The sequence below is a fragment of the Ruegeria sp. CDSB136 genome (assembly GCF_059610965.1).
Genome location: NZ_JBXWOP010000027.1, coordinates 1 through 46,383, shown reverse-complemented (window position 1 = coordinate 46,383; position 46,383 = coordinate 1). Strand labels below are relative to the sequence as shown.

At 56.3% G+C, this 46,383-nt stretch carries 50 protein-coding genes and 2 pseudogenes; 31 read left to right on the top strand and 21 right to left on the bottom strand.

The features are described 5' to 3' along the window. Nucleotides 1–110: 110 nt before the first annotated feature. The 3 genes and pseudogenes from AC2FIR_RS22085 to AC2FIR_RS22075 all read right to left on the bottom strand — a co-directional run bounded on the left by AC2FIR_RS22085 (nucleotide 111) and on the right by AC2FIR_RS22075 (nucleotide 3,881). Nucleotides 111–2,105 (bottom strand): type IV secretory system conjugative DNA transfer family protein, encoded by a 1,995-nt coding sequence (locus AC2FIR_RS22085; protein ID WP_496763168.1) that lies wholly within the window; start codon nucleotides 2,103–2,105, stop codon nucleotides 111–113. Between the two features lie 8 nt (nucleotides 2,106–2,113). Then, nucleotides 2,114–2,479: pseudogene (locus AC2FIR_RS22080) on the bottom strand (endonuclease); the annotation flags it as partial. 472 nt (nucleotides 2,480–2,951) lie between these two features. Further along, on the bottom strand, nucleotides 2,952–3,881 hold the full coding sequence (locus tag AC2FIR_RS22075; protein ID WP_496748196.1) for a DUF2493 domain-containing protein: 930 nt from the start codon (nucleotides 3,879–3,881) through the stop codon (nucleotides 2,952–2,954). A gap of 74 nt (nucleotides 3,882–3,955) precedes the next feature. Here AC2FIR_RS22075 and AC2FIR_RS22070 point away from each other — a divergent pair. The 4 genes and pseudogenes from AC2FIR_RS22070 to AC2FIR_RS22055 all read left to right on the top strand — a co-directional run. Next, nucleotides 3,956–4,093, top strand: a pseudogene (locus tag AC2FIR_RS22070) (IS3 family transposase); the annotation flags it as partial. Nucleotides 4,094–4,114: 21 nt separating this feature from the next. Beyond that, nucleotides 4,115–4,828 (top strand): hypothetical protein, encoded by a 714-nt coding sequence (locus tag AC2FIR_RS22065; RefSeq protein WP_496763165.1) that lies wholly within the window; start codon nucleotides 4,115–4,117, stop codon nucleotides 4,826–4,828. Nucleotides 4,829–4,969: 141 nt separating this feature from the next. Next, entirely contained in the window at nucleotides 4,970–5,254 is a 285-nt protein-coding gene (locus AC2FIR_RS22060) for a CopG family ribbon-helix-helix protein (protein WP_480472954.1), read from the top strand. After that, nucleotides 5,251–5,532, top strand: coding sequence for a type II toxin-antitoxin system RelE/ParE family toxin (locus tag AC2FIR_RS22055; RefSeq protein WP_170724935.1), 282 nt, complete (start codon nucleotides 5,251–5,253; stop codon nucleotides 5,530–5,532). Before AC2FIR_RS22060 ends, AC2FIR_RS22055 begins: the two co-directional genes overlap by 4 nt. A 412-nt stretch (nucleotides 5,533–5,944) precedes the next feature. Here AC2FIR_RS22055 and AC2FIR_RS22050 read toward each other — a convergent pair whose 3' ends face one another. The 3 genes from AC2FIR_RS22050 to AC2FIR_RS22040 all read right to left on the bottom strand — a co-directional run bounded on the left by AC2FIR_RS22050 (nucleotide 5,945) and on the right by AC2FIR_RS22040 (nucleotide 7,035). Next, nucleotides 5,945–6,469 carry a peptidylprolyl isomerase gene (locus AC2FIR_RS22050; RefSeq protein WP_496747751.1) on the bottom strand — a complete coding sequence of 175 codons (525 nt, stop codon included), beginning with the start codon at nucleotides 6,467–6,469 and terminating at the stop codon, nucleotides 5,945–5,947. After that, a complete protein-coding gene (locus AC2FIR_RS22045; protein WP_496747753.1) occupies nucleotides 6,466–6,588 on the bottom strand; it encodes a peptidylprolyl isomerase in 123 nt (40 codons plus the stop codon). Before AC2FIR_RS22045 ends, AC2FIR_RS22050 begins: the two co-directional genes overlap by 4 nt. A gap of 195 nt (nucleotides 6,589–6,783) precedes the next feature. Further along, the gene (locus AC2FIR_RS22040) at nucleotides 6,784–7,035 is read right to left on the bottom strand and encodes an SH3 domain-containing protein (protein WP_480547197.1); all 252 of its coding nucleotides are present in this window, start codon (nucleotides 7,033–7,035) and stop codon (nucleotides 6,784–6,786) included. Between the two features lie 252 nt (nucleotides 7,036–7,287). Here AC2FIR_RS22040 and AC2FIR_RS22035 point away from each other — a divergent pair, with 252 nt between their 5' ends. Continuing rightward, nucleotides 7,288–7,788: a methyltransferase family protein gene (locus tag AC2FIR_RS22035; protein WP_480547081.1), complete on the top strand. Its 501-nt coding sequence runs from the start codon at nucleotides 7,288–7,290 to the stop codon at nucleotides 7,786–7,788. Between the two features lie 155 nt (nucleotides 7,789–7,943). Then, on the top strand, nucleotides 7,944–8,168 hold the full coding sequence (locus tag AC2FIR_RS22030; protein ID WP_496747771.1) for a fatty acid desaturase: 225 nt from the start codon (nucleotides 7,944–7,946) through the stop codon (nucleotides 8,166–8,168). Between the two features lie 1,632 nt (nucleotides 8,169–9,800). Here AC2FIR_RS22030 and AC2FIR_RS22025 read toward each other — a convergent pair. The 3 genes from AC2FIR_RS22025 to AC2FIR_RS22015 form a co-directional block, all read right to left on the bottom strand. Next, nucleotides 9,801–10,073, bottom strand: a complete 273-nt coding sequence (locus AC2FIR_RS22025; protein ID WP_480889520.1) for a helix-turn-helix domain-containing protein — start codon at nucleotides 10,071–10,073, stop codon at nucleotides 9,801–9,803. 70 nt (nucleotides 10,074–10,143) lie between these two features. Beyond that, on the bottom strand, nucleotides 10,144–10,542 hold the full coding sequence (locus tag AC2FIR_RS22020) for a helix-turn-helix domain-containing protein (protein WP_496763161.1): 399 nt from the start codon (nucleotides 10,540–10,542) through the stop codon (nucleotides 10,144–10,146). A 38-nt stretch (nucleotides 10,543–10,580) separates the two neighbouring features. Further along, complete coding sequence (locus tag AC2FIR_RS22015) at nucleotides 10,581–11,111, bottom strand: GNAT family N-acetyltransferase (RefSeq protein WP_496763158.1); 531 nt, start codon at nucleotides 11,109–11,111, stop codon at nucleotides 10,581–10,583. A gap of 209 nt (nucleotides 11,112–11,320) precedes the next feature. Between AC2FIR_RS22015 and AC2FIR_RS22010 the strand changes: the two genes are divergently transcribed. Further along, complete coding sequence (locus AC2FIR_RS22010; RefSeq protein ID WP_496747768.1) at nucleotides 11,321–11,797, top strand: MarR family winged helix-turn-helix transcriptional regulator; 477 nt, start codon at nucleotides 11,321–11,323, stop codon at nucleotides 11,795–11,797. 324 nt (nucleotides 11,798–12,121) lie between these two features. Here AC2FIR_RS22010 and AC2FIR_RS22005 read toward each other — a convergent pair whose 3' ends face one another. The 3 genes from AC2FIR_RS22005 to AC2FIR_RS21995 form a co-directional block, all read right to left on the bottom strand. Continuing rightward, a complete protein-coding gene (locus tag AC2FIR_RS22005) occupies nucleotides 12,122–12,331 on the bottom strand; it encodes a cold-shock protein (RefSeq protein ID WP_170329064.1) in 210 nt (69 codons plus the stop codon). 60 nt (nucleotides 12,332–12,391) lie between these two features. Continuing rightward, nucleotides 12,392–13,744 carry a DEAD/DEAH box helicase gene (locus AC2FIR_RS22000; protein WP_480523190.1) on the bottom strand — a complete coding sequence of 451 codons (1,353 nt, stop codon included), beginning with the start codon at nucleotides 13,742–13,744 and terminating at the stop codon, nucleotides 12,392–12,394. 349 nt (nucleotides 13,745–14,093) lie between these two features. Then, nucleotides 14,094–14,726: a tyrosine-type recombinase/integrase gene (locus AC2FIR_RS21995; protein ID WP_480889515.1), complete on the bottom strand. Its 633-nt coding sequence runs from the start codon at nucleotides 14,724–14,726 to the stop codon at nucleotides 14,094–14,096. A gap of 208 nt (nucleotides 14,727–14,934) precedes the next feature. Here AC2FIR_RS21995 and AC2FIR_RS21990 point away from each other — a divergent pair, with 208 nt between their 5' ends. Continuing rightward, on the top strand, nucleotides 14,935–16,815 hold the full coding sequence (locus AC2FIR_RS21990) for an adenylate/guanylate cyclase domain-containing protein (protein WP_496717020.1): 1,881 nt from the start codon (nucleotides 14,935–14,937) through the stop codon (nucleotides 16,813–16,815). Between the two features lie 29 nt (nucleotides 16,816–16,844). On the opposite strand, the gene AC2FIR_RS21985 is transcribed toward AC2FIR_RS21990, so the two are convergent. Continuing rightward, on the bottom strand, nucleotides 16,845–17,267 hold the full coding sequence (locus AC2FIR_RS21985; RefSeq protein ID WP_496763156.1) for a LysR family transcriptional regulator: 423 nt from the start codon (nucleotides 17,265–17,267) through the stop codon (nucleotides 16,845–16,847). 104 nt (nucleotides 17,268–17,371) lie between these two features. Here AC2FIR_RS21985 and AC2FIR_RS21980 point away from each other — a divergent pair, with 104 nt between their 5' ends. The 9 genes from AC2FIR_RS21980 to nhaA all read left to right on the top strand — a co-directional run bounded on the left by AC2FIR_RS21980 (nucleotide 17,372) and on the right by nhaA (nucleotide 27,277). Beyond that, nucleotides 17,372–18,166, top strand: a complete 795-nt coding sequence (locus tag AC2FIR_RS21980; RefSeq protein ID WP_496747786.1) for a VOC family protein — start codon at nucleotides 17,372–17,374, stop codon at nucleotides 18,164–18,166. 35 nt (nucleotides 18,167–18,201) lie between these two features. Beyond that, nucleotides 18,202–18,972 carry a nuclear transport factor 2 family protein gene (locus AC2FIR_RS21975; protein ID WP_170556200.1) on the top strand — a complete coding sequence of 257 codons (771 nt, stop codon included), beginning with the start codon at nucleotides 18,202–18,204 and terminating at the stop codon, nucleotides 18,970–18,972. A 63-nt stretch (nucleotides 18,973–19,035) separates the two neighbouring features. After that, nucleotides 19,036–19,338, top strand: coding sequence for an antibiotic biosynthesis monooxygenase family protein (locus AC2FIR_RS21970; protein ID WP_496763153.1), 303 nt, complete (start codon nucleotides 19,036–19,038; stop codon nucleotides 19,336–19,338). A 556-nt stretch (nucleotides 19,339–19,894) separates the two neighbouring features. Then, entirely contained in the window at nucleotides 19,895–20,830 is a 936-nt protein-coding gene (locus AC2FIR_RS21965) for a hypothetical protein (protein WP_496763148.1), read from the top strand. 30 nt (nucleotides 20,831–20,860) lie between these two features. Further along, nucleotides 20,861–21,499, top strand: a complete 639-nt coding sequence (locus tag AC2FIR_RS21960; RefSeq protein WP_496747790.1) for an abortive infection family protein — start codon at nucleotides 20,861–20,863, stop codon at nucleotides 21,497–21,499. 80 nt (nucleotides 21,500–21,579) lie between these two features. Next, nucleotides 21,580–24,471 (top strand): Tn3 family transposase, encoded by a 2,892-nt coding sequence (locus tag AC2FIR_RS21955; protein WP_496747791.1) that lies wholly within the window; start codon nucleotides 21,580–21,582, stop codon nucleotides 24,469–24,471. Between the two features lie 130 nt (nucleotides 24,472–24,601). Continuing rightward, on the top strand, nucleotides 24,602–25,153 hold the full coding sequence (locus AC2FIR_RS21950; RefSeq protein ID WP_260027330.1) for a recombinase family protein: 552 nt from the start codon (nucleotides 24,602–24,604) through the stop codon (nucleotides 25,151–25,153). A gap of 60 nt (nucleotides 25,154–25,213) precedes the next feature. Then, complete coding sequence (locus AC2FIR_RS21945; protein ID WP_010442271.1) at nucleotides 25,214–25,570, top strand: class I SAM-dependent methyltransferase; 357 nt, start codon at nucleotides 25,214–25,216, stop codon at nucleotides 25,568–25,570. A 294-nt stretch (nucleotides 25,571–25,864) separates the two neighbouring features. Continuing rightward, on the top strand, nucleotides 25,865–27,277 hold the full coding sequence (nhaA, locus tag AC2FIR_RS21940; RefSeq protein WP_496763143.1) for a Na+/H+ antiporter NhaA: 1,413 nt from the start codon (nucleotides 25,865–25,867) through the stop codon (nucleotides 27,275–27,277). Here the strand turns inward: nhaA and AC2FIR_RS21935 are convergent. From AC2FIR_RS21935 to AC2FIR_RS21925, 3 genes are all read right to left on the bottom strand, one after another. Continuing rightward, nucleotides 27,274–29,073 (bottom strand): SLC13 family permease, encoded by a 1,800-nt coding sequence (locus tag AC2FIR_RS21935; protein ID WP_496747795.1) that lies wholly within the window; start codon nucleotides 29,071–29,073, stop codon nucleotides 27,274–27,276. The two genes, nhaA and AC2FIR_RS21935, sit on opposite strands and share 4 nt — an antisense overlap. 221 nt (nucleotides 29,074–29,294) lie before the next feature. Then, nucleotides 29,295–30,560, bottom strand: a complete 1,266-nt coding sequence (locus tag AC2FIR_RS21930; protein WP_496747796.1) for a fatty acid desaturase — start codon at nucleotides 30,558–30,560, stop codon at nucleotides 29,295–29,297. Beyond that, nucleotides 30,557–30,799, bottom strand: coding sequence for a hypothetical protein (locus tag AC2FIR_RS21925; RefSeq protein WP_010442275.1), 243 nt, complete (start codon nucleotides 30,797–30,799; stop codon nucleotides 30,557–30,559). Before AC2FIR_RS21925 ends, AC2FIR_RS21930 begins: the two co-directional genes overlap by 4 nt. A 154-nt stretch (nucleotides 30,800–30,953) precedes the next feature. Here AC2FIR_RS21925 and AC2FIR_RS21920 point away from each other — a divergent pair, with 154 nt between their 5' ends. Continuing rightward, nucleotides 30,954–31,688 carry a Crp/Fnr family transcriptional regulator gene (locus AC2FIR_RS21920; RefSeq protein ID WP_496747798.1) on the top strand — a complete coding sequence of 245 codons (735 nt, stop codon included), beginning with the start codon at nucleotides 30,954–30,956 and terminating at the stop codon, nucleotides 31,686–31,688. 78 nt (nucleotides 31,689–31,766) lie between these two features. On the opposite strand, the gene AC2FIR_RS21915 is transcribed toward AC2FIR_RS21920, so the two are convergent. From AC2FIR_RS21915 to AC2FIR_RS21905, 3 genes are all read right to left on the bottom strand, one after another. Next, the gene (locus tag AC2FIR_RS21915) at nucleotides 31,767–31,955 is read right to left on the bottom strand and encodes a hypothetical protein (RefSeq protein WP_113788272.1); all 189 of its coding nucleotides are present in this window, start codon (nucleotides 31,953–31,955) and stop codon (nucleotides 31,767–31,769) included. Between the two features lie 324 nt (nucleotides 31,956–32,279). Further along, nucleotides 32,280–32,678 (bottom strand): hypothetical protein, encoded by a 399-nt coding sequence (locus AC2FIR_RS21910; protein ID WP_496686575.1) that lies wholly within the window; start codon nucleotides 32,676–32,678, stop codon nucleotides 32,280–32,282. Then, nucleotides 32,675–33,199, bottom strand: a complete 525-nt coding sequence (locus tag AC2FIR_RS21905) for a hypothetical protein (protein ID WP_496747800.1) — start codon at nucleotides 33,197–33,199, stop codon at nucleotides 32,675–32,677. Before AC2FIR_RS21905 ends, AC2FIR_RS21910 begins: the two co-directional genes overlap by 4 nt. 245 nt (nucleotides 33,200–33,444) lie before the next feature. Here AC2FIR_RS21905 and AC2FIR_RS21900 point away from each other — a divergent pair, with 245 nt between their 5' ends. The 6 genes from AC2FIR_RS21900 to hflC all read left to right on the top strand — a co-directional run bounded on the left by AC2FIR_RS21900 (nucleotide 33,445) and on the right by hflC (nucleotide 37,270). After that, nucleotides 33,445–33,711: a hypothetical protein gene (locus AC2FIR_RS21900; RefSeq protein ID WP_481669116.1), complete on the top strand. Its 267-nt coding sequence runs from the start codon at nucleotides 33,445–33,447 to the stop codon at nucleotides 33,709–33,711. A 38-nt stretch (nucleotides 33,712–33,749) separates the two neighbouring features. Further along, complete coding sequence (locus AC2FIR_RS21895) at nucleotides 33,750–34,136, top strand: hypothetical protein (RefSeq protein WP_010442282.1); 387 nt, start codon at nucleotides 33,750–33,752, stop codon at nucleotides 34,134–34,136. 8 nt (nucleotides 34,137–34,144) lie between these two features. Then, complete coding sequence (locus AC2FIR_RS21890) at nucleotides 34,145–34,603, top strand: hypothetical protein (protein WP_120981224.1); 459 nt, start codon at nucleotides 34,145–34,147, stop codon at nucleotides 34,601–34,603. A 16-nt stretch (nucleotides 34,604–34,619) separates the two neighbouring features. Then, nucleotides 34,620–35,111: a BTB/POZ domain-containing protein gene (locus AC2FIR_RS21885; RefSeq protein ID WP_496763140.1), complete on the top strand. Its 492-nt coding sequence runs from the start codon at nucleotides 34,620–34,622 to the stop codon at nucleotides 35,109–35,111. Nucleotides 35,112–35,186: 75 nt separating this feature from the next. Beyond that, a complete protein-coding gene (hflK, locus tag AC2FIR_RS21880) occupies nucleotides 35,187–36,254 on the top strand; it encodes an FtsH protease activity modulator HflK (RefSeq protein WP_496763137.1) in 1,068 nt (355 codons plus the stop codon). Further along, the gene (gene hflC / locus AC2FIR_RS21875; RefSeq protein WP_010442286.1) at nucleotides 36,251–37,270 is read left to right on the top strand and encodes a protease modulator HflC; all 1,020 of its coding nucleotides are present in this window, start codon (nucleotides 36,251–36,253) and stop codon (nucleotides 37,268–37,270) included. The genes hflK and hflC overlap by 4 nt, the downstream gene beginning before the upstream one ends. A gap of 298 nt (nucleotides 37,271–37,568) precedes the next feature. On the opposite strand, the gene AC2FIR_RS21870 is transcribed toward hflC, so the two are convergent. Both AC2FIR_RS21870 and AC2FIR_RS21865 read right to left on the bottom strand, forming a co-directional pair. Further along, nucleotides 37,569–39,827 carry an MFS transporter gene (locus tag AC2FIR_RS21870; RefSeq protein ID WP_496747803.1) on the bottom strand — a complete coding sequence of 753 codons (2,259 nt, stop codon included), beginning with the start codon at nucleotides 39,825–39,827 and terminating at the stop codon, nucleotides 37,569–37,571. A 275-nt stretch (nucleotides 39,828–40,102) separates the two neighbouring features. Beyond that, entirely contained in the window at nucleotides 40,103–40,759 is a 657-nt protein-coding gene (locus tag AC2FIR_RS21865; RefSeq protein WP_496747805.1) for a GntR family transcriptional regulator, read from the bottom strand. A 113-nt stretch (nucleotides 40,760–40,872) separates the two neighbouring features. On the opposite strand from AC2FIR_RS21865, the gene AC2FIR_RS21860 reads away from it, so the two are divergent. The 7 genes from AC2FIR_RS21860 (at nucleotide 40,873) to AC2FIR_RS21830 (ending at nucleotide 46,261) form a co-directional block, all read left to right on the top strand. Further along, nucleotides 40,873–41,166, top strand: coding sequence for a ribbon-helix-helix domain-containing protein (locus AC2FIR_RS21860; protein WP_496747807.1), 294 nt, complete (start codon nucleotides 40,873–40,875; stop codon nucleotides 41,164–41,166). A gap of 112 nt (nucleotides 41,167–41,278) precedes the next feature. Next, nucleotides 41,279–41,674 (top strand): VOC family protein, encoded by a 396-nt coding sequence (locus AC2FIR_RS21855; protein ID WP_496747809.1) that lies wholly within the window; start codon nucleotides 41,279–41,281, stop codon nucleotides 41,672–41,674. 20 nt (nucleotides 41,675–41,694) lie between these two features. Continuing rightward, complete coding sequence (locus tag AC2FIR_RS21850; RefSeq protein ID WP_496747811.1) at nucleotides 41,695–42,219, top strand: Twin-arginine translocation pathway signal; 525 nt, start codon at nucleotides 41,695–41,697, stop codon at nucleotides 42,217–42,219. A gap of 21 nt (nucleotides 42,220–42,240) precedes the next feature. Further along, nucleotides 42,241–43,812 (top strand): GMC family oxidoreductase, encoded by a 1,572-nt coding sequence (locus AC2FIR_RS21845; RefSeq protein ID WP_496747813.1) that lies wholly within the window; start codon nucleotides 42,241–42,243, stop codon nucleotides 43,810–43,812. Between the two features lie 72 nt (nucleotides 43,813–43,884). Continuing rightward, the gene (locus tag AC2FIR_RS21840; protein WP_496747814.1) at nucleotides 43,885–44,697 is read left to right on the top strand and encodes a class II aldolase/adducin family protein; all 813 of its coding nucleotides are present in this window, start codon (nucleotides 43,885–43,887) and stop codon (nucleotides 44,695–44,697) included. A gap of 45 nt (nucleotides 44,698–44,742) precedes the next feature. Further along, nucleotides 44,743–45,009: a cupin domain-containing protein gene (locus AC2FIR_RS21835; RefSeq protein WP_496747816.1), complete on the top strand. Its 267-nt coding sequence runs from the start codon at nucleotides 44,743–44,745 to the stop codon at nucleotides 45,007–45,009. 409 nt (nucleotides 45,010–45,418) lie between these two features. Beyond that, nucleotides 45,419–46,261: a cation efflux transmembrane domain-containing protein gene (locus AC2FIR_RS21830; protein WP_496763134.1), complete on the top strand. Its 843-nt coding sequence runs from the start codon at nucleotides 45,419–45,421 to the stop codon at nucleotides 46,259–46,261. Nucleotides 46,262–46,383 lie beyond the last annotated feature (122 nt).

The window sequence follows — 46,383 nt, the reverse complement described above, 5'->3', positions numbered from 1 at the left end:
ATGGCTGATCCCTCCCTTTAGGAAGAATTGAATCAGCAACTTACCAACCGATCAAGCCCGAGTTTTTCAACAAAATACGCCGGCTCGACCGACATACCACCCTCGCCAACCTATCGAGCTACAAGCGTTTGACCACCATCCTCCCGCAGCATCGCTTCCATGTCGTCCAAGCCATCGACGGCGGAACGCATCTGCGCCTCATCTTCCACGCGCACTGTCTCGGTATCCGCGACCGGGCCCTCAAAATCCATCTCCATCTGCTGCTGTTCCTCAGCAATGACGGCTTGAACAACGGGCGCGGTCTTCTTTGGCACGACATGCGCTGACAGGTGACCAGCAGCGGCCTGGTGTGCAGCGTCCACTTCGGTGTTGGGTCCGCTTTGCCCGTCCGGCGGCGGTGTCATCGGCATGGCGCGCATACTCAACGGCAGATTGCCTTGCGATCCCCCTCCCCCCGACTCCGGAAACGGCAATTCGCCCGTCTGCGCCGCATGGATCGCCTTGAACAGGCGGTCGTCAAAATACTGGATCCGCTTCGCACGGACCGGCATTTGCGCATCGATGACCATGACGATCTCGTCGAGCGGCAGGCGGCGGGCCTCATCTTCAGGGAGCAAGGAGCTCTCTTCGGTTCGCGTGGATTGGCTACGGCCCTCGAAGGGGTTCTTGCCGATGGACTGGGAGCGCGTGACCACGGTTTTCGTGGTCTTGCCGACCGCTTTGCTCAGCTCCTCGACGGTCTTCTCATCCGAAGGCGTCAGGTACAGTTTCACGCCAGCGTTGCCCTGAAGGGCGCGGCGGGTGTTCTCGCCGTAGATTTCATCGAGGGCGGGGATGGTCTGGGTGACCACGGCCAGATGGCCACGATAAGTGCGCAGGGTCTCGATGCTCTCGACCACGATGGGCATCTTGCCGAGGCGGTTGAACTCATCAAGCATGATCATCACGGGCCATGGCTCGTCGGGCCCGGGATCCTTTTCCTGCATGGCCGCGAGCAAGTCGGAGAAAAACAGCCGGATCAGCGGCGCGAGCGGCTTCACCATCAGCGGCTGGACCACGAGATAGACCGAAAAGGGTTTCTTGCGGATCGTGCGGAAATCAAAGTCCGAGACTGCCGTCGCCTCATCGATGGCCGGGTTCTGCCATTGATCGAGCCCCGAGGTCATCAGGAGCGAGACGTATGAGGTCAGCGTATCGTTGTTGGTCGACGCCAGCCGCGTGAAGATCAGCTTGGCCGCTCTGTTGTCGACCTCGTGGCCGCGCGCGAAGTATTCCTTCTGCTTGTTCCCACCGGAGGCCGCGATGCGGTAGATTTCTCCCAAGGTGGGGCGCTTGCGCTGGAACGCCAGCAGGCCTGCTGCCACGAAGAGATCGATCCCGCCCTTGAGCAGCCCCTGCACCCGGTCATTGTCGCTTTGCAGGAAGAGCGTCGCAAGAAGCTGCAATTCCATCTGCTGGCGCGCGGGATCTTTCAGTTGATAGATGCGCAGGAGCGGGTTGTAGCGATGCGTGCGCCTGCCCTCCCAATCGGTGGGGGCAAAGCGATAGACCTTGTCGCCCTGGGCTGCGCGGTGCCGGGCCGTCGCCTCGAAGCATTCGCCCTTCACATCGAGCGTCACGGCAGAGCCCTGCCAGGTCAGCAGGTTCGGAATGACAAAGCCCGTGGTCTTGCCGCGGCCCGTGGGGGCCACGATCAGCGCATGCGGGAAGACCTTGGAGCAGATGTAGTTGGCGCGGGAGCCCGGCGGCCCCAGCTTGCCGAGGATGAACCCGGTGCCCGGCGCCCCGAAGAAGCCATTGGCCTTCATCTCGCGCGCGGTCTGCCAATGGGTCTGGCCAAACCGTGTCAGGGCGGACCCCGAGAGGGCGAGGCTCAGCATCAGGCCGGCGGCGGCGAAGCTGCCGATGATCAGGTGAATAAGTTGCGCGGCCTCCGGGCGGCGATCGAGGATCGCCATGTAGTTCTGCGCGATATAAGCAAAGTCGATCTCGGCCCCAAACCCAAGATCCTGGTAGGTCAGCACCGCCGAGGCGATGGTATAGCCCATGGCGGCGGTCACCAGCGTTACCAACAAGACACCGGTCGCGATCCGCGCCTTTCCCATGGGCGCGCTCAATGGACCTGTCCCCGCTCGGTTTCACCATCAACGTCCGCTGCGCGGCGCCGTTCATATTCGGTGTCGGCAAGATCATCGACCACCTGGCGCAAGGCCTCCGTGTTGGCCGTCGCTGCATCCGATTGCAGATAGACCTTGGCGACATAGAGCCGGTCGAGGCGGTCCTCGAGAACCTTGTCCAGCGCATCGGCATCGCCGGATGTGAGCCGCACGAGTTGGCGGTCATCCAGCACCCGCGCGATCTCCTCGCGGAATGCCTCACGATCGGCTTCCGCCTCAAAGGGCGCGGACAACTCCCCCGCCCGCTCATGGTCCAGGACACGCGCAATCTCGTCTGCAAGACGGTCAGTACGGTCAGTCTGCGGCGCCGGTTCCGCGGCTCCGCCGTGGAAGCCGTATTTGTGCTTGCCGAAGCATGAGCTGAGGGCACGGACGGGCCGACCCCGTGCGATCCACATCTATGAGCAAAAAGGAGTGATCCGGATGACCCCTGCCATCACGTCGGCGCCACCATCCGCGTCCGCGTCCCGCCGAGCCTGGCCGGGGTGCTGACTGAGCCCGCCCGCGTGGATGCGATGTTCCGAAACACCACCCGAGGGACGCGCAAGTCTTCGGCCTCAAGTGCGACGTTTCGAGCCTTCGTGTCTTGCGATGCTGACGATGTGCGTGAGGTGCGCACCATCCCCAACCCGTACCGATGCGGATGGGCCGCACTCTGACGGACTTGGTAGAGGGATAACGGTGCTGGCCGCCGCGAGCTCCCGATCACGCGTGACCGACCGCACGCGCCATGAGACATGACGAAAGGGCCGCGCCAAGCGCGACCCCCTCTCTTCAATCCTGCGACGCCGTTTTCGCCGGGTCAGCAACCCTCATGACCGTCAGGCCTTTCGCTTCCGCCTTCTGCCCGAGGTTCAGCGCGACCCCGTTGCCGCCGAAGAGTACAACCCCCGTCGCCGCGAACTTGTCGTCCAGCATTTCGTCGTTGCACTTGAACGGTGCCGCCCGCCCGTGCGCGGACCAGCGCGGATCGAAGCGCGCCTGCGCTACCCCGCGTGCCCGGGCCCACCGGGCCGCAATCATCTCCGCCCCGTGCTTGCCACCCTTGTGGCAGAGGAATATCTCCTGGTTGCGGTTCTGCTTGATCCGTTCGCGAACCTTGTCGAGCGTGTTGAAGATCACATCGACATCGGTCCAGTCGGTGGCGCCTGAGACGATCAGGGGAACCCCCTCGACTTTCGACTTCTCGGCGGTTTCACGGTCGTGCTGCTCCAGGAGCTGCCGCGCCTCGAAGACCGCCCCGGTCTCCTGCGCCCGGACGCTTGCGCGCGACCCGGCTGCCGGGATGAAGGCGTGGCCCGTCTCGATCTCGTAGCATTCCGCCGCTGCCTCGCTCATCACCTCGATGGCGCTGACAATCTCGCGCAGCTGCAGAAAGCGCGCCTGCGCCTCTTCGAGCGCGGTCTCGGCGATCTCCGATCCGTCATGGGATTTTGCCAGCGCGCCGATCTTGTCCGCGGTGCGGTCGACCTCCTTGCCGAGTGCCACCTTGCGGCGCTGCAGGATCGTCGCGAGCCCATGGGCCAGCGGTTCGATTTCTGCTTCAAGGCCGGTCCCGCGCAGCGGACCGAGCAGAGCCTCGAAGCTCTCGCGGATGATGCAGTCCTGAAGAATGTGGTCTTCCGGGATCGGCAGCTGTGCGTCCTTCTCGGTCAGCCCGAAAAGCTCGATGGTCTCGTAGGTGTTTGCGGTGTCGTAAGCCATGTCTGGTCTCCAGTATTCGGTTCCTAGGCCACCACGTGAGTGTGGGGGCATGGCCGAATGCCTGGTTTCCGAATCTGCCCGGGTCAGGCTGTGATCAGGCAACGGTGCTGCACAAACCACGCCTGCTCAGCGACAACGGGTCCAGCTACATCTCTGGTGAGCTTGCCCAATGGCTGGAAGATCAGAAAATGGATCATGTTCGAGGGGCGCCATCCGGCAGCAAACCATATTAGATGCAGCACAGTAACCTGCAATTTTGTAAACAAATGGTCACTGCAACTGGGCTCTCCTTAATGCCTTTGTGTGAACGGCACGCTGAGTTCATCCAAGAAGCCCAGCGGCATGCTGATCGCGTTCTCGAGTTCACTGTACTCCGCGACAAGGTTTCCGCCGCTCTGGCGCGCCTTAGGGACCTCGTAGCAAATGACACCGCGATCTCTGATTTGATGACCACCGTCCGCAATGCTCTGCGTCGCAAACCAGATGCGAATGTACTCTGCGAGCTATTGGCAGAAATCTCTGTGGAAATCTCAGAAGTAACACAGACAGATACAGAAAATTTGAGGGACAGTGACAATGAAATTGAGGGGCACAAAGAGGACTCTTTGAATCCGGAAGTTAAGAAAGAAAAACTTTATCAGATTCAAGTTTCTCCAGACCAAATGGAGCGCAGTTTTCCACGGCTATGCTCAGAGCTACGCTTTGCAAAAGATCAGCACCACTGTGATCGGCTTATGGATGATATCGCCGAGTATCTACGGCTTGGCCAAACCTGGTATGCAATGAAATCAACGTTTGGCCCAGCTATTCGCTTCATCGTTCTCGGGTACATCTTTCAGCGTGCTGAGAACATACAGTCTCCAGGGGCTTATCTGATTTCTCTGATGTCAAAGATCGATCGGGGAGACATGCAGCCAACCGCATTGTTGGCGCAAAACTCAAAATAACCGCGGACGAGCAGGCCGTACTTATGAATTCCCATCTCGCTTATGAGTTCAGAGCAACAGATGAAGTTCATCCCATCGATCTATTGTGAATAGAATGCGGATGTATTACATTGTACTACACAGCGGAAACAGGTGATTGCGATGAGAACCAGCCCATATTCAATCCGTCTTGATGAAGACTTGAGAAAGTCTCTGGAACGAGAAGCTGCGATAGAAGATCGGCCGCCTGCGCAGCTCGCTGTACGAGCAATTAGAATGATGTTGGAATCCAAGGCCGCAAAGCGAGCAGCCATTGATGCAGCTGTCGAAAAAGCAGATCTAGGTAAGTTCATCACGGCAGACGAAATGAATGCCTGGATAGACAGCTGGGATACCGAGAATGAGCTCTCTGCTCCGGTCGCAAGCGGGCAATCCAATAGCCAATGAAAATTGTATTTCTCGAAGATACGGCCCGGGACATTCAATGGTTCCGCTACTACTACACGTCTGTTTTTCCTGAAGGCAGCGAAAAGGCACGAGCACAGCTCAAAGCCATTCAGCTTACTCTTGCAGCAAACCCGTATGCAGGTCACCCAAGTGACACACGCCAAGACGTACGGGAGCTTTCAGTACCGCGAACCCCATTTACGCTAATCTATCGTGTAATGCCCACTCAGATAGAAATTCTGCGTCTCTGGGATACCCGGCAGGGCGCAGACTATTAAAACCCGGAGTCTAAACTGGCGGCATCAGCCAGGCAGCGTAGGGGGTAAGAAATCGAACTTATTCTGCTATTCGACCTCTAGCTTCTGCACAGAGGGCGGAAAGCCGACATTCGCCGCATCAGCAAATTACTTCAAACAATTAGTGACAGCAGTCATTCGACACAGGACCCGCGCATAGCTTGGGTGCAAGTGGCCGAATTCTGGAATGCTGTTGGCATTGTGTGTTTTGCTTTCGCCAGGCTTCGCATCCGCATTGGCCGAAGGAGGCCCACCGCTAAGGCGTTTCCTCAGACAGGTTCTGACGGCGTCAGCGAGTATGACAGGCGTGAAGGGATGGTGTCAGTATGAGGTGTTGTTCATCTCGCCAGATTAGCATTCAAAATGCCAAAGCACTTGCTATGGTGACAATGCCTCATCTGTGTTTCCGGGTCATCGAGTCGAACAATAGCGGTTGTATCCCGTTTGATACGGTAGCTTTTGTTGCTGATGGGTATTCGCCAAACTCTCGCTTATAAGCTGCCGAAAACCTACCGACATCGAAGAACCCGAGGGATACTGCGACGCTTGTCACCGTCTCACCAGAAAGGGGATCCGCCGCTAACAATCTCTGGCGCGCGCCATGTAATCTTATTCGGCGCATATCGACCGATCCATCCGCTGGCTTCCCGTGGATGGTCCGCACCACCTCCATGCCCTCGATCACGCGTCCGAAAGCGGCGAAACCGAGGCCATCATCATTTCGACTCGATCCGTAATCGAGCCCCGGCTGATCCCCAACGACTACGAAAAACTCCGACGAGGCGGTCCCCGCCTCGGCGCGTGCCATCGAGAGTGTCCCGTCCGTGTGGCGTAGCCCCGTGTCGCGCGTTGATTCATGCGCGATCGGCGGAAACGGGGGCTCGCGGCCTGCCATGCCGCCCTGGATAACCTCGATCACCGGGGTGCCCGTTCGTTTTCCCAGTTAACGGTCCGGTAGAAGCTGCCACCGTCGAAATACCCACCCTCCACGTGACGCAGGAAATTCGCCACGGTAACCGGTGCCTTTTCGGCGTACAACTCTACGCGGATAGCCCAATCGAAGGTCCGGTTTGGGCCGCAAGTGACTTCACAGATTCAATTGAAGGGCCGACTCCTTTGTGGCTCGCAAGTCAGTTCAAAGCTCATGTTAGCAGTGCCAACTAGACGGAGAGGGCCTCTTCTGCCGACATATCATGGACGTTGTTAAATTTGGTAACGTTGATCACTGTTTTTTCAAATTTTTCTCAAGTATGCCCAAGAGACATACCCCTTGAGCCCACGTGCGCGCTCCAAGGAAACGCGGCACCACCGGGTGCCACCAGTTTGCTCGCAACTGTGAACTCGTAAGGCGGTTCCATTTGGCAGACCAACAATCACAATGTAGCCTGTTCCAGGCCCACCACGCATTTTCAGCATGTCACCGTCTTCGACGCCAAATACCTCGTATTGTCCGAGCGAGGCGGCGGCTACGGGTTCAACGTTCATGATGGTGTCTAGGAACAATGCCGCTAGGGGTAAGAAGATTGCATTGCGCATCGCGATTTCCTGCTTGTTGCCTCAACTACAATCGTAGCAAATCAGGTCACCAAAATGAACAACTCCAAGACAGAAATATGAGAATTACCAAAGCTCAAGGCGATGATTGTCGCGTCAAATGATTTCCGCAAAATGAATATAAAGTTCGGCGCGATCCCGATGATAGACAAGATATGGTAATTCTACTCCATGTTTTGGCGAATGACTAAAGCAGTGCTTATCCTTCCGGGTACAGTGCTGATCTACATCCCGATATTGATCCAATGGTTCAGCGACCGTTGGCCATTTGACACAGGTGTTGGAACGCGTCTGCATTGGGCCGTGGCGGCGATGTTAGCAGTCCCCGCGCTTGTTTTGGCCGCCAATACGATGAAGCTGTTTGTTCATGAGGGGCGTGGAACTCCTGCACCGTGGGACCCACCTCAAAGATTTGTGGTCAGCGGACCTTATCGCTATGTGCGCAACCCGATGCTTTCATCGGTCATTCTAATGATATTGGCGGAAGCGGTGGCGTTGAGCAGCCCGCCCCTGCTCGGTTGGGCGATAGTGTTCTTTCTCCTCAACACACTTTATTTCATATTCGTAGAGGAGCCGGGGCTGGAGAGACGTTTTGGCGAGGGCTACCTAAAATACAAGGCGGCGGTACCACGATGGGTTCCCACGTTGCGGCCGTATGAGCCCCCAGGTGACAACGGCAGTTGAATTACCGGTTTGACTCGCGACCTGTGAGTTCGCTCATGATCAGATCGCAGCTTTCGCGAAGGACCGCAATGACGCGTTGCTCCGTGGCATCACGGCACTAGACCGTGTGACCACTCAAGTCCACACCCATATTCGCGCTATGGGCTCTAGCGTGGATGGCTTTATCTATTAGTGTCTGGATCGCAATACTACTGGCCATCCTGAATGCCGCATTTCTGGTGCGTATCTTCATCATTATGCATGATTGCGGTCATGGATCTTTCTTTAGAAGTCGCACTGTTTGCAATTGGACCGGCCGGGTTCTAGGTGTTCTTGCCCTGACACCCTATGACGTTTGGCGGCAAAGCCATGCGATTCACCACGCTTCAAGGGTTACCTGAGGGGCATTTTTACGCATCAGAGAAACACCACTACAATTATCGCTGCAACGCACACTGCTGACGCAATAGATATCTTAATCCCATAGGACCGGCGACGCGCCTTTTCGGCTTTGAGACTTTTACCCAGGTTTTCGTCAATCGAGTTATGGTTCACGGCTTAGTCCTTCCGGATTTGTCAGGCGGCTTTGGTTTCCACCGACTTATTGTCGCGGCACATTTTCGGTGCACTTGTCGTTCTGTCTCGTGAACGGCCGATTGCATTCCCAACCATCACCTCTTCGATTCAAATGAGCGTTTGAAGGGACAAGGATCGCAACGCACCTGTCCCGGTTTGCGCGAAAACCACGCTCGCATTTCCATCCGGAATAAGTTTCAGGCGCAAGGTATGCATGCTGTGGAACTGCCACGGGCTCACAGCCGCTATCCGCTGCCCTGTAACCTCTGATGCACACCCAACCATCCGAGCTTCCTCTGTCGCTCAGACGGCCGTTTTCTGGGACCTCTATTGCAACACAATCCTGGTTCTCCTTACGAAATCCCCAGTTGCAGTGTATTTCCTGCACGCCAAACCGGGTTTCGACGTACCCATTTTGAGGCGAACTCACTTCTTCACATTGATCTCCGACACGCTGGAACAGCCGATTGCACTCCCACTGATCTCCGGTTGATGCAAGATAGGCATTTTCAGGAACTCTTATTTCCTCGCAGAGTTCTCCGACATTCTGAAAACCGTGATTGCATTCCCAGCCGCTGCCATAGGCGCTACCCGTCGAAAATGCGTTTTCTGGTAAGTCTGTTCTTTGGCAGGATCCGTTCTTGTTTTCGAAACCTTCGTCACAAACAGACCCATCGGCATTGCCCGCGACCTGAGCAGGAAGCTGCGTTCCTGAGAGAAACACCAAAAGTGTCGGGATCAAACAAAGAATGCAGCGAGCAAACACGATGAATGATTGGTCGAAACGGAGCCTGAGACCTGATCTATCGGGCATCAAGCACGCAATTCAAGAGCCATGTGTTGTTCATACGGCGCCTTCTTTCATGGGTCACGCGATGACTGGAGCACGTCAGGTGACAGTTGCAAATGCTTGCGAGGAACGAGCTCATAGCGACGACCCCAGCGGAACCCGTTCCTAGGCTGAGGCTCATGCTACAATTAGTCTGAATGCCATTGGATTATCGTAACCGGCAGCATCGCGGCGGCGAGTAATTTTTTACCAATACACTCTTGTCGTTCCTAGTCTGTGAAGAGTCAAGGACGCACGCTCGTCAAGAAGCGCGTGGTGCGGAATGGTCAATTTTTGAGACCGGCGAGTTATTAGGTGGCTTTGAGAATAACTGAGAGACAAAATTCAGCGGGATACCACCTTTGAAACGGAGCTATTGGCAAACTGGCAGAAAACGATTTCCGTGATGCGCAGTACAACTGCACAAACGCATTGCGTTTAAAGTCTGCTTCAAAGGCCAATTTCGGGTACTAAGGCACAATGGCGAGACAGGAATTCTGGGCACATTGATACCGCAGTGTGATCGGCCCATTGCCAATGTAAATTTCAATTCTGTTCCTGGCCTGACAACGAGACCAATCGTGTCCACGGCTGGCAAGCAAAACAAAGCGATCTGCACGGGTATCGTTCAAATCTGTTCCCGAAGACGAGTAACTGTTTCTTTTGGATGAGCATCCAGTAGCGCAAGGAGTTTATACGCTGGTCCTCCGGGGCGGCGGACGCCGCTCTCCCACAATTTGTAACCAGATTCGCTCATCCCGATAAGTTCGGCTATTTCCGCCGCGGTCAAACCTGCCTTTTCGCGGACCTCCAGCGGTGTAGCGAAGGGCTCGGAATTGGTGTCCGAACGGTTGCCTTGCGCCGGATCAACGGGCACAAGGCTGGAATCCGGTCCTGTCATCATCTGCTCCTTTTTTTGTCATTTGAGGCATGGCCGTAGGTCATGCCTGAAGTTCGCACTTGCGCCGATGTCAAAGTCTGGCGCGCAGTCGTTTTTCAACAGTGCCCAGCCTGCGGGTGGTCTGAGCCATATCTGTCCGGAGGGTCCGGATTTCATCAAGGACGCCCTGAATATCCTCCGATCCGGAAATGGTATCGGTCGGTTCAAGCACACCTTCTCCCTCACCGCTCAGAAGCCAAACCAGAGAGACCCCAAGAATGCCGGACATCATCTGCGCCTTGTTTGCACGTGGCTCGGTGCGGTCTTCTTCCCATCCCTGCACGGTCTTCAGTTTGACGCCCAGGCGGCTCGCAAGCTTATTTTGCGAGTATCCAACAGCTTCGCGCGCGGCGACGATCCGGTCGCCCAAGGTTGCTGCTTCATCACCGTAGTATGAGGTATCGTTTGATATAGTCGTGGCTACGTTCATTCTGCTCTCTCACTTTGGTTGAAAATGTCGTGGCGCGGTCAGGCCGCGAGTTCGCTACGATCAGCAAGACGGATCGTCACAAGATTGCTGCTTTTATGACGGCGATATGGGGTCAGCGCCTGCGTGATGAAGGGCTGGATATCCATCCGGGACCGCTGCCACCGCGCAAACCGGCGGAACAAAGCCCAGGTGCGCTCGTCGTTGGACGTAATCACAGTCTGAACACGGGTGACATCGGTGCAGACGTCCCGACGCATCACCTCTCCCAGCATCAGCGACGCAAGGCCCTTGTCCGCCTCACCCTCTGAAACTCCGACCTGCCAGACAAACAAGTTTTCCGGGTCATATGGCAGAACATAAGCCAGCATCGCACCGATCAGGTCTCCATCCAGTTCCGCAATGATCGAGAATTCTTTGTAGTCATCAAACGCCGCCAGTTCGCCAAATACGTCACCAATAGCTTCCTGATCCTCGGTTCTGGCCAGCGAAGACACCGCAGCGCCGTCTTCCGGCAAAGGAGGGCGCAAAACCGGCTTGGATTGTTCGAACAACTCCAAAGAATGCTGCATGTACCGCTCCATCAATAAACTTTGACTAGCTAAGTAACACAGGAAAGTCGAAACTTCAAAAGACGAAGATATTTTTTACTAATACGTCATAGATTTACCTCTTTTAGTGGCATTTTAATTTGCAAGACTAATTATTTCACTTCCCGTTAACGCTTGAGAAATCAATGCAATTTTGACAATCTCACTCCATTCGAATGCGGAGTAGATACATGGATCGTATCGACAGCAGCCTTGTCGCCCTGCGCCGAATCCTGCGCGCCACCGAGATGTCCGGCCGGGAACTGGCGCAATCCGCCGGGCTGACCGCGGTCCAGCTTCGTGTGGTGCAAGTGATTGGCGAGACCGGGCAAACCACGGCCAAGGCGATTTCAATGCGCATGCATGTCAGCCAGGCAACTGTCACTGCGCTAGTGGACAAGCTGGTTTCGGGCGGCATGGTCGTGCGCGAGAAATCTATTACCGACCGACGGCAGACCAATATCCTGATCACCGATCAAGGGCGGAAAACCCTTGAGGACGCCCCTGATCCACTGCAACAGCTCTATGTGCAGCGGTTCAAGCAAATGGAGGACTGGGAGCAGGCAATGCTTGTTGCCGCGCTCGAAAGGGTTGCAACGATGCTAGACGCCGAAGACCTTCAGGCCGGCGCGATCTTGACAACCGGCGACTTGAACAAGGCGGAATAATGGGCCGGAATGACCGATCCTATTAGCGCACCTTTTTTTGTCGAGGCTTTTATCAAGAAAGGATTTGGCAGCTTAAACGAACCCGACGTCAACTTAGTCGATCTTTCATTGCCACGCATTCATTGCGGGCTAGCAGACGATATCTCCTTTTGGAACGACACTTCCTCTTTGGACTTCGACCGGCCCATCATGCTTACCGCCGGTATCGGCAGCTCTAAACCTAACATGTCAGTTAGTCGCTGCGCAGCAAGTGGCAGGTTCAGAATGCCTGGGCCTCCAGACAGCGACAGTTGCAGCCGCAGCCTGGCATCGTCTGTGAATTGCCTACTGCAATTGCAGGTTTTCGGCGGAGGTCTTGCCGCGCATCCTGTCTTCTTTCAGATCGAAGCCGACTTTTGCACCTTCTTTCAGGCTGTCGAGGCCGGAGCGCTGAACCGCGCTGATGTGCACAAATGCGTCGCCGCTGCCGTTATCCAATTCGATGAAGCCGTAGCCTTTAGTTTCGTTGAACCATTTTACTGTTCCGGTCGTCATGAGATTATCCTTTCAATGACATGTGCGCCCGCCGGGATTAGTCGGGGCTGTTTGCTACGCTCAGGCAGCAGGTTGGGTAAACTCACCAATGTTGGAGAGCATTCGCATAAGACCGTCCTGCGCTTGGGAGGGGTCGATCTGGTGTTGTCGGTGTCCGTTTCGCTGGTGCGTCGCGTGGCCAACGGTTCGCGGCTTTGGCGAAGGTGCAAGATTGGCAACGCTGGGCTTTTGCGGTTTTGCATTGCGACCGCGTTTCGCAGGTTCGGCTTGCATTTCATCGCCATTTGGCAGCCTGTTGCCGATCAGCCTTTCAATATCCTGCAGGAGGGGCATCTCTTCACGATCACACAGTGAAATCGCGGTGCCGGTTCTGCCCGCGCGGGCGGTCCGGCCAATGCGATGCACATAGGATTCCGGCACATTCGGAAGCTCATAATTCACCACATGGGATACATCGTCGATGTCGATGCCCCGTGCGGCAATATCGGTGGCAACAAGGACGGTGGTTGATCCCGACCGGAATCCTGCCATGGCACGTTCGCGCTGAGGCTGGCTTTTGTTCCCATGAATGGCAGCGGAGTTGATCCCGGCTGCAATCAAGTGTTTGCAGACATTATCGGCACCGCGTTTGGTGCGTGTAAAAACGACCGCGCGGTGAACAGCTTTGTCCGACAGAATGTCTGCCAGGACACGGCGTTTGTCCTGCTTGGCAACATGTCTGACGCTCTGCGCAATCCGTTCAATCGGCTTTGAAACAGCCGCTACCTGAACCTCTGCCGGATCGTTCAGGAAATCATCGGCAAGCTTTCTGATCTGCCCCGGCATGGTCGCCGAAAGAAGCGCAGTCAGTCGCTTTTCAGGCAGCTTGGCCATGATCTTTCGGATGCTGGGCAGAAAACCCAAGTCCAGCATCTGATCGGCCTCATCCACCACGATGGCCTTGGTCTGAGACAGATTGATGACGCCTGTGCCAAGATGATCCAGCAAGCGACCAGGCGTTGCCACCACAATGTCCACACCGCCGCTGAGAGCCTTGATCTGCCCGCCGGGGCGTACGCCACCGACGACAAGTGTCGCCGTGATCAAGCTGAACTTGCTGTAAGCGAGGATGTTGTCCACGATCTGCGCCGCAAGCTCACGCGTGGGCGTAAGGATCAGGGCTGTGCACTGTTTCGGAGCGGGTTTTGATCTCTCACGCTCAATCCGATGCAACAGGGGCAATACAAATGAGGCGGTTTTTCCTGTGCCGGTCTGGGCAATACCGATCACGTCGCGCTTAGATTGCAGCAGCGGAATGACCTTGGCCTGAATGGGCGTAGGGGTCGAATATCCTTGAGCCTTGATGGCCTTCAGGATGGGCTCGGCAAGGCCGAGGGTGTCAAATGTCGTCAAAAGCGTTTGGTCTCGTGCCATAAACGCGGTTCACCGCTATCGGCACTTGGTCTCTCTAATCTACTGGGAAGCTCGTATGAAATAGCCGCCGTCGTTTCGTTGCTCTCAAGGAGCTATTCAAGACAACGATCTGGGGATCACGGGCGAGAATACTTTACCGCTGATTTGTTCATCCACACGCGGCGTTGCGCCTCACCTACAGGGCAAAGGTTAAGAAAGCAACAACTCATTCATAGAGCAGACATTTGCCAAGGTTACGTTTGTCGCAAAGCCGGAATAGCAAAGTCTTGGATTGAATGTCCGGTTTGGGCTGATAGTTCTACTCTAGGGGGGGCGCGCAAAAAAGGCCGCTCGAAAGCGGCCTGATGGATTACACCACGGTGGCTTCCGCGATGGCGAGCGCGTCTTCGATGTCTACACCCAGGTAACGCACTGTACTGTCCATCTTGGTGTGACCAAGCAATAGCTGCACGGCTCGCAAGTTACCTGTTCTACGATAAATCTGCGCCACTTTTGTGCGTCGCATTGAATGGGTCCCATATTGGCTGGGATCAAGCCCAATCGAAGCGACCCATGACTGAACCAACCTCGCGTACTGACGAGTAGAAATATGCAGCCGATACTGAAACCGTCCCGGCCACAAGTACTCGGATCTTTTCATTGCAGGTTGTTTCAACCATCTCAGAAGCGAGTTTCGTGTACCACTGCTAATTTCAAAGCGAACTGGTTTCTGTGTCTTGCTTTGGTTGACTGACGCTCGTTCCTTTACTTTTCCCGCAGTAAACACGTCTGCGACTTTCAGGCGAACTAGATCGCAACCACGGAGCTTACTATCTATTGCTAAATTGAAGAGTGCTAAGTTCCTATGATCTTCTGAAATTTCTAAGCGAACGCGTATTGCCCAGACATGCCTTGGCAAAAGCGGGCGCTTCTGGCCAATAACCCGACCTTTGTTCCACGCAGATCGGCCAACTCGAATGACGGGTAGATTTAAAACTTGCATGACGAATACTCCACACCGCCACGCACAACCTCATCGCCCACACAGTGTCAGCGTCTATTGGTTACCATGCTTGGTCTCCGTCATGAATAATCTGACTTTGTCGAAGCCCGACCAGCGCCACAAATATGCGATTTGGTGTAGGGCGAATAGCAGAACTATGGATTCAATAGATCAGGGTGGATAATCTTCGGTGTAGGGGAGAACGGGAGTGGAACGCCGCCTTACCACTATCTTGAGTATTGACGTCGTGGGCTACTCGCGGCTGATGGAACGCGATGAGGCATCGACGCTGGCTGCACTAAAGTCGCATCGGCTGGAACTCATTGAACCCTTTGCGGCGAGTTTTGGCGGCAAGACAATCAAGCTGATGGGTGATGGTGCACTGCTGGAGTTTGAAAGCACCGTACAGGCAATGAAATTTGCCGTTTCTGTACAAAACGAAATGCTTTCTCGAAACTCGGACGTTCCAGAAAGTGAAAGAATTGTTTTTCGGATCGGCATAAATATCGGAGATGTGATTGCCGAGGACGGAGACATATATGGTGATGGCGTCAATGTCGCTGCCCGCCTTGAAGGTTTGGCTGAGCCCGGAGGTATTTGCATTCACCGCAGCGTGCGGGATCAGGTGCAGGACAAACTGGATCTGAATTTCGAGGATCTGGGTGAGACCGAAGTCAAGAACATAGAGAGACCAGTCCGAGCCTTCGAAGTCGTACTGGATGACAAGGCCAAGGCTTTGGCTGTATCGGAGCCAGTTGCGCATACGAAACCACACATATCCAAATGGGCGCCAACTCTGGTCGGTGCAATATGCATCTGCTTGGTGCTGGTTGCGGTAATATGGTGGCGATCCAGAGATGTGGGCCCCCTGACCGACCAAGAGGAGTTGGCGCTTGCCATCCCGGACGAACCTTCCATTGTCGTTTTGCCCTTTGAGAACCGCTCACCAGTTGAAGAGGTCGGCTATCTGGCGGAAGGCTTTGGAACAGCGATCACGACGCAGCTTTCGAAGTTTCCACAGCTATTTGTGATCGCTGGTTCGACTTCGATTACCTTTGCCGACAGCTTGGTCAAACCGCTCGAAATAGGTCGAGAGCTCGGTGTGCGATATGTTCTTTCAAGTAGCGTTCAGAGCGTTGGCGAGAAAATTTCAATTAACTCAACACTTATAGAGACAGAGTCGGGGCACGCGTTATGGTCTGAACAATATGACATTGGGATCGAAGAATTGTTTGCCGCTCAAGCCGACCTTATTCGGGAAATCGCATCCACCCTAAAAATAGTAGTTGAGGAAGAAGAAATCGCTTCGCTTAGGAAACGGCCGACCGATGATCTAGAAGCGTATGAACTTTTTCTGAGGGCTGTTGCCAAAAGCAAGCTGCTGAATACTGCGAGTCGGCAAGAGGCAATTGAACTACTGGAACGAGCAATAGAGCTCGATCCAGACTACCTTTCTGCACATATTGAATTGAGCGGTCGCTACCTTAGCGTTTGGCGCTTTGGTGGGTCGGACGATCCAGAAACCGCGCTGAACAAAGCCCGTAGGCACGCACAGCGTGCGTTAGAACTGGATCAATCGGACTATCGCGTTCAACACCGCTTGGGCCAGCTACATTTGTTTGCTGACCACGATCATCAACTTGCATACCAGGCATTTCAGCGGGCAATACGGGAGAACTCCAATGATCCTGAGGTTCTATATGGTATGGGCTTTCTACGGTCGCTTATGGGTGAGCCAGCCGAAGCGATTGAGTGGAACAACAAGGCAAAAAAGGTCAATCCGCGTTATCCCGGCTGGTACAATTTTAACGCGGCCCTTTCTCATTTCCTCATCAGAGATTACGAACAGGCAATTCTGCTGGCAAAAACCGGTATCTCAACTTATCCAAAGTCGCTTCCTCCGCGCCGTATCTTGGTCGCAACCCTTGCTGAAATGGGACGTCTGGAAGATGCACAGGTTGAAGCAAAGAAATTACTCGAAATCCGGCCGGACTTCCGTGTTTCTACACACAGAAACACACCCTTTATGCATACTGAGGACCAGGACCGGTATTTTGGTGCGATGGTTGCTGGTGGATTGCCCGAATAGAAAGATTTTCATATCCCCGAATACTGGCTTTATGCGCGGTTTCCACTTTTGGTAGCATCGTTGCATGAACGGACCAATCCGCTCCTCGGGATCAACAAAGTTCGCTGATGAATGTCTGGTTTGGGCTGCGACCCGCCAACCATGTAAACCGCAGAAAGGGGCGCAGCCACACGAACGATGCCCTTCAAGCCCTCTGAAGCGTCAAACTCAGTCTCCAACTGCTCCAATTCAGCCAGCACCCGTCGCGCTCCTTCCAGATATCGCTCCCCCTCGTGGGTCAACGACATAGACCTGGTGGTGCGATGGAGAAGATTCAGCCCAACCATGTTTTCGAGCTGGGCCACACGTTTGCTGACCAGCTTGTTTGAAATGCCAAGCCGTTGTCCGGCGGCGGCAAAAGAACCGGATTCCACAACAGCCACGAAGCTCTGCATCCCGTCGATCCGGTCCATATCATTGTCTCCATTTGCGCGATACACACTCGCTCTTATCGCCATTTCATGGAGAAAAGACCATCGCTAAGTTCCTCTCAAGCTGAATCGCAGGAGAAAAGAACATGGCAACGTCAGACGCCCCCATCTCAATAGGTCAGGTCGCCCTGACGGTGCGCGATCTGGATAAGACCGCCACCTTCTATGAAGACGTGATTGGCCTCGGCCTGATCGAACGCAACGGTGAAAGCGCCTTCCTCGGCACCGAGGCCGGAACGCTGATCGAGTTGCGCCAGGACCGAAACGCTAGACCCTTTCCTAAAGAGGCGGGGCTGTTTCACACCGCATTTCTGTTGCCGTCCAAACAAGACCTCGGCGCATGGCTGATCTACGCGGATGAGCGTGGTGTTCGCCTGGATGGCGCATCCCACCACGGTGTCAGCGAGGCGCTGTATCTGAACGATCCCGAAGGAAACGGCATCGAAATCTATCGTGATCTGCCTCGCGAAGCGTGGAAACGCCAAGGCGATACCATCCACATGACAACGCACCCGCTCGACCTGAAATCACTAACGGTAGATGCCACACAGTGGCAATGCGCACCGCCAGGCACAGTCATCGGACACGTTCATTTACGTGTCGGTGATGTCAGCAAGGCAGCCAAGTTCGTTACTGACGAGCTGAGTATGGTTCAGACATTTGAGCTGCCCTCAGCCCGCTGGTTCGGGTCCGGTGGCTACCATCACCATCTTGCGGCGAATGCTTGGCAATCAAAGGGGGCAGGCTCGCGCTCTGCTGGGGCCACTGGTCTCACAAGTGTTGAACTGTTGGCTGACCCGGCAAATCTCACGCCCGGCCACAAGGTCGATCCGTGGGGCACAGAATTCACAATCACCTCGGCGCAAGCCGGCGCCGCGTGAATGTCGTCAAATCAAACCAAGAGAGGACTACAACAATGACACCTAAAGAACTCGTATTGGAGGCTGTAGCCGCCATTTTCGTCAACTTCGACGCAACCGCCGCCGAACAACTGCTGGCAAATGACTATATTCAGCACAACCCTGCTGTCCCCACAGGTGCCGCCCCGATCCTCGGGTTAATCCCCGGTCTCAAGGAAAGCGGGATCGAGGTGGACATCCACCGGGTGATCACGGAGGGCGATATGGTCGTCCTGCATACGACCTATAACAACGCCCAGGCGTTTGGTGCAGACACCTTGGTTGGCTTTGATGTCTTCCGCGTCGAGGATGGAAAGGTTGCGGAACACTGGGACAACCTGACACCGCTCACACCGCCAAACCCTTCGGGACACACTCAGACCGATGGTCCGACTGAGATAACCGATCTGGATAAGACTGCTGAGAACAAGGCGCTGGTCACAGACTTTGTGAACACTATCCTGAAGGATGGCGACGTTGACCGGATAACCGAATTCCTGTCCACGGAGACCTACATCCAGCACAACAGCAACATTGCTGACGGTCTGGACGGTTTGGGTGCGGCACTTGCAGGCATGGCCGAGCAAGGCATCCAAATGATCTACTCGGATGTCCACATTGTTGTGGCCGAGGGCAACTTTGTCTTCACCGCCTCTGAGGGTAAGTTTGCCGACGAGCCGACTGCCTTCTATGACCTATTCCGCGTCGAAGACGGCAAGATCGTTGAGCATTGGGACGTGATCGCAGAGATCCCTGCTGAAATGGCCCATGACAACGGCAAGTTCTGATCGGGTGCCAATATGAAAGCGTTCCTGGTCACCCTAATGATGACGAAGCTAGGAAGTACGGCAATGGCTCAAGATGCTGGCGTAATTGAGATTGTGACAATGGATCTTGCCGCAGGGATCACAGCTCAGGAGTTCGAACCGGTCGATAGGGCCCTTGAGAACGAGCACGTTAGTAAACAGCCCGGCTTCATCTCCCGGCAAGCTGCGTTCGCAGATGGCAAATGGGCGGTCGTCGTCAATTGGGAAAGCGCAGAGGCAGCGCAGGCGTCCATGGACAGCTTTGCCTCTGCCCCGGCAGCCGAGAAGTTCATGAACATGATCGACGCAACTACAATGTCGATGACCCGCTACGAACTGGCGCGGTGAGCATTCCCAAACCAACGAAAGCACCCGTGGCAATCATGGGTGCTTTGTTGTCCGATGTAATGCAGAGTTCCGGAGCTATCAGATTGTCTGGCTAGCAGAATTGGTCAGTTCATCATTCGGCTCTAGCTCTTTTCAGCGCTTGGCTTGTAGTTTTCCATAGCTCAAACCGGCTTCTTTGCGCTTCTCGGGCGCTTACAATTCTCGTATCGAATGTCCGGTTTGGGCTGCGACCGGCCAATCATGCTAACAGTAGACAACGAAAACACCGAGCCTTACGCAGTCGTTTGTTCGCCAGCACGGCCGTACGCTCACAGGAAACTCAAATTTGCAAAACGATAGCCCAGAACTGGTCAATCAGAGTGCTTAGAGGCTTGGATTTAGGTCAGTAGTGCTGATATATTTAACATAATTGTTGTTATCCGTAATAGAGATGTGCCCGGGTGGATTCACAGCTGGGTACATTTTTTCACGACTTACGTAAATTGCTACTTTACGTAAAACTTATACTTACGTTATATGGGTATAAACGTGACTATTCTTTTCGTGAGGGTTACCTATGGAATTCCGTGCATCTAGTGTCGCGGCTGAGCAAAACGCGCTTGCTCTAAAATATCTGACGCAACACCTGGAGGACGCTGAGGCTGGGCGCCAGCTCTTCGACAGTCTGGTAGTGGAGCTGGGATGTGCCGTTGAATCCTACCCCGAATGGCATCCAATTCTGACTACACCAGACAAAAAACGTCATCAGTCAGCCTACGATCTCAGCAGCCTCCCGGTTTTTGATGGTATTGATCACACGGTCATGTTTGTGCGCGGCTTTGTCACCTGCCCATATTCTGAAGAAGTCGCTGACCGTCTCATCAGCCACGTCGACAAAGTTCCAGAGTTGTACGCCTATCGGCTCGATGGACCTTTGTATGCCGACAATGCGTATCCAGTGGTTGTCGAGGCGACCAATGTGTCCTTGGAAGCGGACGGCACCATCAAAAGTAAAGATGCGATCACGTGGTTTGTCGAGAAAACCATGGTGGATGCGCGCGATGCTGAAGTGGCTGAAACCTGGTGGAACATCCGCTCCTACCTTCTGGGCAGCCCTCACGGTTCACGGTCATCACTCTTCGTGAATCAGTACGCTGGTGGGCATATCAGGAAGATCCTGGAGACCCTCAATGCCAGCGGCATCTTCGGTGAGATCAAAGAGTCATCGCTTGAAATGCTGTCTGAGAAGAAACGGGACACCATCAGCCAGACGCTGCTCAGGGCCGCCCTGAAAGCCTCAAAGACCAAGGGTGAAGAGTTTGAGTTCGAGCTCAGAGGTGAAACCTGTAAAGCTACTGTTCGCGACACCTGGAGCGACGGGCATGAGTTGTCGATCAAAGTGATGATCGGGGACTTTGATCTTCGCACCTCTGGTTTCTACTACAAAAAAGGTGACAAGTTGCAGTGCTCTGATCCGCTTGGGAAACGAGCATTGGCAGAGAAATTCCTGTGATAGGGGGATTGTCCGGCATTGCGAGCGACCATGCGCATCTGGTTGGGAAGCCGAGGTCCGCATGGTTCGCTCTTTACAGCTGCCAAGATCTGGATTTCGATTTTACCACAAACACTAAACCTTGAGGGGCTAATGTATTCTGGATTTGAAGCTGATCTGCCGGATTCACGCGCTGAACGTGTAGCTATGCTCGAAGGTATTATGATCAGCGCGGCGACGGGTGGAAGCCACGCTGATCCCAACTATGCGCTTCTCCGCACGGAATTCATGAACGATCCGGAAATCAGAGATCGCCTGCCCCACTTTGTCCGGAAGTACAGAAGCCTGGATGCCTTCTGGCCTTACATCAAAGGAGAGCGCGGCACATATGCTGAGCGCCGACAGGTGATCTCTGAAGCATTCACGCCACTGATAGTTTATTTGGAAGCACCGCAACGGAATCCAGGTGATACCCGCGTCTCCGAAGCATTGTCAGAGTTTTCGGCCGCAGGAGTAAACGAGGCCTGGGCTCGCGCACTGTCACGCCGTTCTGCCGATCCAGAAGGTGCGATCACAGCGGCGCGCACTTTGCTGGAAACAGTTTGCAAACACGTTCTGGACGATCTGGGGAAAACGTACTCCGACAAAGAAGGCCCAACTGGACCGAGCGTGCATATTTGGGCGTTATGAAGAACAATAGCGGAACGCCGTCCGGCTTGACGAGATCTTGATCCTTACCCAATTTGCCCTTTCGTTTGGAGGGTATTGTATTGGAACGAGAATTTCTGGCTGTCTGGAGTCTGTCTTACGCTGATCTTGAGTTTATAAACAGCTATCGGCACGCAATGCGGATTGGGTTGGCTGCCCAGTTAGCGCACTTTCGGCGCTTCGGGTATTTCCCAAAGCGACTGAAGGACCTTCCATCGGAATCATTGGATTATCTCGCTGAACAGCTTGGTGAGGATGTCGCGCATGTGTCGAACTATGACATCGGTAGTGACACGGCGCGCCGCCACCGGTTGGAGATTCTACGCTTCCTCGGCATTCGCCGCGCCAATGACCGGGATCGAGCCAAACTGCGCGAAGCACTTGCATCGCAGGTTTCGACTTTGGGGCCCTCCACGGAAGATCTCGTTCAATTCGGCTATCAATGGGCCTTGGGCCAATCAGTGTTCATTCCATCCCGGAAGATCATGGAACGCTTGGTGCGTTCCGCGCAGTATAGTTTTCAGGAAGAACTTCTGGAGCATGCATCCAGCCGGTTGTCATTGCAAACCATTGCAGCACTGGAAGCCAGCTTAGCCAACCCACGCGGCGATCATGGCTTTCAAAGCCTAAAAGACGATGTTGGCGCAGCCACGCTGGACAATGTACTCGACGCAGCTGACCGGCTGGCCTTTATTCATGCTCTTGATCTGCCGTTCGATTTGGTCAACGAGGTTGATCCCACATGGATCAGGATATTGACCCGCCGGGTTGAGGGGGAAACAGCCTCAGAGATGCGGCGGCATAGCCGGGAAAAGCGCCTGGGATTGTTGGCGATCTATCTGATGTCGCGCAGATCGCAGCTGATTGATGGTCTTGTAGACCTGCTCATCGACGTTGTTCATCGCATCGGCACACGCTCCAAACGGAAGGTGATCAGCAAAATTGCCGCTGACATCGATAAGGTTCACGGCAAGGAACGGTTACTGGTGGACATTGCGACGGCGGCGATGATGGCCCCGAACGGCAAAGTCTCGGATGTGATCTTTCCAATCGCGGGCGCGGCCAAGCTGAAAGCCATCATTGATGAACACAGGGCCAAGGGAACACTGAATGTTCGGATTCAGACTGTAATGCGGGGTTCCTATGCCAGCCACTATCGTCGAATGCTGCCGTCCTTGTTGTCTGTCTTACAATTCCGCTCGAATAATGAGACGTGGCGACCGATCCTGGATGCGTTGGTTCTGATAATCCGCCTGAATGAGGAAGGACGGCGTTACGCCCCGGCTGCGCTGGCACCCGAGGGCTCAATTCCGCGTAAATGGCAGGAAACCGTGATCGACACACGCGGGCGGCTGAATGTTATTTCTTATGAACTCTGTGTCCTGACCCAGTTGCGGGATCGTATCAGGTCAAAAGAGATCTGGGTCGAAGGGGCTGATCGTTATCGCAACCCGGACGATGATCTGCCGAAGGATTTTCCTGAGAAGCGCGACGTATACTATGCTGGCCTGAAGCTCACCCAGGATGCACGGGAATTTTCGCGATCTGTTCGGGAGCAGTTGGAGTATGAGTTACGTCAACTGAACAGCTCGCTGCCCAATAGTGACAAGGTGCGGCTGCGCTGGTCTGGTGACAACTGCATTAGCATTACACCTTTCACCCCGGCACCAGAGCCAAAAGGGTTGATCGGCCTTAAATCAGAGATTGGTCGGCGGTGGCCGGTGACCGGACTGCTGGATACGCTGAAAGAGACAGCGCTGGAGACAGGCTTTCTGGGAGCATTCGAAACGTCAGCCAGCCGGGAAGCACTGCCGCGTGATATCCGGGATCAACGCCTGCTGCTTTGCCTCTACGGCCTGGGCACCAATGCCGGTTTGAAACGTGTAGCTGCTGGCACGCCTGAAATCAGCTATGATGAGTTGCTGCATATCCGACGCCGCTATGTCGATCCTGCTTCTCTTCGGGCAGCGGCGGTCAAGGTTGCAGATGCCACGTTGGCGGTGCGCAATCCGTCAGTTTGGGGCAATGCGGGAACCGCCTGCGCGGCAGATTCCACCAAGTTCGGAGCCTGGGATCGCAACCTGATGACCGAATGGCATGCCCGCTATGGCGGGCGCGGTGTCATGATCTATTGGCATGTCGAACGGCAGGCGACCTGTATTTATTCCCAGCTGAAACGCTGCTCATCATCTGAAGTGGCTGCGATGATCGAAGGGGTTCTGCGTCATTGCACCGACATGGAGATCCAGCGCCAGTATGTTGATAGCCACGGCCAAAGTGCCATCGGCTTCGCCTTCTGTCATCTTCTTGGATTCGAATTGGCCCCACGTCTGAAGGCCATCGCCCGACAAAAGCTGGCCTTACCGAATTCCGCAATGCGGGGACAACTGCCCAACCTGCTACCGATCCTGTCCGGCACTGTTGACTGGGCCGAGATCGAAAGACAGTACGATGAAATGGTCAAATACGCTTCGGCCATGCAGCATGGCACGGCCGATCCGGAAGCCATCCTGCGTCGCTTTGCACGCGCCGATGTGATGCATCCAACATACAAGGCACTCGCTGAACTGGGGCGGGCGATCAAGACTATCTTTCTGTGCAGGTATCTACGATCCGAAGATTTCCGCCGCGAGATTCATGAAGGACTGAATGTAGTGGAGAACTGGAACAGCGCCAATGGCTTCGTGTTCTTTGGCAAAGGCGGCGAGATTTCCAGCAACCGGATTGCCGATCAGGAAATCTCCGCCCATGCCTTGCATCTGCTTCAGGCATCCCTTGTCTATGTGAACACACGCATGGTGCAATCCGTGTTGTCGGAACCAGGATGGGCAACTCGCCTGTCCGAGCGGGATTACCACGGCCTCACTCCATTGATCTATTCCCACATCAATCCGTATGGTCGGTTCGATGTCGATTTGGAAAAGCGGATCGACTTTGGGGCAATGGCCGCGTGATCTGTGCGTCACAAAAGGGTACACCCGCAGGAGACAGGGTGATGTGGCACGCCAAGATGTCACAAATGAGTAGTCAACAGCATATTGTTACATTATCAGAATGGGAACCACCCTAATGTGACAGTTTGCTATGCCCAAGATTGGATATGCCCGCGTCAGCTCATCAAGCCAGGATCTTGATATCCAGAAAGCCACGCTGAGAGCAGCAGGCTGTCAGATCGTCCGATCCGAAACAGTCTCTGGTGCTTCCCGTGATGACCGTTCTGAATTGGCTACAGTGATGGAATTTCTGCGCGAAGGGGATGAGCTGGTTGTTCATCGCCTAGATCGCCTCGGTCGTTCCACGCGTGACGTGCTGAACTTGGTATATGAGTTGGACGCCAAGGGCGCATCACTTCGTGTTCTTGAACCGCACGTAACCACCGCCGGAGATATGGGTCGCATGGTCATCACCGTTCTCGGTATGGTCGCCGATATGGAGCTGAAGTTTATCCGCGACCGTCAGCGTGCTGGGATCGACACCGCCAAAGGTAAGGGTGTCTACAAGGGGCGGCGGAAATCCGTAGATGATGAGGAAATCCGGCGATTGGCGAGCGAGGGCACCGCAAAAGCCCAGATCGCGCGTGAACTAGGGATTTCAAGAATGACCGTATACCGGGCGCTTGCTGATACAGACGTCTGAACCAGCCCTTCGTGTTTCGCGCGGCGGAAGTCTTCGGATCGAAGATACCGGCCAAGGAAGATGGATTTGACGCAAGAGTTATACGATGCGGCAAACGAGATTTCGGAAGGGGTTAACTTGAGCGACAAAACCGTGTTCCTTCAGGGTGATTCAACAAACCTTTCTTTTCCCGACAACCATTTCGATGGTGCGTTTCCAGTTCACGTCGCTATGAACGTCCCGGAAAAGGCTACGGTCTATGCCGAGGCGCGACGTTTTCTCAAACCCGGCGCAAGGTTTAGAATTTATGACATTTTGCAGGGAGAAGGCGGTGAGTTTTGTATCCGGCACCTTAGGCTTCAGAACCTTCGATCAGTCATCTCGCGACACCCGAGGAAATGTCCACGCATCTATTGGCCGCTGGTTTCAAAATTCTGAGTGAAGCGGACTCAACTTTGGAAAGTCACAGCTGGCTCAAGGAAAGAGCCGAAGCACCGAAGCCTGACAAACGACTTCTGGTGACGATCCAGCTATTGTTCGGAGCCGGTCCCCGGGGAAATGACAAAGAACCAACTCCGGGGCTTCATGAATGCCGGATGCTAACCTGTTCCTTAATTTGTGAAGCCTAATCAACCGTTTCCGCATTGTCCGTTTCTCAGAAACTGAAAAACCTGCTGGTGAATATCCTGCGTGGATGGCTCCTGCATAGCCAGACATTGATCCACGTGGTCATTGCGTCCACGCTTCAATGGCGTAGTCTCTTTTCACCCGAATTGGCGTAGTTGTCCCAAGATAGACAATCATCAAAGCCTGCCCCAAGAGTCCGCCGATAGAATAACAAAACCCTTCGCACGCTTCCTAGAGATCCAAGCGGCCGCGAGTGGGCTCCTGTTCCTGGCTGTTCTGCTGGCTTTGGCGCTGGCAAACTCGCCTTGGCAAGAAGGCTTCCTGGGCTTCTGGAAGACCCCTGTTGGCCTGACATTCGGTTCGTTCGATTTCACCCGCTCGCTGCGACACTGGATCAACGACGGGCTGATGACCCTCTTCTTTTTCGTGCTTTCTCTGGAGCTCAAGCGCGAGATCGTACTGGGCGAATTGCAAAACCCGCGACAGGCCGCCCTGCCGTTCGCGGGCGCTTTGGGTGGCATGGTGGTGCCGGTCGGGCTCTATCATTTGTTGATGTCCGGGCAGCCCGGGGCGCACGGCTGGGGAACCGTGATGGCAACCGATACGGCGTTCGTGATTGGATGCCTGGCGCTTTTCGGAAGGCGGATCCCGTCCACCTTGCGTCTGTTCCTTCTTTCTCTGGCCATTTTTGACGATGTCGGCGCAATTCTCGTCGTCGCCTTCGGTTACGGGGAAGCGTTGAACTGGTCGGCGCTCGGTTTGGGTCTGCTGGGAATTGGTGTCGTCGCAGGCGCCTCGCGCGTCGGGATCAGAAGTGTCCCGGTTTATTTTCTTCTCGGTGCGGCAGTCTGGCTATGCATCGATGCCTCCGGCGTTCATGCGACCATCGCAGGGGTCATTCTGGGCCTTATGACGCCGACGCGCATATGGGTAAGCGATGCCCGGCTGCATGCAATCCTTGGACGCCTACGCGCCGTTCCGGCCGGCGATCGGCAGCAGGGAGATACCGCAACCCGCCATAACCTGCGTCAAGCAAGCAGAGCGGTCACGGAGGCACTCTCGCCAGTCGAACGGCTCGAGACAATGCTGCACCCTTGGGTCGGCTTTGCAATCATGCCGATTTTCGCGCTGGCAAATGCCGGCATCACGGTTCAGGGTGCCGATTTCGAACAACCGGTCTCCTTGGCGATAATTGTCGGTCTGGTGCTAGGAAAACCGATCGGCGTCTTCGGGTTCAGCTGGCTAGCTGTCCGATCAGGCCTGGCAGTGTTAGCGCCGGGCTTGTCGGGGCCGTTAATTCTGGCCGGCTCGTTTCTAACTGGTATCGGTTTCACGATGTCGCTGTTCATAGCGGGCTTGGCCTTCGATCCGGCGACGCTGAACGCCGCTAAGCTTGGAATTCTCTCAGGATCAGCTATTGCCGCAACGGCCGGGATCCTCATGCTGCTCCTGCTGACAATTCACGCAGCGCGCACAAAAAGCGCCACAAGCACCGCAGAACAAGACCGGGTACCCTAGAATGGGAAGAATACCGGGATCACCCCGACCACGGCTGCGCCGACGATAAGATTCATCGGCACGCCGATCCTGAGGAAGTCGGAAAACCTGTAGTTCCCAGCGCCATATACCAATGTGTTGGTCTGATAGCCGACCGGAGTGGCGAAACTTGCACTTGCGCCAAACATCACAGCGACGACGAACGGCTTGGCGTCGACACCGAGTTGTTCCGCAACACCGATCGCGAGAGGTGTAACGACGACGGCTACGGCGTTGTTGGTAACCGCCTCGGTGAGCGCCGAAGACAGTATGTAGATCACAGCGAGCGTGACAATTAGGGGCAACTCTACAAGAGTCGGCACCAATGTCTCCACGATCAGGTTGACTGCTCCTGCATTCTGCATACCGCTGCCGACGATTAGCATGGAAAAGATCAGCACAAGGACGCTGGCGTCGATGGACGCCCAGGCTTCGCCGCTGTCGATGCACCGGAGCACGAGGATGGCAGCGACCGCGACAAGGGCAAGCACGCTGATCTCGGCGAACCCGGCTGCGGCGAGCGCCACAACCGCGAAAAGCGCGAACAGAGCCAGCGGCGCTTTCCCGCGGCGAAAGGCGCGCCCCCCGGCATCCGTGATCGCGGCAAGATCGCCCGCCTCGGTCATTCGGGCAAAGCCTTCAGGCGTTCCTTCCAAAAGCAGCGTATCGGCGGGGCGCAATAGCGCCGTCGACAGGTCGGGTCCAAGCACTTCCCCATGTCGGTGGGCACCAAGAACACGCATGCCGTATCGGTGCCCCATGGCAAGCTGGGCAATGCGCACTCCGCGGCTTCGGCGTGAAAGCGTCACGATAGCTTCGGCGACGATCAGCTCCGAGGTGTTTTCGGCCGCTGGCCCCTGGCGCAACCCGACTTCGATCCCTTCAAGTTTCCTGAGGGTGAGCAGTTCTGATGTCGCAACCTTGGCAATGATCCTGTCGCCCGGTTCGAGTATGTGTTCACTCAATCCCTCTCTCTTGACTCCAGAACGCGCACGGATGCCGACGATTTCAACACCTCTTCGGCTGAGGGCGGCGATTTCATGAATCGTTCGACCAATATTCGGGTAGTCCTCTCGCGGGCGTACCTCGGTCAAAAAAGTCGCTTCATCGTCGCCGCCCTGTTCCGCAATATCCTTTCGGTCCGGCAGCAGGACAGGTCCAAGCAGGAGGAGCGCCACACCGCCTGTGGCCGCGGCCACCAGACCGACCGGTGTGATCTCGAAAATTGAAAACGGTTCCAAGCCAGACGCCTGGGAAACGCCGTCCACCAGAAGGTTGGTCGACGTGCCGATCAGAGTACACGTCCCGCCCAGGACGGACATGTAGGATAGCGGAATCAACAGGCGTGTCGCAGCAAAGCCCAGGCTCTGCGCCAAACGAATGGCCACCGGTATGAGGACGATGACGACCGGAGTGTTGTTAATCAGACCCGAGGCGACTAGCGTCGCGATGAGAAACGCCGCTATACCGGCGACCGGGCGCTTGCTCCCTGCGGCGACAACCTTGTTCGCAAGTGCGTCGAGAAGCCCGGTTCGGACCAGCGCGCCGCTGATCACGAACATCGCAGCGATCGTTATGGGTGCAGGGTTCGAAAACGCTGCCAAAACTTCATTCGTGGGGACAAACCCCAAGACGACAAACAGCGCGGCGGCCCCCGCAGCGGTTACGTCCGGTTCGAAGCGCTCGGAAAGAAATGCTGCGAACAGAAGGACGACAACTGCGAGCGCAAGATAGGGTTCATAGTCGGCGATGAGATCAATCAGTCCGCCCTCCTTCATTCATACCTTTGCCGCTGACGATATGGCGGTCACAGCATCCACCTTCCTGATTAGAGCGACAACTGAGTAATCAGCCCAATTGTCCCGACAATACTGGCTCAGAAAGAAACCCAACTGGCACAGACGTGGCCGTCCGTGGAACGACAAATGTCCTATTTAGGTGCCCCCAGTTTCCTATCCAACGCGCCAATTCACTGACCAGTGGCAATATTTCGCAAGGCTCAGACGGGAAGTGCCCGGGCCTCTGCAAACGATAGCAATCTGCGGCTTTTCTCATCCCAAAGGTGCAGTCGCGCGCAGCGGAAGCTTTCCCAAAGCGTAATGCGTCTGGTCTGCGCCAGGGCGTCGTGATCCTTGACTACGTCGTGCAAACGGTAAAAGGGGATGCGGCTGGCCAGATGATGCACATGGTGGACTCCGATGTTCCCGGTGATCCAGCGCAGGATGCCGGGCAGAGCGTAGTGCGAACTGCCGTGAAGGGACGCGTCCCGGATGTTCCAGTCTTCCTCGTGCCGCCAGCTGGTTTTCTCAAACTGATGCTGCATGTAGAAAAACCACATGCCGGCTATTGCGGCCAGAAGCATCGTCGGCAGGAAGACGAACAGCAGTACTTCCCACCCGCCCAGCAAGACAATCACTGTCAGAGTGAGGCCTATGGCAGCGTTTGTCGCCATCGCACTCAACCAGTAGCGCCAGCCGGACCGCATCAGATGGACGGGCAGCCGGTTGTGCAGAAAGAACGTGTAAAACGGCACCACCCCGAACAGGAAAACCGGATGGCGTAACAGGCGGTAAAGCGTACGGCCGGGCCATCCCTTCCCGCGGTACTCTCTGACTGTCAGCACCGGCAGGTCTCCGATGCCCCGCCGGTCCAGGTTTCCGCTCGTGGCGTGGTGGATCGCGTGGGTCTTGCGCCAGACGTCATAGGGCGTCAGCGTGATAACGCCGATCACGCGACCGATCCAATCGCACAGACGCCGGTCGCGGAACAGGGAACCATGTCCGCAGTCGTGCTGGATTATGAACAGCCGGAGCAGGAAGGCTGCATTCGCCAACGCGAGAGCCAGTGCCAACACGGTGCTGATCGAGAGCACCCACCAGGCAACCACCCATATTGCCACGAAAGGCACGAGCGTGACCGTCAGTTCGAAAATGCTGCGGGAGGGGATTGGCTGCCGGTACTTCATCAGGGTTCGTGTCCAGTCTGATGCGGTCAGCTGCGCCTCTTCCTGTCTCGGACCGGTTACACCGGAGGGGTATCCCGCGCCGGGTGCCCCACCCGTGACGGGCAAGGGACCTGACTGGACCCGCGCTTGCCGCGCGGTCGAGGCAGATCCGGCTTTCAACATGTCAGTTTGGACGCTGCCGTCTTGGTGGCATGTGCCAACTGACATGTCTTGATGACCGGGCTGTTGGCCCTGTGCCTTGTACGAGTTGGACGAAAACGGCATAGGCAATGTCCAACCCGGTGCAATTGAGCATGTCATCCCGGCGGCCTCCGAACGGAGTTCCCGCCAGCAATGATCCGGTTGATCAGAGCCGCCACGGCCAGGTGCGCCTCTATCTCGTTGTCAGTGCCAGCCGCGTTCTCATGTGTCTTTGCCGCATCGCGCAGGATACCCACGATCTCGTGTTCAGGCAGGACTTTGTTATCGTTCATAGCCAGCAGCAGTGCTTCGCAGATCGAGAGGGCGGCCACTCCCGGGAAGTCCTTCTCGCTAAGCATTTTGTGGTTTCCTTCCAGGTAACGCTTAGAGTTACGCGCGACCGGGCGGCCTCGCTTTTCACCAGCATCTTCGCAGAAAAAAGGCTAAGCTGGGCTAACCGAAAGCAGTCTCCGCACGATTGCGTCTGGAGATTTTTCGGCTTGTGAGGCCCCGATGACGGATATCTTAGAAAGCCCGCTTACAAAGAAGTTACAAGTCTTCCTCGCCTTGTCTGAAGATGAATTGGATGTTTTGAAGCGTCTGCATCTGCGCCGCCGGTCCTTCACGGCGGGGCGTGATCTTGTACATCAGGGGCAATCTGATCAGGCCGCTTACATTCTGGCCGCCGGCTGGGTGTGTTCCTACAAGCTTCAGCCGGACGGAACCCGACAGATCGTAGACTTCCAGATACCAGGGGATTTTCTTGGATTGCGCAGCGTCCTGCTGCGCACCTCCGACCACAGTTTCGAGCCGGTCACGGACATTCAGGCGGTGGAGGTTCTGGAGGACGACCTTCTGGAAGCATTCGAGAAAACGCCTCGCCTGGCGGCAGCCGTTCTCTGGGCAGCATCACGGGACGAAGCCATGGTCGTCGAGCACCTCGTTGGGGTTGGCCGACGCGCCGCAGATGCGCGCATGGCGCATTTCTTCTTGGAACTGGCGGAACGGCTGAGGCTGGTCGGAATGGGGAGCAAGAAAGGATTCGCTTGCCCTTTGACGCAGTACCATCTTGCTGATGCACTCGGCTTAAGCTCCATCCATGTGAACCGTGTTTTGAGGCAGCTTCGCGAAAAACGGCTGCTGACCTTTCGGGACGGCTGCGTGACGTTCGACGACTATGACGGATTGGTGGCCATTTCAGGTTTCGATACGGCGTATCTGGATCAGACCGGCCCACTTTTGAAATGAAGGAGGCCGCCCTTCGCTAAACTTGGGCGGCCTGATTTTCTTCTAAGACGAGATAAGTCAGTAATAAGACGAGATAAGTCAGATAATCTCTTCTGCAGCCGCGTTGAGTTCTCTGTCCGTCTCGTCGTAGTTATTCGCCTCGTGCGCTTTCTCGGCAGCCTGGTAGTGTTCCAGCGCCCGATCCTTTCTGGGACCGGCAGGCGCTTTGTCACAAGCTGCTTTGACCGAGGTCATCTTCTCGGTGACATTGGTTTGTTCAGGCGTCATTAGAATGTCCTTTCCTGGACATTCCGAGAATAGGAAACGCTGGGCAATGCGGCTCGTTTCAAGAACCACACGCTTCACGCGCTTCTATTTTGCTCGGAAATGAGTGCCGCCGGAGATTCGGCAGGCACGAAGCGATGTACTCATCTTCTCCGCTCCGCTGCACTGACGCAGGTTAGCCTGGGACACTCGAAAGTTGTACTGTCCGCTTGGGTATCGGCTGTAGTGGTCAAGTTCTGGTTCTGAATCCAGACCCCAGGGGCCGGTTCACATGTCAATAAGTTCGTTAGAGGTTTCGCCCCAAGGTGAAGATTCACCCTGCTGGAGTCAGGTGGTGGGGGTTTGCTGATGTGACAGCCGCAGCCACCGACCGTTGTCCAGAAAATATGTGGACGCGCAGAGCGCCTCATAGATTGGTGAACCCGACTTTTCAGCGAATACGCGATAGGCGAGCACGGCAATGGCTCCTTGCCGGATTTGGCTGCGGTCTCTCATTTCCACGGTTCGCCAGCCCGTGTTTTTCTTCATATGCTCCGGGATCTGTCCGCCCTGAAGGATGCCTGGCGGATAGGGAAGTATCATCACTGCATTTGTTGCAGTCACCGTGCGAGCGCTGTCCGCGCCGCTGGTCCAGTGCCGCGCCTCCAGATCCCAGAGGATCGCATTGTCATGACCGGGTAGACCGCCCTGCCTGCAGTCGCCGTCTTGTGCTTTGCCCAAGGTCATTGGCCCGTTCCCGGAGTGCCAGCGAGTATTAATTGCACAATCAGAAAGAAGATCGTCAGTACCGCCCATATCAATCCAGGTAAATTTGCCGGCCGGTTTTCCGCGCCACCAGAAACAGCCCTTAAACGCTTGCGGCGTTTGGGAAGAAGACGGGTCAGTTCCCGCGCGACCGATCTGTAATCCTGTTTGAGTTCAGGCACGTCACGGAATTGCGACAACAGCATCTCCAGTCGCGAACCAGCGGCCTCTTCCTCCAAAGCGGCAAGCGCGGCTGCCTCTTCCCAAGGTTCGAGTTCTAGCCTTGCAAGGGCCGAAAGTACCGTAACAGCATTGCCTTTCCGATCCTCACCAACGAAGGCTTGCAAAAACCGATCGAACTCAGGGCTATGCGGGTAAAGAATGCCACCTGCGGGCATCACCACTTCCTCCTTTTCAATGTTTTTTGGATCTTGGGAGCGAACGTGCCGACTGACCGGGGTCTCCTCTGGCAAGATCAAAATGTTTCGGATTGTTTCGATCATACCCGCATCGCCTGGAGCACGCGCTGACGCAGATCAGCCGGTGTCCAAACCTCTGAAGTCAAGCATCAGGGCAGCTCCAAGGTTCGCTCGCACGGCCCGGGTCCCAGCGGCGCTAACATGGGTCAGCGCGCATCGCCCGGTTCTGGGATAATGTATGATGACCGCAAATGCAGGCTACCTCTCTGCAATCAGGATACCGCAGCCCTTGCAGCGCGGAAGGCACGTATACATCGCGGAGACCGGAGATGGCGCTGCGTTCAATCAGATCCACCGTGACCTTCCCGCGCCCGTTTACCCTATCCGGATATTCGGACGAGCTGCCTGCCGGTGAATACGAAGTATTGGTTGAGGAAGAACTTATCGAGACGCTGAGTTTCACGGAATACCGCAGAACAGCGATTTTCCTGACCATAAACGGCAAAGGGCGTTCGCTGGGCCAAACAGAAATGCGACCAATTTCCTGGACCGACCTGGAAACGGCACTTGGCCGCGGCATTCAATATGACACCTGAAGATAGCGAGGCGGCGCTTTGCCGCTGGAGGAACTACAATGAACACTCCCGAATGGCTTAAACCTGGCCTCTACGGCGCCGTCATCGGCGCGGTACTTGTTAGTGTAGCTGGATTTTCTTGGGGCGGCTGGGTAACCGACCGAACCTCGAACGACAGGTCCGTGGCGATGGCCCGCGAACATGTTGTCACCGCATTGGTGCCTGTCTGTCTGGACATGGCCCGATCCGATCCGGAACGGGCTGCCAAGATGGCGGCGATCCGGGCAGCCTCTACCTTCCGGCAGCGAGAGGCCCTCATGGCGGCTGGCTGGGCGACGGTACCAGGCACAGAGACCCCGAACCGGGACATCGCGCACGCCTGCCTTGCAGCCCTTGACGTAAACAAGTCACCGGAGCGTCCGGAAAACACGATCAATGAAGGATGAGCAGCGCCATGTCACCACCTCTGCCTGAAACAACCGATCTTGAACGGCGCGTTCTAGCCCATGAACGGGTTCTCCAGTCGCTTATTGCTTACATGTCCCACACAGAACCGCGTTTCCTTGAGCACCTGAAGAAGCGTTTTGTTGAGCCGATGGCCATGGTGCGGCACGAGCATGACCACCGGAACGCGGATGATTACGCGGAGGAGTTCATTCGCGCCGTGATGGCCCTTGGAGAAACGCAATTGCCAAAGGCGGCGAGCTCCAGGGATCTCAAGAAGCCATTACACCAACCGAAAAAAAGACAAACTTCGGCACACCCCTATTATCCAACCGCGCAAGCTGATCGTGTCCGTGTCAGAGAGAGGAATGGGATCTGGGAGGTCAAGGTGGATGGTGTGTTCCACGGGGACTACCACGACAAGGGCATTGCTCTGGCGGCCGCAGCCTTGGCCCGCTTGTCGCTTTGATGAAAGGACTTCTCCTATGAACGAGCTAGTCAGAAAGTCCATTGCGGTTTTCACCCGGCCCTTCAGTTTGCCTGGCTTCGACGAGACGCTTCCGGCAGGAGAATACGATATTGAAACGGAACTGTCCTCACCGCCCGACCATCTGCACCCTGAAGCCTGGAAAGCATCTGTAGCGGTGAGTTTGCATTCCCGGGCATCCCACCCCGGTCTGACGAGAACCTTGGCCGTTTCACTGGCGGACCTCGATGACGCCCTGGCAAAGGACAAGCTGACGGGAAAAGATCTGGCAGAACTTTTCCTGGAAGAGATGCTCGCAGACCCGATGGTTCGGCTGGTGATGGAGGCCGACGGTGTTTCCGAGATGCAGCTTCGGCATCTCTACGCGGGCGGGCGCGCATCCCAGACGGACAAAGAGGCGCCGGATGCGGCTCCAGCAGGTAAGTTGCCACAGGAAAATTCACCAATACAGGCTGCGGAGAACGAAGGAATGCCGACACAGGGGGAATAAGACACGTGGATCCACCCCGCCGACCGCCAGGGTCTGCGCCGGGTGCCGGTTCGCACGAGCAAGGGAGAAAACGATATGCCCGACCAGAACGGCGGCCCGGAAGACCGTGGGCCATGGCAAAGCAAACAGAAGAGCAATCCTCCCGAGATTGACGATCTTCTTCGTCAAGGCCGCAACCGCCTGAGCGGATTACTCCCTGAAGGGCGGCCGCCTCTGAGAGGGGTACTGGTTGCAGGAGCGATAGTCTTGGCGGCGGTTGCAGCCTGGTCTTCTTATTACACAGTCCCGAGCGACTCGGTCGCCGTTGTCCAGCGTTTTGGCAAATACACTGCTGAGGTTTCGCCTGGCCTGCATTTCAAATTCCCGTTTGGCATCGACGTTGCCACACTGGTGCCCGTGAAACGGCAACTGAAGCAGGAATTCGGATTCACCACGCCGGGCAGGAGTGATCCCTTCCAAAGCCCGTCAGACGGCCGACGTGAAACCGAAATGGTCACGGGAGATCTGAACGCCGCGCTTGTGGAATGGGTGGTGCAATACCGGATCTCGGATCCCCTGAAGTTTCTGTTCGAGGTACGCGAGCCAAGCGCGACTTTGCGCTACGTCTCTGAGTCCGTGATGCGCGAGGTCGTTGGAGACCGCACGGTTGACGAGGTCATCACCATCGGCCGGCAGGAGATTGAGAGCGAGGCACTTTTTAAGATGCAGGCTCTGTCCACGAAATACGCCATGGGCATCAGTATCGACCAGGTGCAGCTGAAGAACATCAACCCGCCGGGGCCTGTTCAGGCGTCATTCAATGAGGTCAACCAGGCACAGCAGGAAAAGGAACGCCTGATCAACGAGGCGCGCCGCGAGTACAACAAAGTCATTCCGCTGGCCGAGGGCGAGAAAGATCAGCGGATTCGAGAGGCTGACGGTTATCGCCTGAAACGCATCAACGAGGCGGAAGGCGACGCTGCGCGGTTCACCGCGCTTTTGGCCGAATACGTCAAGGCACCAGAGGTCACGAGGCGGCGGATATACATAGAAACCCTCCAGGATGTTCTGCCCACAATCCTGTCAAAAATCATTGTCGAAGGATCGACTACGAGCATCCTGCCGCTTTTGAACCTGGACAGGCTTCAGGAGGACCCGTCATGAGCATCAGACTGGGCCTCATTGCAGGGATTGCGGCTGCAGTTGGCGTGATTGCCTCTGGTTCCCTCTACACAGTTGGCGAAGTCGAACAGGCCATTATCACCCAATTCGGCAAACCCGTGGGAGAACCAGTTATAACGGCCGGTTTAAAGCTGAAGTTGCCCATCGTTCAAGAAGTCAACCGGATCGACCGCCGGGTTCTTGAGTGGGATGGCAATCCGTCCGACATGCCCACTAAGGACAAGCTCTACATTTCCGTCGATCTGTTCGCCCGCTGGAAAATCACCGACCCGTTGCAATATTTCCTGCGGCTGCGCGATGAGCGCAGCGCGCAATCCCGTCTGGACGATATTCTCGGCAGCGAAACCCGCAATGCCGTCGCAAAACACGAGTTGATAGAGATTATCCGGACTACGAAAGGCCGGATCCCGCTGCGGGACACGCTTCTGACTGATGAGGAGCGCGCGCAGGACATAGGTTCTCTGGTTCCTATCCAGAAAGGCCGCGCACTTGTGGAACAAGAGATTTTCGCAGCCGCCTCAGAGAAGGTTCGTGTATTTGGGATCGAGCTTCTCGATATCCGTTTCAAGCGGATCAATTACAACGAGAGTGTGCGTCCGAAGATCTATGACCGCATGATCTCCGAGCGCCGCCAGATCGCTGAACGTTTTCTTTCCGAAGGCAATGGCGAAGCCGCGCGAATTCGCGGCAACCGGGTTCGCGATCTGAACAAGATACAATCCGAAGCGTATCGCGCCGTCGAGGAAATCCGCGGCGTGGCTGACGCCTCGGCGGCTGCGATCTACGCAAAAGCCTACAACATCGACGCCCAAGCAGCCGAATTCTATGCGTTTACCCGGACAATGCAGGCCTACAAGGACATGATTTCAGGCGGAACGACGCTGGTCCTGACAACCGATAGCGAACTTTTCAGGTTTCTGAGAGGAATGGAGGCCGGAGAGCCGTCTGGGAGTACGTCTCCTCCCCCTCCCGGCCTGACGGCTGCGGCCGAACGCTGATGAATCGGAGGACAAAGAGATGACGGAAGAACCGGTGGATTTAGACGAAACGCGAAGCGCCGAACGCCAGATTGCGACCGACACCCGTTGCCGCAAACGCGGCGTTTGGGAGCAGACGCCATCCACTCCATCCGCGTTTAATAGGTTCAAAGTTTTGGGTTTTCGGCACGTGCATCCGCCGCAAACGCAAAAGTCCAGTTTGTCCGCGTCTTATCGGTTCGCATAGGGCACAACGAATGGCAACTGGTTTACATGTTCACTATTTGTTTTTCATGACGCCCAAATATGCACGCTCGGGTCAGTTGGGCCAATATAGAGATGCGGCGCTTGAACACGCAAAACCAGATTCATTCAAAACCCAGTCGCGTTGTAGATCTCCGTCGAGATCGACCCTTTCAACCGCGCCCCAGGCTATGTCAAATTGACCGTCGTTGAATTTCGCGCAGGCCCTTGCCGCAAGATCAACCCTCGCCTGCAAACCGGGCGGAAGTTGCGATACATCAGCCGCGACAGCTGGTGAGGTCCAAACAAGGCTCGAAGCAAGCATAACCCCGGCGACCACACATTTCATCTGACGCGCTATTTGGTAAGCTGGTTGGAAGGAGGTATCAATTGCACTGATCATACCTGTAGTCCCCATAAGCGCGCCGTAGCAGAGGCCGCCAGCTGTTGTGAAAGCCACGGCGCGCCGGTTGCCGAGGACCTCGACAACGGCGGCTGAGAACTGGCCAACCTTGAATGGACGCTTCTCAGGCAAGGTCTCGGGTTGTCTGAGCAGTAGCCATGTGGCTCCACCGACGCAAATCACCGACAGAAAAGTAAATAGAATTCGCCAAGACACCACCAGCAAGAGTGCTTGCCCGAAAGATGGAGCGAGAACAGGCACCATGATGAAAACACCCATAATTATAGACATGACACGCGCCATGCCGGCACCCTCGAAACGATCCCGGATCAGCGCAACCGTGACGATTCTCGGCCCGGCAGCTCCAAGACCTTGCAAAAGGCGCCCCGCAATCAAACTATCGAATGTCGATGCCATGGCACAAACCAAACCACCGGAGGCAAAAAGCGACGCTCCCAGAACGATGGCAGGTCGACGACCAATGCTGTCTGAAAGGGGCCCGAAAATCAGCTGGCCTGCCGCCAGTCCTATGAAAAGAGCAACAATGATGAGCTGACGCCGATTGTTCCCAACTCCAAACTCCGATGCCATCTCCCCAAGCGCTGGCAACATGACATCAATCGATAGTGCATGGGCATCATGTGCCATGACGATGGTCTCGAGCTGCGCCTCGGACAGATGTCCCTCCTCGATCAACCGTGCGGGCAGGCGCAAGTCATCACTGCCCGTGTTTGAGGGCATGGGCGGGGCAACCGAGGCCATGGCGATGCTTTCGACCAGCGGCGTGGGATGTTCCTGCGCACCCGCGATCTCGATCCGCTGCGGCCGGTAACGCGCATAGATTTCCGAGATGGGCGTGTTGTCGCGCAGGGTCTCAAGTCTCGTGAAAACTAGCGGGACAACGGCATTGGCCCGGGGTTTGGAGGGGGCGACAGGCGCAGCGGCGGTCTTGCGCGGGGCAGAGGATGCAACGGTCGGTCGAGCATGAGGGATCGCTTCAACCCGTTGGGCGGGGCGCATCTCGGTCCGGGTTGCGGCCACGGCATCGACATATGCCAAGGCTTCATCCAGATCCCGCACAGGGACGCGGATCATCTCGCCGTCCTCCTGCACCTTGTCGAAGACCATCAGCTGGGTTTCGACAGAGGTGCCAAGCTTGCGGTAGACTTGCCCCGGCATCGTCAGCGCCAGTCGCGGCGTGAGGAGACCGCAGGCGCGGGACCAATGCGCGGCATCGCGTTCGGGCGTGAATACCGGCGGCATGATCGCCACCAGCCGCCCGCCGGGTGCCAGGCGCTTTGCAGCCGCGATGAGATGCTTGGCGGCGATGTGCTTGTCTCGGGAGCGATCGACCGAGGAGGCGAAGGGCGGGTTCATCACCACGACGTCGGGTAGAACCGTCGACTGCAGCAGATCGTCGATATGCTCGCCGTCATGGCCCGTCACCTCGCCGCCGAAAACCGCGCGCAGGAGGCGCTGGCGAAAGGGGTCGATTTCATTGAGTAAAAGCGTGGCACCGGTGCCAGCCGAGGGTTCCAGCACGGTCTCGCCCTTGCGGATCGCTGCCGCCCGCACCGTCAGGGCCGCGAATGCCAGCGGTGTGGAAAACTGCTGCAGCCGGATCTGTTGCTCTGACCGGCGCGTTTCCGTCAGGAGACGTGACGCAAGGAGTTTTGCGGCGGAGTAATCATCCTCACTGTTGTCGCCACGTAGCAGCGCCTGCACAGCCGTCGCCTGCATCAGGTCATATGCCATGCGCCAGTCCCACGCGCCGCTGGCATCGCTGCCATGAAACGTCTCGCGCATGATGCGCGCGAGCGCTGAACTGCGCAGGGGTTGGTAGTCGATCTCCGCGCCGATTTGCGCCAGCGCAGAGGCGAGATCAGCGTCGGAGATTGGGAAAGGCGGGTTTGCCGGATTGGGCTTGGTCATGGGGGTTTTCCTTTGGATCAGGGTCTGAGTTCCAAAGGACAAAAAGCCCACTTTCGCTTTTCAGGGTGACCGGCCCGAAAGCTATTAACAAGGGCGGGCCGTCAACGCGGTCCGCCCTTCTCAGCAACAAAGAGAAAGCCACGCAGCAAAACCGCCGAACTTGTTGATCAATAGAGCCGACATTGAGGCAGCGCGCGGCGATCGACCGCTAGGAGCCCGAAGCGGCCGGTCATACAGCATGATTTTTTCCAATCTAGTAGGCCATGCGCGAACGACTAACGCGCTGAAAGCAGAGCCGCCGTTTTTTCCTGAGCACGTTCTATATGCCGTCTCATTTCGTGCTCGGCACCTTCCACTTCGCCGCGCATCAACGCGGTAATGATCCTGTCATGTTCCTCCCAAGAGGTTTTCGACGCGACACCTCGGCGGAGCACAACACCCATCGACCGGCGGATGTGATTCCAGTTTGTTCTCATGGTGTCACGGATGGCTGGATTGCCAGCCCAGCCATAAATCATCTCATGGAACTCGTAGTCCAAGTTAATCTGCAAACTGACATCGTTCGAAGCGACGGCGGCCCAGCCACGCTTGAGCATATCCTGCGCTTGCTTGGCTGCATCGGACGGCTTGCGTTGATGGGCAAGGCGGATGGCAAAAGGTTCAATGGCAGTTCGGAGTTCGAAGATGGACAGGAATTGGTCGGCGCTGATCTGCGAGACAATGACGCCGCGACGACCCGTGTCCTCGACGAATCCGTTTGCCTTCAAAACTGAAATTGCGCTGTTGACGGGTTGCCGTGAAACCTTGAGGCGCGCTGCGATCTCGTCCTGATGAAGCCTTTGCCCGGGCTCGAATTCACCGGAACAAATAGCGTTGAGCAAAATGTCATGTGTCTGCTCTGTCAGAGTTTTCGCCGGCTTGATTGCATCCATGAACATACTCCAAATACGGCACGTAAATCACAAGCCTCCATACAATTCTAGACATGTTTCTGCACTTCGTATACGAAATACGAAAAATTTGTGGCTATGGAGGGAGGTCAGCCATGTGTGAAGTCTTCGCAGGACAAGACCCGGAAAGATATGGCAGCACCACGCGCCGTCTACGCCTGAACGGGCAAAGCACTTCGATTCGGTTGGAGAACGCATTCTGGGCAACCTTGGACGACATCGCGGCGCGCGACGGTGTGACAACCCCTGTTTTCATCTCCACACTGCACTCCGAGGTCTTGGAGCGCCGGGGAGAGCCTTCGAATTTCACATCGCTGTTGCGCTGCGCCTGTCTGAAGTTCATTGAAATCTCCCGTTCAGAGCCGGCCACCGCAATAGCAGCCGAATAAGACACATCCTGCACCCCCAAAAAAACCTCGCGGGTAGTAATCACATACTACCCGGCCCTACCGGTCCCTTCGCTATCCTGCAACTCGACGCTGAAGATTGCAGGAGGGCACCTTGGCCAGGCAGATACATTCAATGATCCGCGTCCTCGATGAGGATCGCTCCGTTCAATTCTACGACACGGCCTTTGGCTTGAAAGTCGCTGACAGGCTCGATTTTCCGACCTTCACACTGATCTATCTCAGCAACCCTGAAACCGAATTCGAGCTTGAGCTGACCGTAAACAAGGATCAGACCGAGCCCTACGATCTGGGCAATGGCTATGGCCATCTTGCCGTATCGGTCGACGACCTCGACGCCGAACACGCCCGCTTCGAAGCCGAAGGCCTGGCCCCTCGCAAACTCGTAGACTTCGCACCCGCCGGCGAGACCGTCGCGCGGTTCTTTTTCGTGGCCGATCCTGACGGATACCAAATCGAGGTGCTTCAGCGCGGTGGTCGGTTCAAGTGACATCAAAGGGAGGAACAAAGATGTCTGATACTGTCAGCCCTAAGGGGCTCACACGACGCCAGCTCTTGTCGCGGGCGACCGCGGCTGGCGCATCCTTCGTGGTCGGCGCCGGCTTTCTGGCCGCCGCGAACGGCGCATGGGCGATGCAAACCACGGCTCTGAAGCCCGAAACGATGGCAACGCTGGTGCAGATGGCCCGGGATATCTATCCGCACGATCAGGTCGCTGACGAGTATTACGTTCTGGCCGTGAAAGGCTATGACGCACCGGAGGCCGCAGAGGCGGTGGAGGCCGGTGTGGCTGCGCTGAATGCAGCCGCACAGGGTAAGGGGCATGCCAGTTACCTCGACGCCGGCTGGGAGCGCGACCGGGTCGACATCCTGCGCGGCATGGAGGACAGCGCGTTCTTTCAACAGGTGCGCGGCGGGCTGGTCACCGGCCTTTATAACCAAAAAGCGGTCTGGCCGATCTTTGGCTACGAGGGCGCGTCCTTCGAGTATGGCGGCTACATCGACCGCGGTTTCAACGACATCAATTGGCTTTGAGCCATAGGGGAGGACAGACTTATGGCTGCACCATTTGATCTGAACGACGACAATGTGGTCGTCATCATCGGCACCGGCGCAGGCGGCGGTGTTCTTGCAAACGAACTCGCGCAGAAGGGCGTGAGCGTGGTTTCGCTGGAGGCGGGCGGGCGGCACTACCCGGAGGACTTCATCAACGACGAATGGGAGAGCTTTGGCCAATTGGCGTGGCTGGACCCCCGGACAACGTCCGGTGACTGGCGTGTTGCGAAAGACTTTTCCGGCCTGCCAGCATGGATTGTTAAATCCGTGGGCGGGACCACCCAGCACTGGGCCGGGGCCTCGCTGCGCTTTCAGGACCATGAATGGAAGGCTGCGACGACCTACGGCAACGTGCAGGGCGCGAGCCTTCTCGACTGGCCAATCGACCCTGCCGAAATGGACCCGTGGTACACCAAGGCTGAAGACAAACTCGGCGTGACCCGCACCGGCGACCGTCCCGGCCTGCCGGGCAACAACAACTACAAAGTGTTCGAGAAAGGCGCCAAGGCGCTCGGTTACCAGAATGTGCATACCGGCCGCATGGCGATTAATTCGGACGACAAACGTGATCGTCTGATGTGTCAGCAAACCGGCTTTTGTTTCCAGGGCTGCAAATGGGGCGCGAAATGGTCGGCAGGCTATGTCGACATTCCCGAAGGCGAGGCCACCGGCAATCTCGAAGTCCGTTCCGAATGCCATGTTGCGCGCGTCCTGCACAACGAGGCGGGCAAGGTCACGGGCGTCGAGTATTTCGACAAGGATGGCAATCTGCACATGCAGAAGGCGCGCATCGTCTGCGTGGCGGGCAACTCCTTTGAAAGCCCGCGCTTGCTGCTCAACTCGGCCTCGTCGATGTTCCCGGACGGGCTTGCCAACAGTTCGGGTCAGGTCGGGCGCAACTACATGCGTCACATGACCGGTTCCGTCTATGGCGTCTTCGATAAGCCTGTGAAGATGTGGCGTGGCACCACGATGGCAGGCATCATTCAGGACGAGGCGCGGCACGATCCGTCCCGCGGCTTCGTGGGCGGTTACGAGCTTGAAACGCTCAGCCTCGGTCTTCCCTTCATGGCTGCCTTCCTCGATCCGGGTGCGTGGGGCCGCGAGTTCACTTCCGCGCTCGACCAGTATGAGAACATGGCCGGGATGTGGATCGTGGGCGAGGACATGCCGCAGGAAACCAACCGCGTCACGCTCAACCATGACGTCAAGGACCAATGGGGCCTGCCTGTCGCCAATGTGCATTTCGACGATCACCCCAATGACATCGCCATGCGCAACCATGCCTATAAGCAAGGTCAGGCGATCTACGAAGCGGTGGGAGCGACCCGGACCTTCCCGACGCCGCCCTATCCGTCGACCCACAACCTCGGCACAAACCGCATGTCGGAAAAGGCCCGAGACGGCGTCGTCAACAAATGGGGCCAGACCCATGATATCTCGAACCTGTTCGTCTCGGATGGCTCGCAGTTCACGACCGGCGCTGCGGAGAACCCGACGCTGACCATCGTGGCGCTGGCGATCCGGCAAGCGGATCACATTGCCCGCGAGATGAGCGCGCAAAATATCTGAGCCAAGGCACGGCGCCTCGGATCGTGGCGCTGTGCACCCTTACCCAACATCCCAACGGAAAGTCACATTGTCATGCTCGACCTTGGCAACCGCATCTCGATTTATCAGCCCGAACAGGACGGGTTGATCTTCCCCGAACTGCCCGAATTCGACGATTTCGAGGACGAGCGCCAGCACCGCAAGGAACGCCTCGTCTCAGCCTGTCGCGCCTTCGCGCAGCAAGGGTTCGATTATGGGTTCGCGGGCCATCTGACAGTGCGCGATCCCGAGCGTCCGGAGCTCTATTGGACCAACCCGATGTGCGTGCATTTCGACAAGGTGAAGATGTCGAACCTGATCCTCGTGGACCATGCGGGCACGGTGATCGAAGGCGATTACGCGGTGAACCGCGCAGGCTTCGTTCTGCACGCCAACGTCCATGAAGAACATCCCGACATCATCGCCATGTGCCATGCACATACCACCTATGGCACCGCCTGGTGTGCCACTGGTCGCCCGATCGATCCAATCACGCAGGATGCCTGTGCTTTCTACGAGGACCATGTGGTGATCGGCGATTCCGCCGGGGCTGTGGCGGTCGAGAACCATGCGGGCTCGGACGTGGCAAAGGCGTTCAAAGGTGTGAAGGCGGCGCTGCACCAGAACCACGGGCTGCTCACCGCCTCGCGGCACTCCATAGAAAGCGCTGCCTTCTGGTTCATCGCCCTCGAGCGCTGCTGCCAGCAGCAACTCGCCATTGCCGCAAGCGGCGTCGAACCGATCCGGGTGTCTGAGAAGGCCGCGCGCTACAGCCGCGAGCATGTGGGCAGCGAATATATCGGCTGGCTGCACTTCCAGACTATCTGGAACCAGTTGGTGGTCGACCAGCCGGACATGTTCGACTAATCCTCTTGGGCCAGAACATGTCCGCTGCAATTGAGGTCAAACCCCATGACACCCGAAGCATTTGAACAGACCTGCAGGAATGAGGGCTATGGCGCACCAAAACAGGTGCGCTTCGAGCCGCTTTCGCGCAGCGCGCCACATGTGCATGATCAAGTGTCTTTCGTCTATGTTCTGGAAGGTGAATTCATCCTCAACACAGCAGATGGCGCGCCGCGTTATCTTGCGGGCGAGACTTGTATTCTGGACAAGAATATCGAACATGCCGAAGAGGCGGGCAAAGACGGTGCGGTGATCATCGTCGCTCGGAAGTAGCTATTCAGTATGCGCTTCAGAGAGTCTGGCAAGCGCCCAGTCCCGCGGCAACATCCCGATTGCAAGTGTATTCGAGCAAGCAGCTATTCCCGCAATGTTCTACCGCGCGAGGATATGCCGGTTATCGTCGACATTTTAGACCATGAAATGAGCGAGTTCGATCCGGGCAACGGCGAGCCGATCCTGATGCCTACCAAGCTGATCGAGATCGCAAATTACCTTGAGTCACTGCAGGATCCCGCACCGACATCTCATCTTCCGTGAAGGAACATTTAGCTGAGCCGATGGGTACATAATCGATTTGGCCGAACAGGTGGTCACAAGTGACTGACAACCGTGGCCCGGCTGACATCTGACCGAAAGCATCTTGCTGGTTGGTCGCCAAATAAACCGGGTCTACTGTGCCATCATGACCGACACTCAACTCTCTGACGCTCTAACGTTTCGCTACCGTGTCTCAGGTATGGACTGCGCAAAGGATGCGGCGCAGATAGAACGCGCGGCACAGGCCGCCGGAATTGCGCCAGACGCGGTGAAGGTATCGGCAGCCACTCACATCATGACCCTCAATGTACCTGAGGTGCGGCTGCCGGAGATCGAGAAAGCAGTTGCGACGACAGGTTACGAATTTGACCGCATCGAGGGCGACGATGATGCTCAGGCCGGCGCGGCGCATCAAGATCCGTCCTATCGTCGTGCTCTTTGGACCGTCGTCCTTCTGAATGTCGGCTACGGCGTGATGGAGATGGTTGGCGGCTTTCTGGCTGGGTCACAGGCCGTTAAGGCGGACGCGCTCGACTTTATCGGCGACGGCCTCATTACGTTTCTTGGTCTTCTAGCCATCGGTTGGACCGTTGCATGGCGGGCGCGATCGGCTCTGATCCAAGGCATTTTCCTTGGTATCCTCAGCCTCATTGTGCTTGCGACAACGCTATGGAGGATATTCACCCAGACCATGCCCGACGCGACCCTTATGGGCGTACTTGGGATCGTTGCTCTCGTGGTAAACGTGCTCGCTGTATTGCCACTGATGCGGTTCCGCAAAGGAGATGCAAACATGCGTGCCGTTTGGCTGTTTTCACGCAATGACGCTATTGGCAACGCTGCCGTAGTTGTGGCGGCTGGGCTTGTTGCGTGGCTCGGCAGCGCGTGGCCCGATCTGATCGTTGCCTTTGGGATTGCCGGACTATTCATGCATTCGTCTTGGTCGATCATCCGCGATGCGCAAGCCGATTTGAGAGGTCGCCGATAACCTCAAAAGACGAACAATGAATTTGCGTTGGCAGCGGGCGGCTTCGTCCTGTGTGGATGGCGTCTGCTTTGCAAGGACAAAATGCTCTGATTGCGCGGCTGGTCAGTACAGTCCTGTGTCCG

Coding starts and splice junctions, on each gene's coding strand:
- AC2FIR_RS21985 (WP_496763156.1), bottom strand. CDS start 17,267: ATGGACCGGATCGACGGGATGCAGAGCTTCGTGGCTGTTGTGGAATCC.
- AC2FIR_RS21865 (WP_496747805.1), bottom strand. CDS start 40,759: ATGGATGCAATCAAGCCGGCGAAAACTCTGACAGAGCAGACACATGAC.
- AC2FIR_RS22005 (WP_170329064.1), bottom strand. CDS start 12,331: ATGACGACCGGAACAGTAAAATGGTTCAACGAAACTAAAGGCTACGGC.
- AC2FIR_RS22020 (WP_496763161.1), bottom strand. CDS start 10,542: ATGAACGTAGCCACGACTATATCAAACGATACCTCATACTACGGTGAT.
- AC2FIR_RS21895 (WP_010442282.1), top strand. CDS start 33,750: ATGAACACTCCCGAATGGCTTAAACCTGGCCTCTACGGCGCCGTCATC.
- AC2FIR_RS22060 (WP_480472954.1), top strand. CDS start 4,970: ATGAGAACCAGCCCATATTCAATCCGTCTTGATGAAGACTTGAGAAAG.
- AC2FIR_RS22035 (WP_480547081.1), top strand. CDS start 7,288: ATGACTAAAGCAGTGCTTATCCTTCCGGGTACAGTGCTGATCTACATC.
- AC2FIR_RS21935 (WP_496747795.1), bottom strand. CDS start 29,073: ATGAAGGAGGGCGGACTGATTGATCTCATCGCCGACTATGAACCCTAT.
- AC2FIR_RS21845 (WP_496747813.1), top strand. CDS start 42,241: ATGGCTGCACCATTTGATCTGAACGACGACAATGTGGTCGTCATCATC.
- AC2FIR_RS21900 (WP_481669116.1), top strand. CDS start 33,445: ATGGCGCTGCGTTCAATCAGATCCACCGTGACCTTCCCGCGCCCGTTT.
- AC2FIR_RS22055 (WP_170724935.1), top strand. CDS start 5,251: ATGAAAATTGTATTTCTCGAAGATACGGCCCGGGACATTCAATGGTTC.
- AC2FIR_RS22030 (WP_496747771.1), top strand. CDS start 7,944: ATGGCTTTATCTATTAGTGTCTGGATCGCAATACTACTGGCCATCCTG.
- AC2FIR_RS21885 (WP_496763140.1), top strand. CDS start 34,620: ATGAACGAGCTAGTCAGAAAGTCCATTGCGGTTTTCACCCGGCCCTTC.
- AC2FIR_RS21930 (WP_496747796.1), bottom strand. CDS start 30,560: ATGACATGCTCAATTGCACCGGGTTGGACATTGCCTATGCCGTTTTCG.
- AC2FIR_RS21835 (WP_496747816.1), top strand. CDS start 44,743: ATGACACCCGAAGCATTTGAACAGACCTGCAGGAATGAGGGCTATGGC.
- AC2FIR_RS21980 (WP_496747786.1), top strand. CDS start 17,372: ATGGCAACGTCAGACGCCCCCATCTCAATAGGTCAGGTCGCCCTGACG.
- hflC (WP_010442286.1), top strand. CDS start 36,251: ATGAGCATCAGACTGGGCCTCATTGCAGGGATTGCGGCTGCAGTTGGC.
- AC2FIR_RS21850 (WP_496747811.1), top strand. CDS start 41,695: ATGTCTGATACTGTCAGCCCTAAGGGGCTCACACGACGCCAGCTCTTG.
- AC2FIR_RS22000 (WP_480523190.1), bottom strand. CDS start 13,744: ATGGCACGAGACCAAACGCTTTTGACGACATTTGACACCCTCGGCCTT.
- AC2FIR_RS21870 (WP_496747803.1), bottom strand. CDS start 39,827: ATGACCAAGCCCAATCCGGCAAACCCGCCTTTCCCAATCTCCGACGCT.
- AC2FIR_RS21830 (WP_496763134.1), top strand. CDS start 45,419: ATGACCGACACTCAACTCTCTGACGCTCTAACGTTTCGCTACCGTGTC.
- AC2FIR_RS21910 (WP_496686575.1), bottom strand. CDS start 32,678: ATGACCTTGGGCAAAGCACAAGACGGCGACTGCAGGCAGGGCGGTCTA.
- hflK (WP_496763137.1), top strand. CDS start 35,187: ATGCCCGACCAGAACGGCGGCCCGGAAGACCGTGGGCCATGGCAAAGC.
- AC2FIR_RS21945 (WP_010442271.1), top strand. CDS start 25,214: ATGGATTTGACGCAAGAGTTATACGATGCGGCAAACGAGATTTCGGAA.
- AC2FIR_RS21860 (WP_496747807.1), top strand. CDS start 40,873: ATGTGTGAAGTCTTCGCAGGACAAGACCCGGAAAGATATGGCAGCACC.
- AC2FIR_RS21970 (WP_496763153.1), top strand. CDS start 19,036: ATGGCTCAAGATGCTGGCGTAATTGAGATTGTGACAATGGATCTTGCC.
- AC2FIR_RS21890 (WP_120981224.1), top strand. CDS start 34,145: ATGTCACCACCTCTGCCTGAAACAACCGATCTTGAACGGCGCGTTCTA.
- AC2FIR_RS22040 (WP_480547197.1), bottom strand. CDS start 7,035: ATGAACGTTGAACCCGTAGCCGCCGCCTCGCTCGGACAATACGAGGTA.
- AC2FIR_RS21995 (WP_480889515.1), bottom strand. CDS start 14,726: ATGCAAGTTTTAAATCTACCCGTCATTCGAGTTGGCCGATCTGCGTGG.
- AC2FIR_RS22010 (WP_496747768.1), top strand. CDS start 11,321: ATGGATCGTATCGACAGCAGCCTTGTCGCCCTGCGCCGAATCCTGCGC.
- AC2FIR_RS21925 (WP_010442275.1), bottom strand. CDS start 30,799: ATGCTTAGCGAGAAGGACTTCCCGGGAGTGGCCGCCCTCTCGATCTGC.
- AC2FIR_RS21840 (WP_496747814.1), top strand. CDS start 43,885: ATGCTCGACCTTGGCAACCGCATCTCGATTTATCAGCCCGAACAGGAC.
- AC2FIR_RS21960 (WP_496747790.1), top strand. CDS start 20,861: ATGCGCATCTGGTTGGGAAGCCGAGGTCCGCATGGTTCGCTCTTTACA.
- AC2FIR_RS21915 (WP_113788272.1), bottom strand. CDS start 31,955: ATGACGCCTGAACAAACCAATGTCACCGAGAAGATGACCTCGGTCAAA.
- AC2FIR_RS22075 (WP_496748196.1), bottom strand. CDS start 3,881: ATGGCTTACGACACCGCAAACACCTACGAGACCATCGAGCTTTTCGGG.
- AC2FIR_RS21950 (WP_260027330.1), top strand. CDS start 24,602: ATGCCCAAGATTGGATATGCCCGCGTCAGCTCATCAAGCCAGGATCTT.
- AC2FIR_RS21905 (WP_496747800.1), bottom strand. CDS start 33,199: ATGATCGAAACAATCCGAAACATTTTGATCTTGCCAGAGGAGACCCCG.
- AC2FIR_RS21975 (WP_170556200.1), top strand. CDS start 18,202: ATGACACCTAAAGAACTCGTATTGGAGGCTGTAGCCGCCATTTTCGTC.
- AC2FIR_RS22065 (WP_496763165.1), top strand. CDS start 4,115: ATGCAGCACAGTAACCTGCAATTTTGTAAACAAATGGTCACTGCAACT.
- AC2FIR_RS21920 (WP_496747798.1), top strand. CDS start 30,954: ATGACGGATATCTTAGAAAGCCCGCTTACAAAGAAGTTACAAGTCTTC.
- AC2FIR_RS22025 (WP_480889520.1), bottom strand. CDS start 10,073: ATGACAGGACCGGATTCCAGCCTTGTGCCCGTTGATCCGGCGCAAGGC.
- AC2FIR_RS22015 (WP_496763158.1), bottom strand. CDS start 11,111: ATGCAGCATTCTTTGGAGTTGTTCGAACAATCCAAGCCGGTTTTGCGC.
- AC2FIR_RS22085 (WP_496763168.1), bottom strand. CDS start 2,105: ATGGGAAAGGCGCGGATCGCGACCGGTGTCTTGTTGGTAACGCTGGTG.
- AC2FIR_RS21965 (WP_496763148.1), top strand. CDS start 19,895: ATGGAATTCCGTGCATCTAGTGTCGCGGCTGAGCAAAACGCGCTTGCT.